Annotated in this window: 45 protein-coding genes, 1 tRNA gene and 1 pseudogene (2 of these 47 only partly in view); 23 read left to right on the forward strand and 24 right to left on the reverse strand. The window is 74.9% G+C overall.

Translation table 11 applies throughout. The annotated features are described in order from the left end of the window. From MLV88_RS04155 to chrA, 5 genes are all read right to left on the reverse strand, one after another. Positions 1-242, reverse strand: partial view of a hypothetical protein gene (locus tag MLV88_RS04155; RefSeq protein ID WP_242338072.1) — the 5' portion only. It extends 55 nt beyond the left edge of the window; 242 of the gene's 297 nt are visible here — the first part of the coding sequence; the start codon lies at positions 240-242; the stop codon falls past the left edge of the window. A 267-nt stretch (positions 243-509) separates the two neighbouring features. Beyond that, on the reverse strand, positions 510-983 hold the full coding sequence (locus MLV88_RS04160; protein WP_242356105.1) for a CBS domain-containing protein: 474 nt from the start codon (positions 981-983) through the stop codon (positions 510-512). A gap of 329 nt (positions 984-1,312) precedes the next feature. Continuing rightward, the gene (locus MLV88_RS04165) at positions 1,313-3,283 is read right to left on the reverse strand and encodes a PxKF domain-containing protein (RefSeq protein WP_242338077.1); all 1,971 of its coding nucleotides are present in this window, start codon (positions 3,281-3,283) and stop codon (positions 1,313-1,315) included. 471 nt (positions 3,284-3,754) lie between these two features. Beyond that, positions 3,755-3,828, reverse strand: a tRNA-Arg gene (locus MLV88_RS04170). Positions 3,829-3,890: 62 nt separating this feature from the next. After that, positions 3,891-5,174 (reverse strand): chromate efflux transporter, encoded by a 1,284-nt coding sequence (gene chrA / locus MLV88_RS04175; protein ID WP_242338079.1) that lies wholly within the window; start codon positions 5,172-5,174, stop codon positions 3,891-3,893. Between the two features lie 145 nt (positions 5,175-5,319). On the opposite strand from chrA, the gene MLV88_RS04180 reads away from it, so the two are divergent. The 6 genes from MLV88_RS04180 (at position 5,320) to gloA (ending at position 9,652) form a co-directional block, all read left to right on the forward strand. After that, on the forward strand, positions 5,320-5,967 hold the full coding sequence (locus MLV88_RS04180; RefSeq protein WP_242338081.1) for a methyltransferase domain-containing protein: 648 nt from the start codon (positions 5,320-5,322) through the stop codon (positions 5,965-5,967). Positions 5,968-5,984: 17 nt separating this feature from the next. Then, positions 5,985-7,337, forward strand: coding sequence for a radical SAM/SPASM domain-containing protein (locus tag MLV88_RS04185; protein ID WP_242338083.1), 1,353 nt, complete (start codon positions 5,985-5,987; stop codon positions 7,335-7,337). A 141-nt stretch (positions 7,338-7,478) separates the two neighbouring features. Then, positions 7,479-7,664 carry a hypothetical protein gene (locus MLV88_RS04190; RefSeq protein WP_242338085.1) on the forward strand — a complete coding sequence of 62 codons (186 nt, stop codon included), beginning with the start codon at positions 7,479-7,481 and terminating at the stop codon, positions 7,662-7,664. Between the two features lie 207 nt (positions 7,665-7,871). Further along, complete coding sequence (locus tag MLV88_RS04195; protein ID WP_242338087.1) at positions 7,872-8,207, forward strand: thioredoxin family protein; 336 nt, start codon at positions 7,872-7,874, stop codon at positions 8,205-8,207. Between the two features lie 16 nt (positions 8,208-8,223). Then, positions 8,224-9,144: a thioredoxin-disulfide reductase gene (gene trxB, locus MLV88_RS04200; RefSeq protein ID WP_242338089.1), complete on the forward strand. Its 921-nt coding sequence runs from the start codon at positions 8,224-8,226 to the stop codon at positions 9,142-9,144. Positions 9,145-9,265: 121 nt separating this feature from the next. After that, positions 9,266-9,652: a lactoylglutathione lyase gene (gene gloA, locus MLV88_RS04205; protein ID WP_242338091.1), complete on the forward strand. Its 387-nt coding sequence runs from the start codon at positions 9,266-9,268 to the stop codon at positions 9,650-9,652. Between the two features lie 51 nt (positions 9,653-9,703). Here gloA and MLV88_RS04210 read toward each other — a convergent pair whose 3' ends face one another. Genes MLV88_RS04210 through MLV88_RS04240 form a run of 7 tightly spaced genes read right to left on the reverse strand, consistent with a single transcriptional unit; the run spans position 9,704 to position 19,011 of the window. Further along, the gene (locus tag MLV88_RS04210; protein WP_242338093.1) at positions 9,704-11,896 is read right to left on the reverse strand and encodes a response regulator; all 2,193 of its coding nucleotides are present in this window, start codon (positions 11,894-11,896) and stop codon (positions 9,704-9,706) included. Beyond that, entirely contained in the window at positions 11,893-12,960 is a 1,068-nt protein-coding gene (cheB, locus tag MLV88_RS04215; RefSeq protein WP_242338095.1) for a chemotaxis-specific protein-glutamate methyltransferase CheB, read from the reverse strand. Before cheB ends, MLV88_RS04210 begins: the two co-directional genes overlap by 4 nt. After that, positions 12,957-15,014: a hybrid sensor histidine kinase/response regulator gene (locus tag MLV88_RS04220; RefSeq protein ID WP_242338126.1), complete on the reverse strand. Its 2,058-nt coding sequence runs from the start codon at positions 15,012-15,014 to the stop codon at positions 12,957-12,959. The genes cheB and MLV88_RS04220 overlap by 4 nt, the downstream gene beginning before the upstream one ends. A gap of 5 nt (positions 15,015-15,019) precedes the next feature. Then, entirely contained in the window at positions 15,020-16,489 is a 1,470-nt protein-coding gene (locus MLV88_RS04225) for a methyl-accepting chemotaxis protein (protein WP_242338098.1), read from the reverse strand. 1 nt (position 16,490) lies between these two features. Next, complete coding sequence (locus MLV88_RS04230) at positions 16,491-17,009, reverse strand: chemotaxis protein CheW (protein WP_242338100.1); 519 nt, start codon at positions 17,007-17,009, stop codon at positions 16,491-16,493. Continuing rightward, a complete protein-coding gene (locus MLV88_RS04235) occupies positions 17,006-18,553 on the reverse strand; it encodes a CheR family methyltransferase (RefSeq protein WP_242360127.1) in 1,548 nt (515 codons plus the stop codon). Before MLV88_RS04235 ends, MLV88_RS04230 begins: the two co-directional genes overlap by 4 nt. After that, complete coding sequence (locus MLV88_RS04240) at positions 18,550-19,011, reverse strand: chemotaxis protein CheW (RefSeq protein ID WP_242337392.1); 462 nt, start codon at positions 19,009-19,011, stop codon at positions 18,550-18,552. The genes MLV88_RS04235 and MLV88_RS04240 overlap by 4 nt, the downstream gene beginning before the upstream one ends. A 362-nt stretch (positions 19,012-19,373) precedes the next feature. Here MLV88_RS04240 and MLV88_RS04245 point away from each other — a divergent pair, with 362 nt between their 5' ends. Next, entirely contained in the window at positions 19,374-20,900 is a 1,527-nt protein-coding gene (locus tag MLV88_RS04245) for a hypothetical protein (RefSeq protein WP_242360128.1), read from the forward strand. 38 nt (positions 20,901-20,938) lie between these two features. On the opposite strand, the gene MLV88_RS04250 is transcribed toward MLV88_RS04245, so the two are convergent. Beyond that, complete coding sequence (locus MLV88_RS04250) at positions 20,939-22,726, reverse strand: glycoside hydrolase family 15 protein (RefSeq protein ID WP_242337388.1); 1,788 nt, start codon at positions 22,724-22,726, stop codon at positions 20,939-20,941. 121 nt (positions 22,727-22,847) lie between these two features. Between MLV88_RS04250 and MLV88_RS04255 the strand changes: the two genes are divergently transcribed. Further along, complete coding sequence (locus MLV88_RS04255) at positions 22,848-23,660, forward strand: cation transporter (protein WP_242337386.1); 813 nt, start codon at positions 22,848-22,850, stop codon at positions 23,658-23,660. A gap of 45 nt (positions 23,661-23,705) precedes the next feature. Here MLV88_RS04255 and MLV88_RS04260 read toward each other — a convergent pair whose 3' ends face one another. Continuing rightward, positions 23,706-24,335, reverse strand: a complete 630-nt coding sequence (locus MLV88_RS04260) for a hypothetical protein (RefSeq protein WP_242337385.1) — start codon at positions 24,333-24,335, stop codon at positions 23,706-23,708. A 316-nt stretch (positions 24,336-24,651) separates the two neighbouring features. Between MLV88_RS04260 and MLV88_RS04265 the strand changes: the two genes are divergently transcribed. The 6 genes from MLV88_RS04265 (at position 24,652) to MLV88_RS04290 (ending at position 30,706) form a co-directional block, all read left to right on the forward strand. Continuing rightward, entirely contained in the window at positions 24,652-25,101 is a 450-nt protein-coding gene (locus MLV88_RS04265; RefSeq protein ID WP_242337383.1) for a hypothetical protein, read from the forward strand. After that, positions 25,098-25,694: a hypothetical protein gene (locus tag MLV88_RS04270; RefSeq protein ID WP_242337381.1), complete on the forward strand. Its 597-nt coding sequence runs from the start codon at positions 25,098-25,100 to the stop codon at positions 25,692-25,694. Before MLV88_RS04265 ends, MLV88_RS04270 begins: the two co-directional genes overlap by 4 nt. 1 nt (position 25,695) lies before the next feature. Next, the gene (locus MLV88_RS04275) at positions 25,696-27,090 is read left to right on the forward strand and encodes a hypothetical protein (protein WP_242337379.1); all 1,395 of its coding nucleotides are present in this window, start codon (positions 25,696-25,698) and stop codon (positions 27,088-27,090) included. Beyond that, positions 27,090-28,331 carry a sensor histidine kinase gene (locus MLV88_RS24470; protein ID WP_242337376.1) on the forward strand — a complete coding sequence of 414 codons (1,242 nt, stop codon included), beginning with the start codon at positions 27,090-27,092 and terminating at the stop codon, positions 28,329-28,331. The genes MLV88_RS04275 and MLV88_RS24470 overlap by 1 nt, the downstream gene beginning before the upstream one ends. 9 nt (positions 28,332-28,340) lie before the next feature. Next, positions 28,341-29,681 (forward strand): sigma-54-dependent transcriptional regulator, encoded by a 1,341-nt coding sequence (locus tag MLV88_RS04285; RefSeq protein ID WP_242360129.1) that lies wholly within the window; start codon positions 28,341-28,343, stop codon positions 29,679-29,681. 71 nt (positions 29,682-29,752) lie between these two features. After that, complete coding sequence (locus tag MLV88_RS04290; protein WP_242353130.1) at positions 29,753-30,706, forward strand: ketopantoate reductase family protein; 954 nt, start codon at positions 29,753-29,755, stop codon at positions 30,704-30,706. 20 nt (positions 30,707-30,726) lie between these two features. Here the strand turns inward: MLV88_RS04290 and MLV88_RS04295 are convergent, their stop codons facing one another. Then, positions 30,727-31,728, reverse strand: coding sequence for a DUF3187 family protein (locus tag MLV88_RS04295; RefSeq protein WP_242337371.1), 1,002 nt, complete (start codon positions 31,726-31,728; stop codon positions 30,727-30,729). A gap of 163 nt (positions 31,729-31,891) precedes the next feature. Between MLV88_RS04295 and MLV88_RS04300 the strand changes: the two genes are divergently transcribed. Beyond that, positions 31,892-33,361: a carboxypeptidase-like regulatory domain-containing protein gene (locus MLV88_RS04300; protein ID WP_242337369.1), complete on the forward strand. Its 1,470-nt coding sequence runs from the start codon at positions 31,892-31,894 to the stop codon at positions 33,359-33,361. 44 nt (positions 33,362-33,405) lie between these two features. On the opposite strand, the gene MLV88_RS04305 is transcribed toward MLV88_RS04300, so the two are convergent. Next, a complete protein-coding gene (locus MLV88_RS04305) occupies positions 33,406-34,809 on the reverse strand; it encodes a HAMP domain-containing sensor histidine kinase (protein ID WP_242337367.1) in 1,404 nt (467 codons plus the stop codon). 184 nt (positions 34,810-34,993) lie between these two features. Next, positions 34,994-36,325, reverse strand: a complete 1,332-nt coding sequence (gene nhaA, locus MLV88_RS04310) for a Na+/H+ antiporter NhaA (RefSeq protein WP_242360131.1) — start codon at positions 36,323-36,325, stop codon at positions 34,994-34,996. A 210-nt stretch (positions 36,326-36,535) separates the two neighbouring features. On the opposite strand from nhaA, the gene MLV88_RS04315 reads away from it, so the two are divergent. Further along, the gene (locus tag MLV88_RS04315) at positions 36,536-38,482 is read left to right on the forward strand and encodes a chloride channel protein (RefSeq protein WP_242360132.1); all 1,947 of its coding nucleotides are present in this window, start codon (positions 36,536-36,538) and stop codon (positions 38,480-38,482) included. Positions 38,483-38,489: 7 nt separating this feature from the next. On the opposite strand, the gene otsB is transcribed toward MLV88_RS04315, so the two are convergent. The 3 genes from otsB to MLV88_RS04330 form a co-directional block, all read right to left on the reverse strand. Beyond that, positions 38,490-39,290: a trehalose-phosphatase gene (gene otsB, locus MLV88_RS04320; protein ID WP_242360133.1), complete on the reverse strand. Its 801-nt coding sequence runs from the start codon at positions 39,288-39,290 to the stop codon at positions 38,490-38,492. Then, entirely contained in the window at positions 39,287-41,557 is a 2,271-nt protein-coding gene (locus tag MLV88_RS04325; protein WP_242353154.1) for a trehalose-6-phosphate synthase, read from the reverse strand. The genes otsB and MLV88_RS04325 overlap by 4 nt, the downstream gene beginning before the upstream one ends. A gap of 141 nt (positions 41,558-41,698) precedes the next feature. After that, positions 41,699-42,121, reverse strand: coding sequence for a response regulator (locus MLV88_RS04330; protein ID WP_242337358.1), 423 nt, complete (start codon positions 42,119-42,121; stop codon positions 41,699-41,701). A gap of 142 nt (positions 42,122-42,263) precedes the next feature. On the opposite strand from MLV88_RS04330, the gene MLV88_RS04335 reads away from it, so the two are divergent. From MLV88_RS04335 to MLV88_RS04345, 3 genes are all read left to right on the forward strand, one after another. Beyond that, complete coding sequence (locus MLV88_RS04335; RefSeq protein ID WP_243336938.1) at positions 42,264-46,916, forward strand: GNAT family N-acetyltransferase; 4,653 nt, start codon at positions 42,264-42,266, stop codon at positions 46,914-46,916. Positions 46,917-46,926: 10 nt separating this feature from the next. Next, positions 46,927-48,057 carry a homocitrate synthase gene (gene lysS, locus MLV88_RS04340; RefSeq protein ID WP_242337354.1) on the forward strand — a complete coding sequence of 377 codons (1,131 nt, stop codon included), beginning with the start codon at positions 46,927-46,929 and terminating at the stop codon, positions 48,055-48,057. Between the two features lie 313 nt (positions 48,058-48,370). Continuing rightward, complete coding sequence (locus tag MLV88_RS04345) at positions 48,371-49,216, forward strand: DMT family transporter (RefSeq protein ID WP_243336940.1); 846 nt, start codon at positions 48,371-48,373, stop codon at positions 49,214-49,216. Positions 49,217-49,256: 40 nt separating this feature from the next. On the opposite strand, the gene MLV88_RS04350 is transcribed toward MLV88_RS04345, so the two are convergent. The 3 genes from MLV88_RS04350 to MLV88_RS04360 form a co-directional block, all read right to left on the reverse strand. Next, the gene (locus MLV88_RS04350; RefSeq protein ID WP_242337351.1) at positions 49,257-50,426 is read right to left on the reverse strand and encodes a patatin-like phospholipase family protein; all 1,170 of its coding nucleotides are present in this window, start codon (positions 50,424-50,426) and stop codon (positions 49,257-49,259) included. A 99-nt stretch (positions 50,427-50,525) separates the two neighbouring features. After that, the gene (locus MLV88_RS04355; RefSeq protein ID WP_242337349.1) at positions 50,526-50,915 is read right to left on the reverse strand and encodes an amino acid-binding protein; all 390 of its coding nucleotides are present in this window, start codon (positions 50,913-50,915) and stop codon (positions 50,526-50,528) included. Between the two features lie 125 nt (positions 50,916-51,040). Then, the gene (locus MLV88_RS04360; protein WP_242353156.1) at positions 51,041-52,066 is read right to left on the reverse strand and encodes a D-cysteine desulfhydrase family protein; all 1,026 of its coding nucleotides are present in this window, start codon (positions 52,064-52,066) and stop codon (positions 51,041-51,043) included. 307 nt (positions 52,067-52,373) lie between these two features. Here MLV88_RS04360 and MLV88_RS04365 point away from each other — a divergent pair, with 307 nt between their 5' ends. Beyond that, complete coding sequence (locus tag MLV88_RS04365) at positions 52,374-53,960, forward strand: WD40 repeat domain-containing protein (protein ID WP_242353158.1); 1,587 nt, start codon at positions 52,374-52,376, stop codon at positions 53,958-53,960. A 115-nt stretch (positions 53,961-54,075) separates the two neighbouring features. Continuing rightward, the gene (locus MLV88_RS04370; protein ID WP_242337344.1) at positions 54,076-55,254 is read left to right on the forward strand and encodes a methyl-accepting chemotaxis protein; all 1,179 of its coding nucleotides are present in this window, start codon (positions 54,076-54,078) and stop codon (positions 55,252-55,254) included. 24 nt (positions 55,255-55,278) lie between these two features. On the opposite strand, the pseudogene MLV88_RS04375 reads toward MLV88_RS04370, so the two are convergent. Continuing rightward, positions 55,279-55,863 (reverse strand): annotated as a pseudogene (locus MLV88_RS04375) (DsbA family oxidoreductase); the annotation flags it as partial. A 150-nt stretch (positions 55,864-56,013) separates the two neighbouring features. On the opposite strand from MLV88_RS04375, the gene MLV88_RS04380 reads away from it, so the two are divergent. Together MLV88_RS04380 and tgt are read left to right on the forward strand one after the other, a co-directional pair. Continuing rightward, on the forward strand, positions 56,014-56,631 hold the full coding sequence (locus MLV88_RS04380; RefSeq protein ID WP_243336942.1) for a DTW domain-containing protein: 618 nt from the start codon (positions 56,014-56,016) through the stop codon (positions 56,629-56,631). A gap of 9 nt (positions 56,632-56,640) precedes the next feature. Further along, positions 56,641-57,671, forward strand: partial view of a tRNA guanosine(34) transglycosylase Tgt gene (gene tgt, locus MLV88_RS04385; protein ID WP_243336946.1) — the 5' portion only. Its footprint extends 1,000 nt past the window's final position; 1,031 of the gene's 2,031 nt are visible here — the first part of the coding sequence; its start codon is at positions 56,641-56,643; its stop codon lies off the right edge, out of view.

Genomic DNA, 57,671 nt, shown 5'->3' on the forward strand with positions numbered 1-57,671 from the left:
CGGATGAGGGCGAGCCGCGCGTCGGGCGCGAGCCCCTCGACCGCGAGGCGGGCGACCTCCAGCGGATCGCGGCAGATCGAGAGGAGAACCTCGCCGACCTCGTCGGCGTCCTCGCGGGCGACCGCGCGATCCGCGACGGCGAACGCCTCCCGGATCTGGTCCGCGTCGAACAGCAGGTGGTGGCCGCGGAGGCCTTCCTGGATGCGGAGGGACAGGTGTCCCGGCGCGAGCTTGTCGTCCATCGGCGTCCCCCTCCCCGCTGCGCCGCCACCATGCCGCCCCGCGTGGGCGCGTGCAAGCGGAGAAGCGCGGGCGCGCCCGGTGGTATCGGGCGGTTCCGCGCGGGTACGCAGGGGCTCGGCTCGCTCGCCGGGAGATTCCGCCGACGCCGGAGCGGCACACTCGCCGAACCGAGCGCCGCGTCGGGGAGCTGAGACGGCCGACCTCCCCCTCGGAGCGCGAGCCGGGCCGGCGCAGGGCGCCCCCGCCCCCGCGCCGCCGTCCGCGCGCTACGACGCGTGCGGCTGGGAGATCTCGCGCGACGCGACCTCGCGCAGCGTGCGCCCCGCGACCTCCTCGTCCTCCTCCTCGGCGATGTCCGACAGGCTGATGACGCCCTGCAACCTGCCCTCCTCGTCGCAGACCATGATGCGGGACTTGCGGTGCTCGCGCATGAGGCGCTCGGCGTCACGCAGGTCGTCGCCGATCTTGCAGCTCACGACCTCGGGGGTCATGACGTCCTCGAGCTTCGCATCCAGCAGGCGCCCCTCGGCGAGGATCCGGAGCGCGAGATCGCGATCCGTGATGGTGCCGACGGGCTCGTCCGCCTCGTTGCAGACCGGCACGAAGCCGATGTTCTCCTCCTTCATGAGGCGCGCGCAGTCACGCGCCGTGTCGTCAGGCCGGCAGCACATCGCCGACTTCATCACCGTCTCCACCCTGGCCATCGGATCCTCCTCGCCCTCGCTCCTCGGGCGCTTCACGACTGTCTCCCGCACGGGACGTTGCGGCGTGCGCGCCGGCCCTGCAACGTGCCGGCGCGAGTGAGCGCGCGGTGGGGCGCGCGTCCTCCGCACGTCCGGCAGCGCGCCGGCCGGCGGCCGTCTGCCGGGCTCATCCGCCGCCGTCCGGGACACCGCGCCGGGCGAGCTGGCGGCGGCACGGAGCCAGGGCGCTCCCGGGAGCGCGGGAGGGTCCTGCGGCTCGCCCTCGAGCAACCTGCCCAGCGCGTCGAGATCGGGCGGCTTCGCCAGGTGCGCACGTCCAGAAGCGCCCGCGCCGGCAGCGCGGGCGCCGGACGGAGGGCCGCGGCTCACCTCAGCTTGAAGTTCGCGCTCCGCGTCGAGCCGTCCGCGAGGACGAGGTCGAGACGCCAGCAGGTGCCGGGCAGCTTCGGCGTCTGCCAGTTCAGCACGTACTGCGCCGCGGTGAAGTCGTAGCGGAGCGCCGTGCCGCCGGTGGTCGTGAGCTCGATCTGCGACTCGAGCGAGGTGAGCGCGGCGCAGGCGATGCTCTGGACCTTCGTGCTCTTCAGGTCGACGGCCGAGAGGTCGGTGATCTCGACCCCGCCCTGCCCCTGCAGCTTCCACTTCACCGGCACCGTGGCGCCGTTCTTCACGGCGTTCACGAGCGGGAGGTCGTCCACCGGCTGGAAGAAGCCGAGGAACGCGAACTGGACGGTCACGGTGAACGTCTTCGGCGTCGCCGCGTTCCCGCGGGAATCGCTCGCGGTGCAGGACACGGTCGTCGTGCCGGGGGCGAAGGTGCTCCCGGACTGCGGCGTGCAGCTCGCCGTCACGGCGCCGTCGACGAGGTCGGTCGCGGAGGCGGCGAACGACACCGGCGCACCCTGCGCGCTCGTCGCGAGCGTCGTGAGATCGCCGGGGACTGTGACGGCGGGCGGGGTCGTGTCCCGGACCGTCACCGTGAACGTCTTCGGGCCGCTCCCGTTGCCGTGCGCGTCGGTCGCCGTGCAGGAGACCGTGGTCGTCCCGAGCGCGAACGTGCTGCCGGAGGCGGGCGTGCACACGGGCGTCACGGCGCCGTCGACGAGATCCGACGCGGAGGCGCCGAACGTCACCGCGGCGCCCGCGGCGCTCGTCGCCTCCTCCGTGAGGCTCGCCGGGACGGTCACGTCCGGCGGCGTCGTGTCGACGATCGACGCGGTGAAGCTCGCTCCCGTCCTGTTCCCTGCCTTGTCCGACGCCGCGCACTGCACGACGCTATCCCCGAGCGGGAACGTCGTGCCGGATTGCGGGACGCACACGGCCGGCACCTCACCGTCGAAGGCGTCGTCGCCTTTGATCGAGAAGACGACGGTCGCCCCGGAGGCCGAGGTGGCCTCACGCGTGATGTTCGGCGGGTTCAGCACCGGCGCGGTCACGTCCTTCACGACGACCTCGCAGCTGTCGGTGCTGAACAGGCTGCCGTTGTCGGTGACCTTCAGCTCGAACGTCATCGTGTCGCCATGGCCCACCGTGAGCCGGGGCGCATCGAAGGCGAGCGCGGGGTACGACAGCGCCTCCGCCGCGAGGTTCGCGTCCGGGCCGCCCGAGGTCTGGCGCCAGGCGTACGAGGCGATGCCGTCGTCGGGATCCGTGGAGGGCTTCGAGGGAGATGCGCCGTCCAGCAGGATCGAGGCGCCCTCGTTCACGGGGGACGTGCACACGGCGTTCGCGACCGGCGGGTCGTTCACCCACTTGACCGTGACGACCACCTCCGCCGAGCTCGAGAGCGAGCCGTCGGAGACCGTGAGCCGGTACGTGAAGCTGGCGCCGCCGGGGTAAGGCACCGGGGGCGCCGCGAGCTCGACCGCCGCCGTCGTCCCGACCTGCTCGACGCTCCCCGCGACGACCCGCTCCCAGCGGTAGGTCAGCGGATCACCGTCGGGATCGCTCGAGCCGCGGCCGTCGAGGAGGAACAGGTCACCTTCGTTCACGGACGACGGGGCGCTCGCCGCGGCGAGCGGCGGGCTGTTGACGTCCGTGATGGTGACCGTCGTCGTCGCGGTCTGGGTCTGGAGCGGGTCGCAGCCCCTCACGGTCACGGTGAAGTGGAGGGTGGTGCCCGCCGCCCGGACGTTGGGAGCGGTGAAGGTCGGCTTCGCGGCGCCGGGATCGCTCAGGACGACGGCGTATGCGTCGTTCGCGTCCTGAGCCCACGAGTACGCGACCGCCTTCGGCTGTGACGGCTCCGCGTTGAGCGTGACCGTCGTCGGAACGAACGTTCCACCCGAGATCGCCCCCTCCGTCACGGACTGATCGCCGGACGTCCTGGCAGTCACCTCGCATCGGGGCGCGCCGGCTCCTAGCGCAGGAGCCGCCGCGAGCGCGCCGATCAGTGCCGAAGCGAGCCAGAGAACCCTTCGAGAACAGAGCTGCATTGGGACCCCCACCGAGACGAGCCAATCGATTCGTGCGTGCGGGCAGGCGCCCACCTCTTCGAGTCCAGGGCGACCGTATGGACGCACGCCAGTGGGGGAGAGGCTTGCACCGAGAGCACATGGAACCAAGTCACCTACACGCGGGGTGCCTGGCGGGGGCGTAAACGCCGCGCCGGCTACCTGGCGCGCCGGCTACCGGGCGACCTCCGGAAGGGGCGCTCTTAACGGACAGTGCGGGCGGGGGTCATGCCCCCGCGACCATCGCCCAGGGGTGAACCGTGAGAGCAACTACTGCGCTGTCACTTTGGCTCGTCGTCGCTGGATCGTCCGCAGTCGCGAGCTCGCGTTGCGAGAAAACCCGTACGAGAGAAGTGGCCCCGGCGGGACTCGAACCCACGGCCTACGGTTTAGGAAACCGCCGCTCTATCCAGCTGAGCTACGGGGCCATCGACTACGGGTCGGCGGATATAGCACAGGGGAGGCCGGAACGCCCACGCGCACGTGCCCCTCACACCCCCGCCAGCGTCAGGGCCCAGCGGACGGCCCCGGCGGTGACGAGCACGAGGACGGGGCTCATCCGGAAGCGCGACAGCGTGAGCGTGGTGGCGACGGCGATCCCGACGTCGGCGGGGCCGCGCATCGACGCGCCGAGGGTGACCGCGGCGGCGGCCATGAGCCCCACGACCGCCGGGGTGAGGCCGCGCAGCGCGGCGCGGATCGCCCGCCGCGAGCGCATGCGCAGGAGCCAGCCCCCGAGCACGACCACGAGCGCGAAGGGCGCGGCGAAGATCCCGACCGTCGCCACGATCGCGCCGGGGAACCCGCGCGCGACGTAGCCGATGAAGGTCGCCATGAGGAGCACCGGCCCCGGGGTGAGCTTCCCGACGGCGATGGCGCTCCTGAACTGCTGCTCGGTGATCCAGCCCGCGTCCACCACCGTGGCGTGCAGGTGGGGCACGATCGCGAACCCGCCGCCGTACGCGCCGAGCCCGATGCGGAAGAAGAGCGCGCCGATCGCGACGAGGCCGCCGACGCCGGCCTGGGTGAGGAGGCCGAGGGGAGCCACCACCGCGAGCGGAGCGCCCCCGTCCGCGCCGCGCGTCTCATGCAGCGGCTCGAGCGGCTGACCCTCGTCCGGCAGCGCCACCGGCGGAGACGGCTTGCGGGGCGCCCGGCGGATGCGGGCGAGCCGCGCGCGCTTCAGCATGAGGTCGATGACGAGCCCGGAGGCGATCCCGAGCGCCGCGATCTCGCCGGAGGCCGCCCCGCCGGCGATGCTGAGCAGGAGCGCCACCGCCGCGACGCCCATCTGCCAGGGCCGTCCGATCGACGTCCGGACCATGCGCAGCGCGAGCGCCGCCACGATGCCCACCACGGCCGCGTTGAGGCCCGAGAGGACCACCTCCGCGCGCGGCTGCACGCCGAACCGGACGTAGGCCCACGCGAGGGCGAGCGTGAGGAGCGCCCCCGGCAGCACGAAGCCGACGTACGCCGCGAGCGCCCCGCTCATCCCGCGCAGCCGGAGGCCGACGTGCGCGAGCGCGTTCGCGGCGGCGCCGCCCGGGAGCATCTGCGACACGGTGGTGGTGTTGGCGAACTCCCGCTCCGTCAGCCAGCGGCGGCGATCGACCGCGAGGTGCCCGATCATCCCGAGCACGCTCACCCCGCCGCCGAACCCGATCGTGCCGAGCCACAGCGAGGCGCGGGCGAGCTCCCAGTGGGTGGGGATCGCGCGGGTGGCGGTCGCGGTCCGCTCGCCGCCTCGATGGCCCTCGGTCCTCGCCCTCAGCATCGTCAGGTGTCCGAACGCTGAAACCGGGCGGCGCCGTCCCCTCGTGGTGGCCGCCCTCGACCCGCGTGTGCATACCAGGGTCCTCGTCCCGTCGCCACGAACCTCCGCGCTTCCCGCTGGCTCTCCCGGGAGCGAGACTCCCGACATGCCCCTCCCCGGCGACGCCCCCTCGCACCTCGACCGCGCGCTCGAGGCCCGGTACTCCCCCCTCGCCAGCACGGCGGGCTCGCTCTCCTGCGGGAGCGTGCTCGAGCACGCCGCGCCCGGCGCGGGCGAGACGCTCGTGGATCTCGGCTGCGGCCGCGGGCGCGAGCTCCTGCGCGCGGCCGCGGCCGTGGGCCCCGGCGGGCGCGCGATCGGCGTCGACGCGAACGCGGCGATGATCGCGGCGGCGCGCGAGCTCGCGGGAGGCCTCGCGCAGGTGCGGCTCGTGCGCGCGGACCTCGCCGCCGTGACGCTGCCGGACGGCGAGGCCGACGTCGTCGTCTCGAACTGCGCCATCAACCACGCGCCGGACAAGGCCGCCGTGTACCGGGAGGTGCACCGCCTGCTCCGCTCCGGCGGGCGCTTCGTCGTCTCCGACGTCGTCTCGGAGACCGCCCTCCCCGACTCCGTGCGCAACGACCCGGCCGCCTGGGCCGCATGCTACGGGGGCGCCATCCCGGAGGCGGACTACCTCGCCGCCATCGCCGCGGCCGGCCTCGCCGAGGTGAGCGTGCTGCGCCGCACGGCGCCCTACGAGAAGGGCGGCGTGCGCGTCCTCTCGATCACCGTGAAGGGCCGGCGCCCTTAGCGCCGGAGAAGGCCTCGATGCGCCTCTCGCGCTCCACCCTCGTCGCGCCCATCCCCGGCTCCGTCCAGGTGCTCCTGGTGCAGCCGCTCACCGGCCAGGCCGCGCTCGTCGCCGCCGAGGACGCCGCCGCCCTCCGCGCGCTGGATCGGGGCGGGCCGCTCCCCGCGTCGCTGCCCGAGGAGACGCTCCGCGCCGCGGCCTTCGTGGTCGAGTCCGACGACGACGACCGCGCGCTCCTCGCGCGCGCGCGCGCCGACTTCGAGAAGGAGGCCGCGCGGGCGCCGACGCAGCTCATCGTGGTCCCGAGCTTCGGCTGCAACCTCGCGTGCACCTACTGCTACCAGGAGGTCTTCGACCCCTCCGCGGCGACGCTCATGCGGCCGGAGGCGGTCGAGGCGTTCTTCGCCTACGTGGACGCGAACCACGCCGCCGAGACGCCGCGGCCCTACGTGACGCTCTTCGGCGGCGAGCCGCTGCGTGACACGCCCGCGCACCACGAGCGGATCGGACACTTCCTCCGCAGCGCGGGGGAGCGGGGCCTCTCGCTCGCGTTCGTCACGAACGGCCACGATCTCGAGGCCTTCCTCCCCGCGCTCGCCGCGGGCCCGGTCAAGGAGGTGCAGGTCACGCTCGACGGCCCGCGAAAGGTCCATGACGCGCGGCGGCCACACGCGAGCGGGCGAGGCACCTTCGACCGGATCGTGGCGGGCATCGACGCGCTCGTCCGCGCCCGGATCCCCGTGAACCTGCGCGTGGTCGCAGATCGCCAGAACCTGCCCGCGCTCCCGGAGCTCGCCGAGCTCGCGGACGCGAAGGGCTGGCTCGAGCTGCCGGCCTCGCGCTTCAAGACGCAGGTGGGCCGGAACTACGAGCTGTTCGGCTGCGCCTCGCGCCAGCGCCGCGAGGACCTCTTCGATCGCGTCGAGCTCTGGGCCCACTACCTCGAGCTCGCCGAGGCGCACCCGGTGCTCCGCCGCTTCCACCGACCGCGGTTCCACGGCATCGGCCACCTCTCCGACACGGGCGAGCTGCCGGCGCCGAACTTCGACGCCTGCCCGGCGGCGAAGAAGGAGTGGGCCTTCGGCCCCGACGGGAGCCTGTACGGCTGCACGGCGACCGTCGGCCACCCGGCCCACATGCTCGGCCGCTACTACCCGGTCGTCTCGCGGGACGAGGCCGCGATCGCGCGCTGGCGGTCGCGCAGCACGCTCACGATCCCGGGCTGCGCGGGGTGCGCCTCCGCGCCGGTCTGCGGCGGTGGCTGCGGCGCCATCGCGTGGGATCGGGAGGGGACGCCGCTCGCGCCCGACTGCCGCCCCGTCGTCGAGCTCTACGGGCTGGGCGCGCGGTACTACGGCCTCGATACCTGACCGGGCGGGATGCGGACCGTCCCGGGTCACATCCCGGGGGGCGCCACCCCGCCTGCGACCGCATGTCGCGAACCCCGCGTGCCCTCAGCGGCTCGTACTCAACGGCGTGAGGATCCGACGCACCCGTTCCTGGAGGCGCACATGGTCCCCGCGGCAACGCAGACGGTCCTGCAGCTCTCCCCTAAGGAGCTGCGGATCATGGTCCAGTCGCTCGTGAACTGCCTCGCGACTTGCCAGACACACAAGGTGAAGCCGGACGCACCGTGTGAGGACTGCGACGCCGCTCGCGCCCTGAAGGAGAAGATCGAGTCCCACCTCGCACCCTGAAGGAGAGCGCGATGAAGCTGCTCACCACGCTCAAGAAGCCCACCTGCTGCGCGCCGGAGAAGGTCGCGCAGTGCTGCGCCAAGGCATCCCCGCTCGTCTCGGGCTGCCACGACTGAAGCACCGCGGGGTCCGCCCCGCTCCTTTTCCCACCCTCACCTCCCCCGGCCTCCGGATCCTCCGGACGGGAGAGGTCTGCCTGGAGGTCCGATGGCCGCATCCGTCGAGGAGATCAACGCCGCGCAGTACGAGGAGCGCGTGCTCGGGGCAGAGACCCCGGTCGTGCTCGACTTCTTCTCCACCGAGTGCCCGCCCTGCGAGGCGCTCGCGCCCAAGTTCGAGGCGGTCGCCGAGCAGTTCGCGGGCAGGGCGCGGTTCCTCAAGGTCTTCCGGCAGGGCAACCGCGAGCTCGCGACGCAGCTCGGGGTCACCGGCAGCCCGACCCTCGTCTTCTTCAAGGGCGGGCGCGAGGTGGGGGCGCGCATGACCGGCGAGGACATCAAGCGGTCCGCGCTGAAGTCCGCCGTCGAGGCGCTGCTCACCTGAGCGGGAGCTCCTGGCCATGAACGAGCGCTACGACGTCGTCGTCATCGGGGCTGGACCCGCCGGACTCACCGCCGCCATCTACGCGGCGCGCGCGAGGCTCAGGACGCTCGTGATCGACGAGAGCATCCCGGGCGGGCAGGTGAAGACGACCCACAAGGTGTCGAACTACCCCGGCTTCCCGGAGGACATCCACGGCTCCGAGCTCTCGCTGGCGTTCGCGAGGCAAGCCGAGCGCTTCGGCGCGAAGATCCGCCGCTCGGTCGAGATCACGGCGCACGACCTCGCGCCCTTCGTGAAGACGCTCGAGCTGGACGAGTCGGAGACGGTCGAGGCGCGCGCGGTGATCGTGACGACCGGCGCGAAGCCGCGCCCGCTCGGGGTCCCGGGAGAGGACACGTTCAAGGGCCGCGGCATCTCCTACTGCGCGACCTGCGACGGCGCCTACTTCGAGGGCAAGGACATCCACGTCATCGGCGGCGGGAACTCCGCCGTGGAGGAGGCGCTCTTCCTCACGCAGTTCGCGCGGAGCGTCACCATCGTCCACCAGTTCGAGCAGTTCCAGGCGGAGCCGGCCTCGGTGAGCGAGGCGCTCACGAACCCGAAGATCCAGGTCCTGTTCGGACACGAGCCGCGGGCGTTCCACGGCGAGACGGCGCTCGAGGCGCTCGAGGTCGAGGCGCTGCGGACCCAGGAGCGAAAGCGGCTCCCGACCGACGGCGTGTTCGTGTTCATCGGGATGGTACCGCGCACCGACCTCCTCGCGCGCTACGTCAAGCTCGCCCCGAGCGGCTACGTGAAGACGACCGACGACATGGAGACCGAGATCCCCGGCGTGTACGCCGCGGGCGACATCCGCGTGAAGCGGTTCCGGCAGATCACCACCGCGGTGGCCGACGGCACCATCGCCGCCCTGGCGGCGCAGAAGTATCTCCGCTGAGCGCCGCGGCGGGCGAGCGTGCGGCCCCTGCGAGGGCCGTACGCCGCCGTGGTCGCGTCTCCCCGGGTCCCGTGCTAATCCACGACCGCCGCGACCTCGAACCGGCGGCGAGGAGACGATCGTGCGCATCCTCCACACCATGCTCCGCGTCGGCGATCTCGAGCGCTCCATCGCGTTCTACACCGAGATCCTGGGGATGAAGCTCCTGCGCCGGCAGGACTACCCGGACGGCCGCTTCACGCTCGCGTTCGTGGGCTACGGTCCCGAGTCCGAGCACGCGGCGCTCGAGCTCACGCACAACTGGGACACGAGCTCCTACGATCTCGGCAGCGGCTACGGCCACGTCGCCCTCGAGGTGCCGGACGCCTACGCCGCGTGCGCGGAGATCAAGCGGCGCGGGGGCGTGGTCACCCGCGAGGCCGGGCCGATGAAGCACGGCACGACCGTCATCGCCTTCGTGCAGGACCCCGACGGCTACAAGGTCGAGCTCATCCAGCGCGGGACCTGAACGCCCCAGGAGACGGGTGACGAGCGTCGAGGTGGGGACGGCGCCGGTGCCTCAGCCCGCGCGCGCCGGCAGGTTCACGTAGAACGTCGTGCCCCGCCCCGCCTCGGAGGTGACCGCCACGCTCCCCCCGTGGGCGCGCACGATCTCCCTCACGATGAAGAGGCCGAGTCCCGCCCCGCCGCTCGCGGCCGTGCGGCCGCGCTCGAACGGCTCGAACATGTTGGCGAGGAGCGCGGGGTCGATGGGGGACCCCTCGTTGTGCACCGCGATGACCCTGCGGTCTCCCTCCGCGCTCCACGCGAGCGACACCGCCGCGCCCTCCTGGCTGTAGCGCACCGCGTTCGTGAGCAGGTTCGTGAGCACCTGTCCGATGCGATCCGGATCCCACTCGCCCGACCCGTCGGCGCCGGGGTGGTACGCGATCTTCCGGCCGCCGTTCGCGCTGCTCACCTCCTCGACGATGTCCCGGCAGATGGCGTCGAGATCGGTCGGCTGCGGCGCGATCGGGATCCCCCGTCCGAGCCGGGCCCTCGAGTAGTCCAGCAGGTCATTCACGAGTCGTGACATCCGCGCCGCCGCCCCGGCGGCGCGCCCGAGCACGCGCCGGTGCCGCTCGGAGAGCTGCGGGTCGCGGAGCGCGACGTCGAGGGAGACGCGCACCACCGAGATAGGCGTCCTGAGATCGTGGCCCGTGATGCCGAGGAGGTGCGCCTGCACCTCCTGCGTGCGCCGCCGCTCGGTGACGTCGCGCAGGTAGGCGGTGAGGCCGTCGCGGTGCGGGAACGCGCGGACCTCGATCCACCGCTCTCCCGGCTCGCGCGCCTCGAACGTCACCGGCACCTGGCCCTCGACCGCCCGGTCCAGCTCCGCGCGCGGCTGGCCCCGGGCGAGGAACGGGCAGCGCTCCCAGAGGACCTCGCCGGCGAGCGCGTCGCGCGGGGCCCCCACCATCTCCTCGAGCGCGTGGTTCACGTACACGAAGCGCCAGTCCCGCCCGACCGCGAAGAACGCGTCCGAGATCGTCTCCAGGATCGCCGCGCTGCGCGCGTACCCCTCGCGCGTCCGGTTCTCGTCCTCGAACTGGCTGCGGCGCAGCTGGGCGTGGACGCGCGCGCGCGCCACGAGCGGCCCGCTCGACAGCGGCACGTAGTCGTCGGCGCCGCCCGCGAGCGCGTCCACCGTGGCCTCCGGCTCCGAGCGCTCGCCGACCACGAGGAGCGGCACGTGGCGCCACCTGGCGTCGCCCCGGATGCGCAGGCACGCGGCGGCCGAGGCGTCTCCCTGCCGCGTCGCCTCCACCAGGATCGCGTCGACCCGATCCACCGCGAGGAGCGCGAGGGCCTCCTCGGACGTGGCGGCCGTCACCACGTCGTGCCCCTCGAGGCGCAGCGTCTCGGCGACGTCGCCGAGCGGGGCGGTGCTCGCCCCGAGGACGAGGATGCGCCTCGCCGTGGGCGCGCCGGCCGCGGTCTCCTCGGGGGCCGAGGTCGCGCTCCGGAGCAGCGCCTGGAGCCGCGCGAGCACGAGCTCGTTCCCGTCCTCGTCCTTGCGGACGTAGGCGTCGGCCCCGGCGTCGAGCGCGCTGAGCTCGCCCACGGAACCCGACGCGGTGAGCAGGATGCAGGGGGTCGTGCGGAGCGCCGCGTCGGCGCGGATCTCCCGGATGAACGTGGCGCCGTCCATCCCGGGCATCACGCCGTCGACGACGATGGCGCGCGGCCGCCGCTCGGCGGCGACGCGGAGCCCCTCCTCGCCGCTGCCGACGGTCACCACCTGCAGCCCCGCGCGCTCGAGCGCGTCGCGCAGCTCCTCCCGGGCCGTCACGCTGTCGTCCACGAGCAGCACCGGCCGCGCGGCGGCGCCCAGGTCGGCGCCGGCGCGGCGGCGCACGAGCTCGCGGGCGCGGGCCACGACCTGCGCCGCGTCGTACGGCTTGCCCACGTACTCGTCCGCGCCCGTCTGGAGGCCGCGCACGCGGTGCTGGACCTCCGCCTCCGTGGAGAGGAGCACGACCGGCGTCCCCGCGTGCTGCGGGGAGCCCTTGATCTCGGCGAGCAGCTCCAGGCCGTCGCCGTCGGGGAGGAGCACGTCGAGCACGGCGAGCGCGAACGGCCGGGACGCGAGGGCGCGGCGCGCGCTCGCGACGTCGGCGGCGAGGACGGGCTCGAACCCCGCGGCGGAGAAGGCCTCCTCGAGGTGCATCCTCACGGTCAGGCTGTCGTCGACGACCAGGACGGCGCTCATGGCGACCTCCTGGGCGTGCCGGCGCGCGCCGCGATCGCCGCGCCGATCTCATGGATCGGCAGGACGCGCTGCGCCGCACCGAGGAGGATGGCCTCGCGGGGCATGCCGAACACCACCGAGGTCGCCTCGTCCTGGGCGATCGTGGCCCCGCCCGCCCGCCGGATCGCGAGGAGGCCCTGCGCGCCGTCGCGCCCCATGCCGGTGAGCAGGCAGGCGAGCGCGCCCGCGCCGCCGTCGCGCGCGATCGACTCGAACAGCACGTCCACCGAGGGCTTGCAGCTGTGACGCTCGGGACCGTCGTCGAGCCTGAGGACCCCCCGCTCGACGGCGAGGTGCCGGCCCGGGGGCGCCATGAGGACCGTCGAGGGTCCGCGCTCGGCGAGGCGCTCGCCGTCGCGCGCATACCGGACGCGCAGCGGGGAGAGCCCGTCCAGCCATTCGGCGAACGCGATGCCGAAGGGCTCGTTGATGTGCACGACGAGCAGGATCGGGTGCGGGAACTCCGGCGGGAGCCGGCGGAGGATCTCCACCACCGCCGCCGGCGAGCCGGTCGAGCCGCCGATCGCGACGAGCCGCGTCGGGCCCGCCGGCTCACCCGCGAGCGGCGCCGCCGCGGCCGGCTGCGACATGGCCCCGAGCCGCGCGCGCGGGTGCGTGATCACCTTGATGCGCGAGATGAGCTTCACCGTGCCGCGGAGCCGCTCCTCCCAGACCCCGTCGGGCTCCGTCCCGAGCGGCTTGTCCAGCACGTCGATGGCGCCCGCCGCGAGGGCGTCGTAGGTGCGGAAGAGCTCTCCGCGGTTCGTCGACGCGGAGACGACGAGGATGGGCGTCGGGCAGTACGCCATGATGTACTCGGCCGCGGCGACGCCGGTCATCACGGGCATCATCATGTCGAGGGTGACGACGTCCGGCCGGAGCCGCTGGCACAGCTCGATCCCGCGCCGCCCGTCCTCGGCCTCGCCCACGACCTGGAGCTCCGGGTCCGACGACAGCACCTCGACGAGGCGCTTGCGGACGGTGAGCGAGTCCTCCACGACGAGCACGCGTATCGGCACGGTCACCCCAGGAGCTCCTCGATGGTCGCGAGCAGGCGCGCCTGATCGAACTCGCTCTTCACCACGTACGCGCTCGCCCCCGCGGCGAGGCCGCGCGCCCGGTCCTCCGGCGCCCCCCGGGACGTCACGAGGATCGCCGGGGTGGACGAGAGCCGGGGGTCCGCGCGCGTCACGCGCACGAACTCGAACCCGTCCATGCCGGGCATCTCGACGTCGACGAGGAAGAGCCCGAACCTCCGGGTGCGCGCCTTCTCGAGCGCCTCCTCGGCGGAGACGGCGAGGTCCACCTCGTGCCCCGCGGACTCGAGGATGCTCTGCTCGAGCATGCGCGTCGTGAGCGAGTCGTCGACGACCAGGATCGGCGCCCGCGGCGCGCGCGCCTCCTCCACCTGGGTGGAGCGGCCCCGCGCCGCCGCGACGAGCCCTGCCGGATCGAGGACGAGGCGCGGGTTCCCCTCGCCGTCGAGCGCCGCGCCCGCCACGGCCGGATCGAGCCGCAGGTACGCCGGCAGCGGGCGCACCACGACCTCCGCGGTGCCCACCAGGCGATCGGTCCCCAGGACGATGCGTCCCCCCGCCGCCTCGACGACCACCGCGGACCAGGCGCGGCGGGAGCCGGACGGCCGAGGGCGGCCGAGCACGCTCGCGAGCGGAACGAACGGCAGGAGCGCGCCGCCGAGGGCGACGGCCGCCCCCTCGGCCGTGTGCGCCACGCGGTCGCTCTCGAGGAACGTCGCGCTCCGGACGGCGTCGAGCGGCACCGCCGCCACCGCCCCCGAGGCCTCCACCTGCAGCGCGGTGAGGGCCGTGAGCGACTCGGGCACGACCACCTCCACCTGCGTCCCGCGCCCGCGCTCGGTGCGGATCGCGACCTCCGCGTGAAGGCGCGCGGCGACGTCGCGCACGACGTCCAGCCCCACCCCGCGCCCGGCGACGTCCGTGACGGTGGCGCTCGTCGAGAGGCCGCCTCGCAGGAGGAGCGCGGTGAGCGCCGCGTCGTCGAGCGCGGCAGAGTCGGCGGCGGAGACGAGCCCCTTGCGCGCGGCGGCGGCCCGGACCGCCTCGAGATCGACCCCGCGCCCGTCGTCCACGCAGCGGAACGCGACCCGCGTCCCGCGCCGCTCTACCTCGATCCGGACCCGGCCCGGCGCGGCCTTCCCGCGCGCGGCGCGCTCGGCCGCCGGCTCGATCCCGTGCGCCACGGCGTTGCGCACCGCGTGCAGGAGCGCCTCGCGCATCGCCGTGAGGACGTTCGCCTCCACGCGCACGCCGCCGCCCGCGAGCTCGAAGGTCACCGTGCGCTCGAGCGCGCGCGCGGCGTCCCGGGTCGCGCGCTCGAGCGGCCCCGCGATGGCCCTGGCCGGCAGGAGCCGGAGCCTGTCGGCGGCGTGCCGGACCTCTCCGAGCTCGCGCTCGGCCTGATCCGCCCGGACGTCGAGCGCGCGGTGCGCCCCATCGAGCGTCCGCGCGAGCTCGTCGACGAGCGGCCGCAGGCGCGCGGGCGGCGGGCCGCCTTCGCCGCGCCGCACCGAGAGCTGATCGGCCAGGGCCCGCGCGATCTCCTTCGCGTGATCGAGCGTCCCGAGCTGCCGCCGGAGGGTCGCGAGGTGGACGCCCGCCTCGAGCGTGGTCTCGACGACGGCGTCCACCTCGTGGAGATCGACGCGCACGGTGCGGATCGGCCCGTCCGGGCGCGCGGAGGGCGCCGCGTCCCCCGGCGCGGGCGCGGTGGGCGGCGGCGACGGCTGATCGAGCGCGGTGACCGCGGCGGACATCTCGTCCACGAGGCGCAGGAGCTCGTCCGTCCGCTCGCGAGGCACGGGCGGGTCGCCCGCGTCGCGGTGCGCGGCGAGCGCGTCCTCGGCCGCGTGCGCGCGGTCGCCGATCCCCTGGATCTGCACCACCCGCGCCGCGCCCTTGAGCGTGTGCGCGAGCCTGAGCAGCCGCGCGACCACCGCGCGGTCCTCCGGCGACCGCTCGAGCTCGAGGAGCCCGCGCGAGAGCCCGTCGAGCAGCTCGCGCGCCTCGATCCGGAAGTACTTGTAGCGATCGCGGGCCATCGCGCTCACGCGGCGTCGCGCTTCTGCACGAGCCGGGCGAGGTCGCGGGACATCGCCGCGAGCTCGGAGGCGGTCTGCAGGGACTGCCCGGAGCTCGCCTCCGCCTCGCGCGTCGCCTGCGCGACGTTCGCGATCGCCTCGTTCACCTGCTCGACCGCGGTCGCCTGCTGCTTCGTGGAGAGCTCGATCTCGCGGGCGGAGTCGGTGGTCGAGCCGACGAGGCGCGCGATCTGGGAGAACGCGGCGGCCAGCTCCGCGAACTGGCGCGCGCCCGCCTCGGCTGCCTTGGAGCCGCTCTCCGTGGCCATCACCGTCGTGTTCACCGCGGCCCGGACCTCGTCCACGAGCACGCGGATGTCCTTCGTCGAGCCGGCGACGCGGTCGGCGAGCTTGCGGATCTCCTCGGCGACCACCTGGAACCGCTTCCCCGCCTCGCCCGCGCCCGCCGCCTCGATGGTGGCGTTGATGGCGAGGATGTTGGTCTGCTCGGCGAGCTCGTTGATGATCTCGACGACGCCGCCGATGTGCTGCGACTTGCGGCCGAGGTCGAGCATGTGATCGACGATGAGCTCCACCTGGCGGCGGATGCCCCCCACCGCCTCCTGGCTGCGCTGGACCGCGTGATCCCCGGTCCGGGCGGCGGAGGCGGTGTCGGACGCGATGGACGCGACGCGCTGGGAGCTCTCCGAGATCTGCCGCGAGGTCGCGAGCAGCTCGTTGATGGTGGTCGTGATCTCGGCCATCGCGCTCGCCTGCTGCTTCGCGCCGGTCGCCTGCTGGCCCGCGGCCGCCTTGAGCTCGGCGGAGGACGTCTCCACGTGGCGGACCGCCCCGGCGATCTGGCGCGAGAGCGTGCGCCCGAGCAGGATCGCGAGCGCGGCCGCGAGGGCGACGCCGGCGACCGAGAGGACCACCACCACCCGGCTCGCGTCGGCCGCCGCCTCGGTGGACTGGCGCCGCCGCGCCTCGAGCAGCTCGCGCTGCCGGGCGATGTAGGTCTCGACCGCGGCGTTGAGCCGCTCGCGCAGGGGCCTCACGTCCCGCTCGAGCCGCGCCGCCGAGACCTCGAGCTTCTCCCGGGGAGCGTCCGCGAGGATCGCGTCCACCGCGGCCCCGTGCTCCCCCTCGACGCGGGCGACCTCGTCGAGCAGCCGGCGGAGCGCGTCGTCGTGCTCCTGCGCGAGCAGCTCGTCGAGGACGCGGCGCATCTCCCCCCGCGCCGTCCGCATCGCCTCGAGGTAGCGCGCGTCGTTCGTCATGACGTACGCCCGCGCCTCCGCCGCCTTCCTGAAGCTCATCGCGTTCAGGCGCTCGGCGCTCACGAGCCGCCGCGCCGCGAGCTCGATGACCGCGTCCTTGCTCGCCACCGTCTCGCGGAGGGAGAGGACGGCGACGCCCGCGATCGCGAGCGCGACCACGACGACGAGGGCGAACCCCAGCGCGAGCTTCTGCGAGAACGTGAGCCTTCGCTCCATGTCACTCTCCAGGTCGGTGTTCCGTGATGGCGCGCAGGACCGATGGGAGGCTCACCACCGGACGCCCCGCGCCGCCCAGCTCCGCGATCTCCGGGAGGTGGCCCAGCCCCTCCCCCGCCGCCCGCTGCAGCGCCGACGGCGGCACGAGCACGTGCCCCTCGATCGCCTCGAACGCCAGCGCGACCCGCTCCTCGCGGCCAGCGAGCAGCATCCACCGCGGCGCCTCGCCGGCGTCGGGGAGCCCGAGCAACCGGGCGAGGCTGAACACGGGCAGGACCGCCCCGCGGTGGCCGCAGACGCCGAGCACCTCGGGCCGCCGGCTCGGGACCGGCACGACGACCCTCGCCGGGAGGAGCCCGGCGCTCTCGAGCACGCGGACCGCGAGCTCGGCGCCGCCCGCGCGGAGCGCGAGCAGCGGGACCAGATCGCGCCGTGCCCCCTGGGAGGGCGCCGCGAACGCGGCGTCGAAGGCCGCCCGCAGCGCGGCGACCGTTCCCTCGAGGGTCGTCTCGTCGCTCACGCCGTCCCCCCGGATGCGCCGAGCTCGGCGCGGCACACCTCCAGCAGCCCTTCGCGCGTGAACCCGCCGCCGAGCAGGAGGATGCGCGACCCGTCCTCGCCGGCGAGCAGCACGCGGGCGCGCGCGAGCTCCCGACGCGCGAGCTCGAGATCGCCGGCGCGCTTCGCGAGGAGGCCGAGGTGGAGGCGCGGCATCGCGAACGTCGGGTCCAGGTAGAGCGCGTAGCGATCGTGGTCCGCGGCGGCGAGCGGGTCGCCCGCGTGCTCGCGGCAGAGCGCGCGGAGGTAGTGGGCCTCGGCGTTGAGCTCGTCGCGCTCGAGGATGCGCGCGCAGACGTGCTCCGCGCCCGCCAGGTCGCCGCTGCTCGTCAGGAGGACCGCGCGGAGGAGCAGCGCGTCGACGTCCTCCTCGCCGGCGGCCGGCCGCGGGCCCAGCGCGGCGAGGGCGTCGGCGAACCGCTCTCGCCGCAGGAGCTCGAGCGCGAGCGCGACGCGCGCGCCGTCGGCGGACGGGGCCGCGTCGGCCTGGGCCGGCGGGGCGTCCTGCCCGGCAGGTGCGTCCCGCGGCGCGGGCGCGCGCGCCGCCGCGGCGAACCGGGCGACGCGCTCCGAGGCGTCCTGGATGGCCTGCACCCACGCCGTCCGCGCGTCGGGCGGGGGCGTCGGCGCCGGGAGCTCCTCCTGCGTCAGGGCGGGCGCGAGCCCGCGCTCGTCGGCGCCCCGGGACTGGTAGTAGAAGGTCCCGTGCGACTGCCGCAGGTGGTAGTCGGTCGAGACGCCGCGCAGCGTCTCGGCGTGGCCGAGGAAGAGATAGCCGCCGGGCACGAGCGCGCCGGCGATCCGCGCGACCACGCGCCGGAACACCTCGGGCGAGAAGTACATGACGACGTTCCGGCAGAAGACGACGTCCCAGCTCCCGGGCGCCCACAGCTCGGGATCCTCGTCGACGAGGTTCCGCTCCTCGAACGTGACGAGGGCCCGCACGTCGTCGACCACTCGGAAGTCGCGGCCCTCCGGGCGGAAGAAGCGGGCGCGCAGCGCGGGCGACGTCTGCCGCAGCGACCAGGCCGAGTAGCGCGCCTCGCGCGCCCGGGCGATCGCGGCCGGGTTGACGTCGATCCCGTGCACGCGCACGTCCCAGGACGCGAGCTGCGGCGTAGCGCGGACGAGCATCGCGAGCGTGTACGGCTCCTCGCCCGAGGCGCACCCGGCGGACAGGAGCCGGAGCCGGCGGTCGACGCCGCGCCGGCTCACCCGGTCCGGCAGCACCGCGCCCGTGAACGCCTCCATGTCGTTGGTGTTCCGGAAGAAGTAGGTCTCGCCGACCGTGAGCCGCTCGGCCAGGGCCCGGACCTCGTCGCCGCTCGCGTCCGTCGAGAGCCTCGCGACGTACGCGTCGATGGACCGGACCCCGGTCGCCTCGGCCCGCTCGCCCGCGACCTGCGCGAGGAGGTCCAGCTTGTCGTCGTCGAACCGCAGCCCGAGCCGGGCGCCCAGCGCGCGGCGGAAGCGCTCCACCTGATCCGGGCGGGCCGGGCCGATCACGCGACGTCCTCCTGCCCGGTGATGGCGCGCCACGCGCCGTCCGGCACGATCCGCGCCGCGCGCAGGAGGACGAGCAGCTCGCCGTCGAGCGCGCCGAGCGCCTCGATGGCGCCGCCGTCCGCGGCGCCGAGGAGCGGCGTCGCCGTCCGGTCCCCGCCGGCGATCGACGCGACGCCCGTGACGGAGTCCACCGCGAGCGCGGCGGGACGAGCGCCGCAGCGGACGAGGACGAAGCGGGTCGCCGGCGCGGGGGCGACGCCGAGGAACGCGCCGAGCTCCACCACGGGGACGGCCGCGCCGCGCACCACGGCGCCCCCGAGCACGAACGGCGGGAGCCCCGCGCACGGCGTCGTGGGGAGCGGACGCAGGGTCTCGATCACCTGGGAGAGCGGGATCGCGCACGCACGCCCGCCGGCGCGGACGAGCAGGACGGATTCGCGCTTTCCTTCCGGGTCCACGACGCCTCCAGACGGGGCATTCACCGTAGGCGACCGGAGGGCCGGGCCGCAAGCATCCGAGCGCCGCTCGGTCGATCCGCCGGTCAGCCGGCGGGAGCCTGGTCGGTCGCGTCGGGACCTCGTCGAGGACTCGCGGGGGCGGAGTTCCGCCCACCGTTCTGCGCCTCGCCGGCAGCAAGCCCCCGGGACGGGAATCCCCCTGCGTGCCTCGGCCGTGGGGCCGTCCCGTGGCGGCAGTTGCTCGCGCGCGGCGCGACGCTCAGCGTCCCGACGTGAAGCCGCTCGTGTGACGGCAGGGCGAGCGGCGCGTCGTCGAAAGGGGAAGCGGAGTGAGCGGACGTCTCGGCAGGAAGTGGGTCTTCGTGGCAGCCACCCTCCTCGCGGCGTGTGGCGGCGGTGGCGGCGACGGCGCGAAGCAGCCGCAGGAGCAGCCTCCGCCGGTGGTGCCTCCGCCGGTGCAGCCGCCGGTGGATCCTCCCGTCGTCGTGCCGCCGCCCGACGCTCAGCCGGCGGTGACGCTCGCGGCGCCGGCCACCGTCGGCAGCTGGTCGTTCTACGCCGCCGAGGGAGACAAGGTCGGGGTCTACGACGCGTCGCCCGACGAGGCCGGCAACGTGTACGTGGCGGCGGGCGCGGCGGTGTTCGCGAAGGCGCGCTCCGACGCCGAGTTCAAGGCCTTCGACGCGAAGTCCGCGGGGCTCACCACGAACTGCGACGAGGCGCAGACGCTGCTGTGCCCCGTCATCTCGGTCGCCGGCGCCGCGCCGGGCCGCGCGGTGCTCGGCTTCATGGGGATGGGCACCGACGGCGACCTCGACCCGGAGTGGTGGATGTCGTCGGGCGGAGCGGACGTGGTCGACTTCGACGCGGCGGCGGGCACGCTCGCGCGCGCGCGGCACGTGTTCATCGCGGCGCCCCCGGAGCGCGTGAACGAGACGGGCGCCTACGACTTCTGGAACCTCGGCCGCAAGAAGGTCCGCCAGGTGCACCGCATCGCGGTCGAGCACGACACCGCGCGCGGCTCACACTACGGGGACGTCTGGTTCGCCGGCTCGCACGGCTCGTTCTCGGTCCTCATCGCGAACGCCGCGGAGCGCGGCTGGCACGTGGACGCCACGAAGTACCCCGGCTTCGAGGCCGCGCAGGACGTGTGGGAGCACGATCACCCGGATCTCCGCGGCGTCATCTACGAGAACGGCGTCCCCCGGAAGCCGGGCGGGGAGATGATCACCGGCACCGCCACCGCCCTCGCCATCGACCCGACGACGGGGGATCCGTGGGCCGCGAACGGCATCCGGCTCGCGGTGAAGAAGGGCGCGGGGGCGCGCGCCGACGGCTGGAACGCGCCGATGTTCCCGCCGAAGGACGGCGACTGGTCGGCCTGGACCGGGTTCTACGACGTCTGGCCGGACCCGATCTTCACGTCCGCCACCGAGTTCTGGGCGAACAACCCCGCCTACCAGGACGCGGTGAGCTCGATCTCCTTCTGCCCGGACGGGACGCTCTGGATCGCCTCCGAGATCCACGGGCTCGCGCGCCGCGCGCCGGGCGAGCCGCTCCTGGACGACGTGTTCGAGCACGTCGCCATCCCGCCGGAGTACTGCTGGGACGAGGCCGGCACGTCCGTGTGCGCGGTGTACTCGGTCGCCTGCGACCCGAAGGACGGCTCTGTCTGGGCCGGCCTCGGCTACGGCGTCATCGGCCGCTACAAGGACGGCGCCTGGACGTTCCCGGTCCCGAAGACCGCCCCGCTCTTCGCGCAGCAGAACCCGGTCGGCTCGATCCAGATCGACGCCTACGCGGGCGTGGACGGCCGGATCGTCTACTTCAGCCACATGGCGACCTGGAAGGGCGCGAACGGCGGCCTCACCGTCTACCGGGGACCGTAGCGCGCCTCACGCGGGACCGCGAGCCCGGCGCGCACCGCTCAGCGCGACCGCCGGCTCGCGGGCCCGCACCCGCGGGCCAGCACCTCGGCGCTGCCGACGAGCGCCATGTGGCTGAACGCCTGCGGGTAGTTCCCGACGAGCCGCCGCGCGCCCGGGTCGTACTGCTCGCTGAGCAGCCCCACGTCGTTCGCGAGGCTGCTCACGCGCTCGAACAGGCGCACCGCCTCGTCCCGCCGCCCGGCGAGCGCGAGCGCGTCCACCATCCAGAACGAGCAGGCGAGGAAGATCCCCTCCCCCGGCGGCAGCCCGTCGGGCGTGGTCGCGGTGTCGTAGCGGCGCACGAGGCCGTCGTCCACGAGCTCGCGCCCGATCGCGTCGATGGTCCCGAGCACGCGCGGGTCCCGCGGGGGCAGGAACCCGACCACCGGGATGACGAGCAGGCTCGCGTCGAGGTCCTTCGCGCCGTAGCGCTGCACGAACGCGCCACGCTCGACGTCGTAGCCGCGCCGGCAGACCTCCTCGTGGATCTGCTTGCGCAGCGCCCGCCAGCGCTCGACCGGGGCCTCGAGCCCGAACCGGCGCACCGCCCGGATGGCGCGGTCGAACGCGACCCACGCCATCACCTTCGAGTGCGTGAACATCTGGCGCCCGGCGCGCACCTCCCAGATCCCCTCGTCCGGCTCGTCCCAGCGCCCCTCGAGCGCCTCGAGCAGCGCCCGCTGCATGCGCCACCCCTCGGGCCGCGGCGAGAGGCCGGCCTCCTCCGCCTGGAACAGGCTGTCCATCACCTCGCCGTAGACGTCGAGCTGGAGCTGGCGGTGCGCGGCGTTGCCGACCCGCACCGGTCGCGAGCCCTCGTACCCCGCGAGCCACGGCACCTCCCGCTCGTCGAGCCGCCGCTCCCCGGCGAGGCCGTACATGATCTGCAGCTTCTCCGGATCGCCCGCGACGGCGCGGAGGAGCCAGTCCCGCCACGCCGCCGCCTCCTCGCGATAGCCCGCGTCGACGAGCGCGGTGAGCGCGAGGGTGGCGTCGCGGATCCAGCAGTAGCGGTAGTCCCAGTTGCGCACGCCGCCGAGCCGCTCGGGCAGCGAGGTCGTGGCCGCCGCCACGAGGCCTCCCGTGGGCGCGTACGTGAGCGCCTTGAGCGTGACCAGGGACCGGATGACCTCGTCGCGCCACGGGCCCTCGTGCGTGCAGCGCGCGACCCAGCCCGCCCAGAACCGCTCGGTGTTCTCCAGCTGGACGAGCGGGTCGATCGGGCGCGGCGGCGCGCGGTGCGAGGGGAACCAGGTGAGCGCGAAGGGCACCCGCTGCCCCGCCTCGACCTCGAAGGTGCGCCGCGCGCAAGCGTCCTCGAGCTCGCACGCGAGCGGCGAGCGGAGCAGCACCGCGTCCGGTCCCGCCAGCGCCTCGACCCCGCCGTCGAGCCGGCGCAGCCAGGGGCGGCGCGCGCCGTACTCCATCCTGAGCCGCAGCTCGAAGTCGATCGCGACGCGCCCCTCGACGCCCTCGACGACGCGCACGAGGTCGGGCACGTCCGCGCGCGGCGGCATGCAGTCGACGAGGCGGACACGCCCGCCGTCCACCTCGAAGTCCGTCTCGAGCACGAGCGTGCCGGGGTGGTAGCGCCGCGTCACGCGGCGCGGCGCGAGGCTCGGCGCGATGCGCCAGCGCCCGTCGTCCGGACCACCGAGCAGCGCGGCGAAGCACGCATCCGAGTCGAACCGCGGCCAGCACAGCCAGTCCACCGAACCGTCGCGGCCGACGAGGGCGGCGCTCTGCATGTCCCCGACGAGCGCGTAGTCCTCGATCCGAAGCGCCATGCCCGGGTGCTAATCCAGGCGCCTGGCGGTCGCCTCTCCCGTCGCGGCGGCGAGCGGGTTCCCCCGCGGGCTGGCGGTGCGAAGGTGGCCATCACGGCGCGGACGCGGTAACGAACGGCCGATGGGCTCCCCTCACCCCGTGACGCTGCGCCGCACCCTGTTCTCGGTCCCGAAGATGGACTGTCCGTCCGAGGAGCGGCTCATCCGGATGGCGCTCGACGGTGCCGAGATCGGAGGGCTCCGCTTCGACCTCGCCGCGCGGGAGGTCGCCGTCGTGCACGGGGGCGACGCCTCCGCGCTCCTCGCCCGCCTCGTGCCGCTCGGGCTCGGCGCAGTGGTCCTTCGGAGCGAGGCGGCGGCAGCGAGCGCCGGCGCGGTGGACACGGACGCTCGGGAGGCGGGGACGCTCCGCGCGGTCCTCGCGATCAACGCCGCGATGTTCGCGGTGGAGCTCGTGTCCGGCTGGCTCGCGCAGTCGATGGGGCTCGTCGCAGACTCGCTCGACATGCTCGCCGACGCGGCGGTGTACGCGCTGGCGCTCTACGCCGTCGGGAAGCCCGCGGCGCTCAAGGTCCGGGCCGCGCACGTCTCCGGCTGGCTGCAGGCCGCGCTCGCGCTGGGGGCGCTCGGGGACGTCGTGCGGCGGCTCGCGGCGGGCAGCGCGCCCGAGGCCCCCGCCATGATGGGGATCTCGCTCCTCGCGCTCGCCGCCAACGTCTCCTCGCTCCTCCTCGTGTCGCGCCACCGCGACGGGGGCGCGCACATGAAGGCGAGCGTCATCTTCTCGACGAACGACGTGCTCGCGAACCTGGGCGTCATCCTCGCGGGCGCCCTCGTCGCGATCACCGGCTCCCGGCTGCCCGACCTCGCGGTCGGCGCTGCGGTCGCCGCCATGGTGCTCGTGGGCGGGATCCGGATCCTGCGGCTACGTTGAGAGGACGCCGGCCGCGCGGGGCGGCCGGCGTCCTCCGCCCGTCGCTCAGGGTGCCGCGGCGGGCTGCACGCCGGCGGTGCCGTCGCACGCGTACGGACATGCGGTGCCGTCGGCGCAGGCGCCCATCGCGTACGTCCCGTCGGGGTTCGCCAGGCAGGCGCCCGGCCCCGTGCCCTCGCCCAGCATCGCCTGGCAGCGCACGCGCTGCTGCTCGAGCCAGCCGCTCATCTGACAGAGGTGCTGCTGCATCTCCGCGTGGTTCGCGAGGGCGTCCCCGGCGCACGCTACCGCCTGGTGGCGGGCGAGCTCCGTCGTCATCGCCGCGACGCCGCAGGAGAGATCGGCGCCGCCGCTCTGCATGCCCATCCCGCCGGTCATGCCCATTCCGCTCGTCCCACCCATGTGCTGGCCGTCGCCCGCGAGCGCGCCGCTCATCTGGCGCATGCGCTCCAGCGCCGGGCCGGCGGCCGCGCCGTACCGCGCCTGCGCCGCCTGGCAGGCGTCGGTGGTGCTCGCCGTGGACGCCTCGGACTGGTAGGTCTGGACCGCCGTCGCGAGGTCCCCCCGCGCCGCCTGGTACGCCTGGACCTGCGTGTCCACTCCGCCGCTCTCCGCGCCGCCGCACGCGCTCGCCAGCGCGGCGACGATCCCGAACATCCAGCTCTTCGTCCTCACGTCTCTACCTCTTGCGAGCGAGGTACTCCGCGGAGAGGCGCTCGCCTCCGGCTCCGGGCCGCGGCGTGCTCCGGCGCGCCGCGACCCCTCTCCATCGCAGTCGGCGTGCCACCGCTGCCGCAGCCCCGAAACGGCTGCATTTCAGGCGGATGTGAGCGCGGCCGGGGCACGCGGCACCGTACCATCCGGTACGCTCGACCGTACTGCACGGGACACCGGCGGGGCGAATCCCCGGCGTCCGCGCCGGGTTGCGAGCGGCACGAAGCGTGCTTTTCGCATCGTTGCCGCCGCGGGCGGCTCCCAGGAGAATGAGTCCATGCGCCAAGCCCCCCTCGCCGCCCTCGCCCTCGCCGCCGCGCTCGGCCCTCTCGCCGCCTCCGCCGACGACGAGACGATGCGCGCCGCCCACGAGGCGGTCCGGGAGGCCCTGCTCGAGCGCGCGTCGCTTCCGGAGCGCCCGCCCTCGCTCCCCGACGGCGACCTGATGGCACCGGGTGCCCGCGCCGAGCGGGAGCGCCGCGAGGAGGCCTCGCGGGCCGCCCACGACCGCGCCGCCCGTCACGGCGAGCAGCAGCGCGCGCGCCACGTCGGTCGCGACCGCGACCACGGGGCCGACGCGGGCCACCGGAGCGGGATGCACCCGGGGGACTCGGCGGGTGACTGCCGCGACGCGGCCGGGGCGGTGCGCACGCGCGAGATGCACGGCGGGATGGAAGGCGGTCACATGGGCGGTGGCATGGACGGCGGCCACATGGGCGGGAGATGAGCGGAGTCGTCGTGCTGCAGGCCGCCGCCCTCGCAGTCCTGGTCGCCGCGAACGCGCCGGCGGGCGGCGCCGAGTCGCATCTCCTCGCCGGAGCGGCGCACTTCCGGGCCGAGCGCTACGACGCGGCGCTCGTCGAGTTCCGCGTCGCCGAGAAGCTCGGGGAGCCGGAGGCAGCCGGGTACGCGGGCGCGGCGCTCGTGAAGCTCGACCGCTTCGAGGAGGCGGTCGAGACGTTCGAGACCGCCGGCGACGGCGGCCTTCCGCTCCACGATTACTACCGCGCCCTGGCCTGCTACGGCGCCCGGCTCTACACCTGCGCCGACCGGCTCCTCGCGGGCCTCGGCGACCGCTCCGGCCCGCGCATCGCCGAGCAGGCGCGCGCCATCCGCGCCGAGCTCGCCCCCGCCCTCGCGGCGGCCCCCTCGGAGACGACCCTCGCCTGGTACCGCGCCCGCTGCCAGGCCCGCCGCGCGGAAGGCCGCGCTGCGCTCGCCGCGGCCTACTGCCGGGAGGCGGACGCGCTCGCGACGCGAGCCGGCACGACGCGAGCCGCGGACCCGGACGGCGACGTCACGCCGCGGAACGGAGGCTGAGGTGCTCGCTCCCCTCCTCTCGCTCGCGCTCGCCGCCATGGATCCCTGCGCGCCGGTCGAGCCGCTCCCGCCCGATCCGGCCGCCGCGCAGGCTTACCGCGCCGTCGGCGACTCCGAGCTCGCCGCGGGGGCGCGGGACAGCGCCGCGGCGGCGTACCGCGAGGCGCTCGCGCGCGATCCCGTCGACGCGGCCTCGCGCGCCGCGCTCGCGCGGCTCTGCGCCGCCCGCGGCGAGGACCCGTTCCAGGAGGGCCTCCGCAAGCTCGACGCGGAGGATCTCGCGGGCGCGGCGCGCGCGTTCGAGGCGGCGTTCGCCGCGGATGGCAGCGCCCCGGCCGCGCTCCTCGGCGGCATCGCCCGCTACGAGCTGGGCGACGACGCATCCGCCGAGCGGCTCCTGCGCGCGGCCGAGCGGGAGCCCGCGCACCGCGAGGAGGCGCGCTTCTACCTGGGGCTCGTCGCGCTGCGCGCCGGCGACGGGACGCGGGCCGCGTCGCTCCTCGAGGGCGCGGCGGCGAACCCGGCGCTCGCGAGCCCCGCCCTGGATCTCGCCCGCCTCGCCCGGAGAGATGGCCGGCTCGTCCTGTCGTTCCTCGCCGAGTCCGGCTGGGACTCGAACGTCAACCTGGGCCCGGGCGGCCCCGAAGGCGTCGCGCCCAGGTCCGACGGCACGGCGTCGCTCTCCGCCTCGGCCCTGTGGCGCCCGCGAGGCGCCCGCGGTCCGTACCTGCGCGCCGGCGGGCTCTGGCACGAGCTCGCCCGGCTCGACGCGTACGATCTGGGCGGGGTCGAGGCGGCCGCCGGCTGGCAGCTCCGCGCCGGAAACCGTGGCGCGGCCGCGGAGTACGAGTACGCGCACCGGGCCCTCGGCGGAGAGGACTACCTGGGCGCCCATCGGCTCCTCGCCTCGGGCTGGCTGCGCCGCGGCCGGGCGGCCGTGACCGGAAGCTACGCCGTGCGCTTCGAGTCTTACGCCGGCAACTGGTCGCCGTTCTCCGGAGTCCTGCAGCGGGCCGAGGCGCGCGCCTCGCTCGACGCGACCTCGCGGCTCCGGCTCGGCGTCGCGTACGCCGGCGCGCGGGACGCCGCGGACGAGCCCGTCCTCTCCTTCTGGGAGCACGGCCCGCGCGCCGAGGCGCGCGTCCTCCTCGGGCGCGCCCGGCTGGGGGTCGATCTCGGGCTCACCTTCCGGTCCTACGACGCGTTCGACGCCGCGCTCGGCGCCCGGCGCCGCGACACCTACCTCGACGGCGCGACGTTCCTTGAGGTGGATCTCGCCGACCGCTGGATCGCGCGGGCGGGCGTCGTCGGCCGGCACGCGCTGTCCAACGTCGACGCCCTCTCCTACGACCAGGTCGCGCCCTCGGTGGCGATCGGTTACACGCTGGGACGGTAGTGTCCCTCGCGCGCATTCCCCTCGCCGCGGCCGCCGTCGGCCTCGCCGTCGCGCTCACCGCGACGCTGTCCCTGCATCGCTCCGCGACTGGCGCGCTCGATCGGGTCCTCGAGGAGCGGCTCCGCGGCGCGGGCACCGCCGCGGCCGAGCTCCTCGCCGACGTCCCCCCGACCTCCCAGCGCCTGCGCGCCATCATGACGGCGAACGCGCTCGAGGGAGCGTACGTGCTCTCGCCGGAGCTCGTCGTGCTCGCCGACGCGACCGGGCCCGCGGGTGCGCGGGCGGACCTCTTGCGCGTGGACGCGGGTCGCGTCGCGCGCGCGCTCCGCGGCGAGGCCTCGATCGCGTTCGGGTACGCCGTCGGCGACCTGCCCGTCGCGACCGGCTACTTCCCGATCCGGGGACCGGACGCCCCCCGCGCGGTGCTGGCCCTCGAGGCGGGCGAGTCGTTCGCGCAGGCGCGGGCGGGGGTCCGGCGTGCGCTCCTCGTGGCGGTCGTCGTCTCGGTGCTCGGGGCGCTGAGCCTGGCCGCGCTCGGGATCCACTGGGCGCGCGGCGAGGCGCAGCGCCGCGTCGGCGCAGAGCGGGCCGCGCGCGGCGACGCCCTCGCGCGGATGGGGGCCATGGTCGCCCACGAGATCCGCAACCCGCTCGGCGTGATCCGCGGTGCGGTCGAGCTCGTCCGCGAGCGGACCGCGGGCGCGCTCGGCCCGCGCGACCGGGAGGCGCTGGAGGACGTGCTCGGCGAGGTCGAGCGGCTCCGGCGGCTCACCGACGACTTCCTCGACCTCGCGCGCGAGCCGTCGATCTCGCCCGCGGAGCTGGACGCGGCCGCGGTGGCGGACGAGGCCGCCCGCGGGCTCGCGCGCTCCCACCCGCGGGTGGAGGTCCGGCTCGCGGTCCCGCCGCTCCCCGTGCGCGCCGATCCCGCGCGCCTGCGGCAGGTGCTCTCGAACCTCCTCCAGAACGCCGCCGAGGCCGGCGCCAGGCGAATCGAGATCCGGGGGTCGGCCGTGGACGGCGCGGTGGTCCTCGAGGTGCGGGACGACGGGCGCGGGATCGATCCCGCGCTGCGCGCGCGGCTGTTCGAGCCGTTCGCGACGGGGCGCAAGGACGGCGCGGGGCTGGGGCTCGCCATCGCGCGCAGGATCGTGGAGCGGCACGGCGGCGAGCTGCGGCTCGTCGCGGGGCCCGGGCCGGGCGCTGCGTTCGAGGTGCGCCTGCCCCGGAGCACTGGATAGGAGCCTCTCATGGCGCGGATCCTGGTCGTGGACGACGAGCCGAAGCTCGGGAAGCTCGTCGCCGAGATGCTGGAGCTCGACGGACACGAGCTCGAGCGCGCCACCTCCGGGCGCGACGCGCTCGTCCGGCTCGCGGCCTCGCGCTTCGACCTCGTGGTCACGGACCTGCGCATGCCAGACGTGGACGGGCTCGCCGTGCTGCGCGCCGCGCGGGCCCTCCCGCAGCCGCCCGACGTGATCGTCATGACCGCCTACGCCTCCGCCGAGTCGGCGGTCGAGGCGATGAAGGCGGGCGCCGTCGACTACGTGACGAAGCCGTTCTCCATGGACGAGCTCCGGCTCCGCGTCCGCCGCCTCGTCTCGCAGCGCGGCGCCGAGGCGCGGGAGGCCCGGCTCGTCGCCCGGCTCACGCCCGAGCTCGTCGCGGAGAGCCCCGCCATGCGCGCGGCGCTGCAGGCGGCCCGCCAGGTCGCGGCGACGGACGCGACCGTGCTGCTCCTCGGCGAGAGCGGCACGGGCAAGTCGCAGCTCGCGCGGTTCATCCACTACCAGGGGCGCCGGGCCGCCGGCCCGCTCGTCGAGGTGCACTGCGCGGCGCTGCCGGAGACGCTCCTCGAGGGCGAGCTCTTCGGCCACGAGAAGGGGGCCTTCACCGGCGCGACCCAGCGCAAGGCCGGCCACCTCGCCGCCGCGGACCGCGGCACCCTGTTCCTGGACGAGATCGGCGAGATCACCCAGCCCACGCAGGTGAAGCTCCTGCGCTTCCTGCAGGATCGCCGCTTCGTGCCGCTCGGCGCGACCGAGGAGCGGACGGTGGACGTGCGGGTCGTGTCCGCGACGAACCGCGACCTCGCGGGCGCCGTCGCGGAGGGCGCCTTCCGCGAGGACCTGTTCTACCGCCTGAACGTGTTCGCCATCGCGGTGCCGCCGCTGCGGGACCGGCGCGAGGACGTGCTCCCCCTCGCGGAGCGCTTCCTGGCCGCCCGCGGCCTGCCGCCCGAGAAGCTCGGCCCGAGCGCGCGCGAGCGGCTCGTCCAGCACCGCTGGCCGGGGAACGTGCGCGAGCTCGAGAACGTCCTCGAGCGGGCGCTCATCCTCGCCGGCGAGGACGAGCTCCGGGCGGAGCACGTCGCCCCGGGGACCGCGCAGCGCGCGCGCCGCGTGGGCGACCTGCTCGTCGAGGGCTTCAGCCTCGACGCGCTCGAGCGCGAGCTCCTCCACGCCGCGCTCGAGCGCGCGGGCGGGAACAAGACGCACGCCGCCCGGATGCTGGGCGTCACCCGGCGCCGCCTCTACTCGCTCCTCGCGAGCCACGAGGGCGAGGGCGGCCCGGAGTCCGACGTGCCGTGAGCGGCTGCCGGTGTCGGCGCCCGCTGCACGGCGAACGTGCGGGCGTGCGGCGGCTTTGCTAAACAGCCCGGATGCGCATCGTGGTCGTCGGAGCAGGGGGCGTGGGCGGGCTGCTCGGGGGGCTGCTCGCCCGCTCGGGCGTCGAGGTCGCCGTCGTCGCGCGCGGCGCGCACCTCGAGGCGATCCGGCGGGACGGGCTCGCGGTCGATTCGTCGCTCGGCGCGTTCACCGTGCGCGTCGCCGCGGACGCAGCGCCCGGTGCGCTCGGACCGGCCGACGCGGTGCTGGTGGCGGTGAAGGCGTGGCAGATCGCGGAGGTCGCCCCCTCCCTCGCGCCGCTCGTCGCGCAGGGCGGCGTCGCCGTCCCGCTGCAGAACGGCGTGGAGGCGGCCGACCGGCTTGCGGAGGCGCTCGGCCCCGAGCACGTCGCGGGCGGGACCATCAACGTCCTCTCCTGGATCGCCGGCGCGGGGCGCGTGCAGCACGTCGGGCCACCCCCGCGCCTCGCCATGGGCGAGCGAGGCGCCCTCGCCGCGGCGCCCTCCCCGCGCCTCGAGGCCGTCGCCGCGGTCCTGAGGGCCGCGGGCGCGGAGGCGGCGGTCACCCCGGAGATCGAGACCGCCATCTGGGAGAAGTTCCTCTTCGTCGAGCCGCTCGGGGCGATCGGCGCCGTGACGCGCGCCCCCGTGGGCGTCCTCCGCGCCGTCCCCGAGACCCGCGCCCTCCTCGCCGCGGCGCAGGAGGAGATCGCCGCGCTCGCCCGCGCGCGGGGCGTGGCCCTCCCGCCGGACGCCGCCGCCCGGGCGCTCAAGCGCGTGGACGGGGTCCAGCCCGACGGGACGATCTCCATGCAGCGCGACGTCGGCGCGGCCCGTCCGTCGGAGCTCGAAGATCAGCCCGGGGCGGTGGTGCGCCTCGCCCGCGCCGCGGGCGTACCGGCGCCGGTCCACGAGGCGCTGCTCGCGGCGCTGCTCCCGCAGGAGCTCGCGGCGCGCGGGCGGATCGAGCCGTTCACGCGGACCTGACGGCGACGCCGCGGCGGGCTTCACGGCCGCGACCGGAGCCCGACGAGGAGCGTGAGGTCGGCCCCACGGTACGGGCTGAAGACGTTCTCCGCGATCCCCGCCTGCAGCTCGACGCGGCGGGCGAGCGCGAACGTCGCTCCCCCGAGCACGTAAGCCGTCGCGCGGTCGACCTGGCCGAGGCCGGAGCCGGCGAGCGGCGAGAGATGGCCGCTCGCCTGGACCTGGAGCGCCACGCGTTCCCCGAGGCCCAGCGTCCAGCCCAGGTTCGCCGCGCCGTAGGGTCGCGTCGTCACGTTCACCTCCGGAAGGCGAGCGGTGGGAACCCCGAGGTCGAGCTGGAGTCGCACCGCGCTCGCGGTCCAGCGGAAGCCCGCGAGCACGCTGGCGCCGAGATCGAGCTCCTCGCTCCCGTAGGGCAGCCTTCCCGTGGGGAGCTTGAGCGCGCCGCGCACGGAGAGCGCTCCGCGTCCCAGGTTCGCGACGCTCACCTTGAGCCCGGCCCAGACGTCTCCCACGCCGGCGCCCGGGCCGTCCCGCGAGACCTCGCCGCCCCCACGGCGCGCGAGCTCGAAGCGGGCGACGTTCCGGGGACGGCCTCTTCGCTGCGGGTTCGACGCGTGGAACAGGCGCTCCGCGAGCTCGATGGCCCGGTCGAGAAAGCCGCCGGAGTCCACCACGAAGGGCACCGCGAGCTGCGCCTCGACCCCGCGCGCGATCCCTCGGCGCAGGAACAGCGTGGGCTGCGCCGCCTCGACGTGGACGTCGAGGGTGAACCGCTCGTTCTCCGCGACGAGGAGGCTGTTGGCGTATAGCAGGCGCAGCTCGAGCGCGAGCCGCCGGGCCGCGAGCGTCTCCGGCGCCTCGAAGGGGAGCTGGAGGAACAGCCGCGCCAGCGGCGCCGGCTCCTGCCACGCGAGGGGCGGCGGAGCCACGGCGGCTGCGCCCGCGGGGGCGTCCACCGCGCCGGCGCGGACGGCCCCGCAGATCGGCGCGAGCGCCATGATCGCGGCGAGCGCTCTCACACCGGTACGTCTTCCCTCCCGATCAGCGGAGCGCCAGCGCCGGCGAGCGTCGCGCCCGCGGGGATCGCTCGCGCACATGGCGGCACATCGCCGCTCATCGCCGCATGGCCGGCAGCCGGCCGTGCGCGCGACGGGCCGCCCGTGTCGTTGTAAGAAGGGACGCATGAAGCCCGAATCCTGGAGGAACTCCGTGCTCCGCAGACCTCAGCGCCTCACCCCGCTCGCCCTCGCCGCGGCGCTCGCCGCGACGCTCGCCTGCGGCGGCTCCGACAAGAAGTCCTCGTGTGACGTGGCCAAGCAGACCGGCTGCGCCTCCGGCCAGGTGTGCGAGGTGCTCGAGGGCGGGACGAGCCTCTGCACGCAGCCGCTCGTCATCCGCGGCAACGTGTTCGACCTCGGCACCGCCGCGGGCATCGAGAGCGCCCGCGTGGTCGCGCTCGACGCGAACCGCTCGCCCATCAGCACCGTCGCGATCACCGACGCCGCGGGCGACTTCAGCATCCAGGTCGCGAACGCCCGGTCGAAGGACGGCAAGCCGGTCGCGCGCGACGTCTTCCTCCGCGCCGACGCGGCGGGATACGCGACGTTCCCGTCGGGCATCCGCGAGGCGCTGCCCGTCAACACCGCCGCGGCCGCTCTCGTGGACGGGCGCTACGAGCTCGCCGACCCGCAGACCACCGACGTGGGCCTGCTCGAGCTCCCCTCCGCCGGCACCGGGACGATCTCCGGCACGGCCGCGGTCCCGGCGAACCAGCCGGGCGTGCTCGTGGTCGCGGAGCCCGCCGCGGGCGGACCCGGGTCGAGCGCGCTCGCCGACCGCAACGGCGACTACGCGATCTTCAACCTCGCCCCCGGCGACTACACGGTCCAGGCGTACGCGCGCGGCGCGGTCCACGCTCCCCGGACCGCGACGGTGGCCGCGGATGCGGTGACCGACGTGGATCTCTCCCTCGTCTCCGGGGCGGCGGGTGCGAAGGTCACCGGGCAGGTCAGCCTCGTGAACCGCGGCGCCGGCACGGGCACGTCCGTGGTCCTCGTCGTCGAGTCCACCTTCGACCCTGCCCTCCTCCGCGGCGAGACGCCCCCTGGCCTGCGCGCTCCCGGGCCGAGCACGGCGCCGAACCTCGACGGCGCCTTCGAGATCGCGGGCGTCCCGCCCGGCCGCTACGTCGCGCTCGCGGCGTTCGAGAACGACTTCCTCGTGCGCGACCCGGACGTCTGCCAGGGTGGGACCGAGCTCGTGCACTTCGACGTGACCGGCGCGCAGCCGGTGTCGCTCGAGACCTTCAAGATCACGGGCTCGCTCGACGTCATCTCTCCCGGCGCGGACGGCCCGGAGCTCCTCACCACGGCCAGCCCGATCATCTTCTCCTGGGTGGACGACAGCTCGGAGACGGCCTACGAGATCACCGTGGTGGACGCCTTCGGCAACGAGGTGCTCCCCCCCACGCGGATCCCCGGCGTGAGCGGAGGGACGCCGACGTTCACGTATCCCGGCACGCTCGCTCCCGGCTACTACCAGTTCAAGGTGAAGTCGGTGAAGGGCCTCTGCACCCCGCCCGGCGCCTCGAGCCCGGTCACCCAGTACATCTCGCAGACCGAGGACCTGAAGGGCGTCTTCATCGTGCCCTGACGGTCCTCCTCGGCGATCGATCCCCGGCCGCGTCCGCCGTCGCCTCAGGGCGCCGCGGGCGCGGCCGACTCGTTCTCGGAGGCGAGCCGCGGCGCGTCGTGCGCGAGGGGCAGCCGGACGGTGAAGATCGTGCCCGTCCCCTCCAGGCTCGCGACGGCGACGGAGCCGGCGTGCGCCTCGACGAGCCGCCGGACCACGTAGAGCCCGAGCCCCGTGCCCGCCACCGCCGACCGCAGGCTGCCGGTCCGCCGGAACGGCTCGAAGATCGTCGCCCGGTCGCGCTCCGAGATCCCGATCCCCTGGTCCGCCACCTGGATCACGGCCTCGCCGGACGCCACGCGCAGGGTGGCCCGCACCTCGCCCCCGGCGGGCGAGTACTTGATCGCGTTCGAGAGCAGGTTCGCGAGCACCTGCTCGATCCGGAGCGGATCGCAGTAGACGGGCACGGGGTGATCGGGGACCTCGGACACGAGCCGGTGGCCCGGCGAGGTGCCCTCGAAGAGCTCGAGCGCGGCGCGCACGAGCTCACGCAGGTCCACCCGCTCCACGCGCATCTCGACCTCGCCCGCCTCGATGCGCGCCGTGTCGAGGAGGTCGTTCAGCATCCGCTCGAGCTTCGTCGCCTGCCGGCGCACCACCTCGAACGCGCGCCGCATGCGCACCTCAGGCGGCAACGGACCGCCGGGCGGCACCGCCGCCGCGGTGAGCTTCAGGGCGGAGATGGGGTTGCGCAGGTCGTGCGCGACGCTCGCGAGGAACGCCGCCTGTCCCTGACGCTGCCGCGCGAGCGCGTCCGCCATCCGGTTGAAGTCGCGCGCCATCCGAGCGACCTCCTCCGGTCCCACCTCGCGCGCCCGCACCAGCGGGTCTCCCCCGCCGAAGCGCGCGAGCGCGTCGGAGAGCTCCAGCACCGGCCGGAGCGCCCGCGTCTTCAGCCACCACCCCAGCACCCCCGACGCGAGCACCAGGGTGAGCGCGAGGGAGATCCCGGCGACGTTCGCGATCCGCTGCCAGCGGGCGGCGCTCGCGCGCGCCGCCCGGGCGTGCGCGATGTTCACGTCGACGAGCGCCCCCACCGCGGCGTAGGCCCGCTCCAGCCGCTCCTCGATGCCAGGCGCGCCCATCCGGCTCGCGAGGAGGTACTCCCCGACCGCGTCGACCGCCTCGTGCGCCGCGGCGTGCTCCTCCTGGGTCGCGAGCAGCCGGTCGGCGTCGACGAGGTGCGAGGCGAGCCGCCGCTCGTGATCCATGCGCACGAGCGCATCGCGCGAGCGCGCGTGCACGAGCAGATCGATCGCCGCCTCCTCGGCCTCGCGCACGCTCTCGGCAGACGCGAGGATCGCGCCGTTCGCGCCCTGCAGCGCCGCCGTGATGACGCCGAAGGCGCCGGCCGCAAGGACCCCGAGGCTGGCGAAACCGGCCAGTACGGCGATGAGGCTCGCCTGCAAGCTCGTCTTCGTACGAAGGCTCCTCGTGCAGGGATAGGGATCGACCTTCCACAGCGTGAAGCGCGCTCGTCCGTTCTGGTGGGGGGTCGGACTCTCGGCCGCATCCGCGCGCGGGGCTCGGTGCAGGGCGGGGTCCCTCCTCCCGCTGCGGCGGTGGCGCGCGGCCCCACAGGACCGCCGCCCGTCACGCGGGCCTCACCTCCGCGGTGGCGCGGAGCACCAGCGCGCCGGCCACGCCGGAGGCGAGCGAGCCTGCGAGGACCCCGAGCTTCGCCTGGGCGAGCAGGGCCGGATCGGACGCGTAGGCGAGGTCCGCGATGAAGATCGAGACGGTGAAGCCGATGCCTGCGACGATCGCGACGCCGAGGAGCTTGGCGTAGGAGGCGCCGCCGGGCATCGGCGCGAGGCCGAGCCGCACCGCGCCCGCCGCGAAGGCGAAGATCCCGACCTGCTTGCCGACGAACAGCGCGGCGGCCGTCCCGACGGCGACGTCGCCGAGCGGCTCGATGCCTCCCCCGCCGCCGAGCGCCACGCCCGAGTTCGCGAGCGCGAAGAGCGGCATCACGCCGAACGCCACCCATGGGTGGAGCGCGTGCTCGAACCGCGCGAGGGGCGCCTCCAGGTCCTCGATCGAGTCCTCGATCCGCAGCAGCGCCTCGGAGTCGAGCTCCTCGTCGCCCGAGGTCCCGAGGAGCCCGCGGACGTGCTCCCCGAGCCCGGCGAGCACCTCGCGCGGACCGCGGCGAGGCCTCGCGGGGATGGCGAGACCCAGCACGACCCCCGCGATGGTCGCGTGGATCCCGGCGTGGTGGAGCGCCCACCAGAGGAGCACGCCTCCTGCCGCCCAGGGCGCCCAGCTCCGCACGAACGCGCGCGACATCGCCCACAGGCCGGCGGCCACCGCCGCAGCCAGGAGGAGCCAGCGCGCGTCGAGCCCGTGCCCGTAGAACAGCGCGATGACGAGGATGCCCCCGATGTCGTCGAAGATCGCGAGCGCCGTCAGGAAGACGACGAGCCCGTGCGGCACCCGGCGGCCGAGGAGCGCCAGCACGCCGATGCTGAAGGCGATGTCCGTCGCCATCGGGATGCCCCAGCCGCGCGCGCCGGGCCCGCCCGCGTTGAACGCGAGGAACACGGCGGCGGGGACGAGCATCCCGCCCACGGCCGCGACGGCCGGGAGCGCCGCCTGGGCCGGCCGGCGCAGCTCGCCGACCGCGAGCTCGCGCTTGATCTCCATGCCCACCACGAAGAAGAAGACCGTCATGAGCCCGTCGTTCACGAGCTCCAGCAGCGTGAACCGCGCGACGGCGCCGCCCACGCCCAGCGCGAGCTCGGTCTCGAGCACGCCCTGGTAGAGCTCGGCGCCTCCGAAATTCACCCACGCGAGCGCGCCGAGGGCCGCGGCGAGGAGCACGATCCCGCTCGCGGCCTCCAGGCGGAAGAAGGCCAGGAACGGCCGCACGACCGCGCCGAAGAGCGGCGCGAGCGGGGTGCGCGCAGGGACTCGATCGTTCATCCAGGCTCCGGCTCCGCGCGGGCGGGGCGAGAGACGAGCATGCACGCCCGCCCGCTCCCCGTCGACGTGAATCGGCCTCGCGTCCGTTGCGGCACCAACGGTCGCGCCGCGGGGCGTCGGCGAGCCCGAACAAGATGATCATCGAGGCCGGCCGCGGCCCGGCCGGGACGCGGCTTTACGTGCGGGCATCGCGGAGTATCCTCTCGCGCCATGTCCGACCCCCCGTCGCGTCCCCCACCCTGGCGTGCGCTGGCGCGCGCGCTGTCCCGCTGGGTGGACGCCGCGGGCTCGACCGGGCGGGCGCTCCAGGGCGGCCTGTCGCTGCTCGTCCCGGAGGCGCCGCTCGAGCTGCGCATCGCGGGGCGCGTGCTCCTCCACGCCGCCGTGGTCGGCCTGCTCGCGGGGGTGGTCGGCGCCGCCTTCTTCGCCGCGCTCGAGCTCGGCCAGCGCGTCCTCCTGCACGGCCTCGCCGGCTTCGAGCCGGCGCGCGCTCGAGGGGAGGTGGTCGTCGCAGCCGCGAAGACCGCGGCGTTCCGGCCCTGGCTCCTCGCGCTCCTGCCCGCCGCGGGCGGCCTCGTGAGCGGGCTCCTCACGAGCGCGTTCGCCCCGGAGGCGGCCGGCGGCGGCGGCGACGCGACGATCGAGGGGTACCACCGCGGCGGCCTGTTCCGCTGGCGGGTCGTGCCGGTGAAGTTCGCCGCGGCCTTCGCCGCGCTGTCGTCCGGCGGGTCCGGCGGGCGCGAGGGCCCGACGATGCAGATCGGCGCGGCCATCGGCTCGGTCGCGGCGCGGCTCCTCCCCACCAGCCGCCGGGAGCGGCGCGTCCTCTTCGTGGCCGGCATCGCCGCGGGCATCGCGGCCGTGTTCCGCACCCCGCTCGGCGCCGCCCTGCTCGCGACGGAGATGCTGTACCGGGACGACTTCGAGGCCGACGCGCTGGTGCCGTCGATCCTCGCGAGCGTCATCTCCTACTCGGTCGTGATCGCCGCGTTCGGCGAGACGACCCTCCTCGGCCTGTCGCTGCGGTTTCCGTTCTCGCCACGCCAGCTTCCGCTCTTCGCGGTCCTCGCGGTCTTCGTCTCGCTCGCCGCGGTGGGCTTCGTGCGCATGCTCCGGGCGGTGCAGGCCCTCTCGCGCAGGACGCCCGGCCCCCGCTGGCTGCGCCCCGCCCTGGGCGGTCTCGGGGCCGGCGTGCTCGGCGCCGCGATCGCCGTCGCGCTGGGAGCCTGGCTCGGCCCGGAGGCCCGGGGCTTCGGCGTGATGGGCGGCGGGTACGGGACCGCGCAGGTCGCGATGGACGGCGCGCCGTGGTTCCCCGCCGGGTGGCAGCTCGTGGCGCTCCTGCTCGCCATGGCGGCGGCCAAGGCGATCGCGTCCGCCCTCACCATCGGGTTCGGCGCGGCGGTCGGTGACTTCGCCCCCTCCCTCGTCGTGGGCGCGCTGGTCGGCGCCGCGTTCGGGTACGCCGCCCGGGCGGCGTTCGGCGATCCCGGGATCGAGCCGGCGGCGTTCGCGCTCGTCGGGATGGGCGCGTTCTACGGGGGCGTGGCGCACGTGCCGCTCTCCGCGCTCGTGCTCGTCGCGGAGCTCGCCGGGAGCTACGACCTGCTCGTCCCGATGATGCTGACGGTCGGGATCTCGTACGTGGCGCTCAGGCGCTGGTCGCTCTACCCCGCCCAGCCGCGGAGCCGCGCCACGGCGACCGGCGGCGCGAGCGACGTGCTGCGACAGGCGCTGGCGCGGCCCGCGGCCGAGCTGCTCGTGCTGCCCGACCTGCCGGACTTCCCCGAGGAGGCCCCGCTCTCCGCCGTGGCGGCGGCGAGCGCCGGCACGAGCCAGCGGGTCGCGCTCGTCCGCGGGGCCGACGGTCGCCCGCGGGGCCTCGTCGATCTCGCCCTCCTCGGCGCGCTCGATCCCGCGGAGCTCGGCTGGACGCGCGCGGCCGACGCGATGGTGCCCTTCGCCGCGCTCTCGCCCTCGGCGTCGTGGCGCGACGCCATCGCGGCGCTGCACCGGCACGGCCTGCCGCAGCTCCCCGTCGTCCAGGCGGGCGCCGTGCTCGGCTGGGTGGGGGAGCGCGAGCTCGCGCGCGCAGCCCTCGAGCTCGAGCTCGGAGCGACGCCCCCGCTCGCGCCCGCCTCGGGCGAGCCCGGCTAGGGCGGAGCTACCGCTCTGGCTGGACCGCGCGCGCGAGCGACTCAGCCCGCGACTCCCGCCCGTCGAGGCGGCTGCGCTCCTCCACGAGGAGGCGGAGGAGATCGTCGATCGCATCCTGGCTGGCGAGCCGGTACGCGGCGGCGCTCGCCTCGCTCGCGCCGATCACCACGCCGACGACTCCGGGCGCCCGGAACGCGTCCTCGTCGGTGGCGTCGTCGCCGACGTACAGGGCGGTCCGGCAGCCGCTCCGCTCGAGGAGCTCCGCGATGGCGTCCCCCTTCGTCGGCGCGTCCGCCGGGACCGCGTTCACGACCGCGTGGCCGCCGAAGACGCGCGCCCCCGGGAGCGTGGCGGCCGCCTCGCGGATGGCGAGCTCGGCGGCGGCCGGCTCCGCCGCGCGCCGGTAGTGGATCGCGATCGAGAGCCCCTTGTCCTCGATCTCGACGCCCGGGAGGTCGCCGAGGCGCGCCGTGAGCGCCGCGCGCCAGCCGAGCACCGTCCCGCGCGGGGACCGGTCCACCGGCCCGAACCCCGCCTCCGCGCCGTGGTTCCCGACCCACGCCACGAGGGGCACGCCCTCGAGCCGGGGGGCGAGATCCGCGCGGGAGCGCCCCGAGACCACGACGCACGGGTAGAGCAGCGCCGCGACGCGCAGGAGCGCGCGCGTGTCGGGCCGCATCAGGGCGCGGCCGGGCTCGTCCACGATGGGGGCGAGCGTGCCGTCGAAGTCGAACGCGAGGAGCGCCCGGTCGTGCGCGATCGCGGCGATGGCCTGCCGCGAGGGCGCGGCGAGCAGGTCGGGGATCATGGCTTCACCTCGTGGACGCTGCGCAGGCCCAGGTTGAGCCGGGTGGAGAGGCGGTCCCGCTGGCGGAGGCGCGCCGCGTCCACGAGCATGCGCCCCGCCCATCGGTACACGTTGAAGTCGGCCACGAACGCGCGCATCGCGCGCATGCGGGCCGCCTGCTCGTCGGGAGGCATGGCGATGGCCGTCGCGAGCGCCGCGCTCGCCTCCTCGATGTCGTACGGGTTCACGAGGAGCGCCTCGGTGAGCTCGCGCGCCGCGCCGGTGAAGCGCGAGAGCACGAGCACGCCGCGCTCGTCGTCCCGGGCCGCCACGAACTCCTTGGCGACGAGGTTCATGCCGTCGTGCAGCGAGGAGACGTAGCAGACGTCGGCGGCGCGGAGGTACCGGAAGATGGTGGGCGGCTCGTGGTGCGCGCGCAGGAGCGCGATCGGCCGCCACGCACCCTCCGCGAAGCGGGCGTTCACGCGGCTGGCGATCGCGTCGACCCGCTCGGAGAGCTCGCGGTACTTGTCGATGAGCGTGCGGCTCGGCGCGGAGAGCTGGACGAACGTGAAGCGGCCGCGCAGGTGCGGGAAGCGCTCGAGGAGCCGCTCCACCGCGAGCAGCCGCTCCTCGATGCCCTTCGTGTAGTCGAGCCGATCCACCCCGACGCCGAGCTTCGCGTCGGGCGGGAGCCCCAGCTCCGCGAGCACCTGCCGCCGGCACTCCGAGGGCGGCGGCGCCTCCGCGGCCCAGCGGTTCGGCCAGTCGATCGAGATCGGGTAGGCGCGCACGAGCGACTCGCGGCCGCCGAGCACGACCGACTGCCGCTCGCGGTCGAGGCGCGCCTCGAGGAAGCGGTCCACCCCGTCGAAGAAGTTGTTGCAGTGGAGCTGGGTGTGGAAGCCGACGACGCTCGAGCCGAGCATGCCGTCGAGCAGCTCGTTCGCCCACGGGCAGATCCCGAAGCGCTCGGCGTTCGGCCAGGGGACGTGCCAGAAGCTGATGATGGTTGCGCGCGGCAGCCGCTCGCGGATCATCCGGGGCGCGAGGGCGAAGTGGTAGTCCTGCACGAGGACGATCGGGTCGGGCCCGTCCACCTCCTCGCAGACGGCCTCGGCGAAGCGGCGGTTCACGCGCTGGTACTCGCGCCAGTCCTGCGCGCGGAACACCGGTCGCGTATGCGCCACGTGGCAGAGCGGCCAGAGGCCCTCGTTCGAGAAGCCGTAATAGTAGCCGCGCTCCTCCTCCGGCGTGAGCCACACCCGGCGGATCGCGTAGGACTCCTCGCCCGGCGGGACGCGCACCCGGTCGTGGCCGTCCACCGCGGCGCGGTCGGCGGTGCCGCTCCCGTGCGCGACCCACACGCCCGAGCAGGCGCGCATCACCGGCTCGAGCGCGGTCACGAGGCCGCTCGCCGGGTGCAGCACGCGCATGCTCCCGTCCGGCGCGCGGTCGTGGATATAGGGCTCGCGGTTCGCCAGCGTGACGATCCCCTCGCCGTGGAGCGTCTCCGTCAGCGTCCGGTGGAGCCGCTCGGCCGACCAGCGGCCGCCGGTGCCGTGGCCCTGCTCCGCGGCGAGGTCCGACACGAGCTGGCGGACGTCGGAGAGCAGCGGCTGGAACTCCTTGCGCGGGGAGCGGACGGCGGCCCCCGGGACGGAGCGCCCGAGGGTGAGGACCCGGCGCAGCTCCTCGTTCCACGTCCGCCACGACAGGCGCCGCACGAACACGGTGAGGATCGAGGCGAGGATCGCGACGATCGCGAACGCGCCGGCGGTGTAGCGGCGCAGCGCGGCCTCGCGGCGCGCGACGAAGCTGAGGTCGTGGACGAGCGCGACGTGGGCGAGGACCGCCCCGTCGTCGTCGAGGAGAGGCTGGACGGTGAAGTGGACGAGCCCGCCCTCCGCGTCCTCGACCCGGTCGAGCTCGAGCCGCTCCCCCTCGGCCGGGACCCCGAACCGCTCGCCGAGCGCGTCGCACTCGTACGCGCTCGGGCCGACCCCCGTGCGCGCCACGGTCCGCATCCCGCGCCCGCACACCGACGCCGCCATGATGCGGTCGTCGCGGGCGATCTCGGCGAGCACCGCCCCCACCCGCCGCCGATCGCCCGACGCGAGGTGCGTGGCGAGCGCCTCGCGGGCGCCAGCCACCACGAGGTGCGCGCGCAGGCCGACGTCCTTCTCGTACCAGGCCCGGGCCGTCCCGTTCAGGAGCGCAGCGGCCGCCCAGGCGAGCCCCGCCAGGACGACCACCAGCGGGAGGAGGACCCGAACGAAGGCTCGCACCCGGGCATAGTGCGATCGACTCGTTTGTGTTGCAACCGGCCCCGCGGGCCCACGAGCGGACGGCTCCGCGCGGCGCACCCCGCCGGTGGCGCGCCCGCCACGCAGACGGGTCGCGCCCGCGGCTCTGCAGGGTGGCAGGGATCAGTTCCGGGCGGCCTGCCCGGCGGCCATGCGCTGGGCGCGGCCCGGCTCGACGGCCTGCGGCGGGCAGAACGCCCGCACGACCGACACCAGCCGCTCGAGGTCGAACGGCTTCTCGAGGTGACCGTCCGCGCCGGGCGGGCGCTCCTTCACCGCCGCGCTCATCGTCACGACCGCGAGCGAGCGGAGCCGCGCGTCGGCGCGGATGCGCCCGAGCAGCGCCACCCCGTCGAGCCGCGGGAGGAAGAGGTCGAGCAGCACCAGCGTGGGCCGGAGCCCAGCGTCGTGCAGGATCTCCCAGCCGTCCTCGCCGTCGACGGCCACCTCGACCCGCGCTCCGAGGAGCTCGAGCAGGTCCGCGAGCGCCTCGCGGATTCCGGGATCGTCCTCGACGAGGAGGACCGATGTGCGGCTCAGCGGCATCTCGCCCGAAATCTCCGCTCTCACCCCGGTTTCGGCTACCCCACCCGTCACCCCACGGTCGCACGACGCCGAACGGTCGCACCGGCGCCGCCCCCCTGCCTCCTGCATCGACAGGGGCCGGGGAGCATGGTTTTCTCCCGCCATGTTCCAGGTGAGGCAAGACTCGCCGTATCCGGCCCTCCTCGCAGCCTGGAGCGCGCCCGGCGCGCCCGAGCCCCAGCTGCTCGACTCGACCCGCGAGGCGCTCGCGTCGGTCCGCCCGGACGACCTCCCGGCCGTCCGCCCGCTCGCCGAGCGCCTGGTGGCCCGGCTCGGGGACCCCGCCACGGCGCGGGCCGCGCGCCGCTCGCTCCACGCGCTCCTCGACGGCGTGCGCCGCCGCTTCTTCACGGGCTCGCTCGCGCCCGAGGCGATCGAGCCGTGGCTCGAGGTCGTCCTGCCGGTGCTCACGGCGACGGACTACACGCTCGGCGAGCTCCTCCGCGCTCGCGAGGAGTCGGATCCGAAGACGGTCGCGTTCCGCGTGATCGGCGACGATCCGGCCGAGCTGACCGTCGCCGAGGTGGCGCGCCGGACGCGCGCGATCGCGCGCGGGATCCTCGCGCTCGTGGACGACGAGCCGGGCGCGAAGGTCGCCATCCTCTCCGAGAACTCGCTCGAGGCGGCGCTCTGCGACCTCGCCTGCCTCACGAACGGCATCGTCGACCTGCCGCTGCCCGCGAACGCCGTCGCCGAGCAGATCGTCTACATGCTGAAGCACTCGGGCGCGCGCGTGCTGCTCGCGTCCGACGAGGAGCAGGTCGCGAAGGTCCTGCCGTCCCTGCCGGCCCTGCCCGAGCTCCGGGAGATCGTGGTCTTCTCCCGGACCGCGGCCGAGCGGAACGGGCTGCTCACGCTCGAGCAGATGGTCGGTCAGGGGGCGGAGTTCGACGACGGAGAGCGCGCCGCGCGCGCCGCCCGCGTGCGCGCCCGCGACGTGGCGACGGTGATGTACACCTCCGGCACCACCGGGAAGCCGAAGGGCATCCTCTTCACGCACGAGAACATCGTCTCGAAGCGCTTCTGCCGGGCCTTCGCGCTGCGCGAGGTGAACGAGGGCGACGTCTTCCTCTGCTACCTGCCGCTCTACCACACGTTCGGGCGGTGGCTGGAGATGACGGGCACGCTGTTCTGGGGCGCGACGTACGTGTTCGCGCGCTCCACGGCGCAGGCGACGCTGCTCGAGGACTTCCGGCGGGTGAAGCCCACGGTCTTCATCTCGGTGCCCAAGAAGTGGATGGAGCTCCAGGACGCGGCGGTCTGGGAGGCGGCGTCGGACGATCCCGACGACATCGCCGCCCACCTGCGCGGCATCACCGGGGGCCGCCTGCGCTACGGGCTCTCCGCGGCGGGCTACCTCGATCCCGGCGTGTTCCGCGCCTTCCACCGGGCCGGCACGGAGCTCTGCTCCGGCTACGGCATGACGGAGGCGACGGGCGGGATCACCATGACGCCGCCCGGCGAGTACGCCGACGACTCCATCGGCCTGCCGCTCCCCGGGATCGAGTGCCGCCGCGCCGACGACGGCGAGCTCCTCGTCCGCGGCCCGTACGTGTCGCCCGGCTACTACGATCCCGGCCCCGAGGATCACGGCGCCGACGCGGAGGGCTGGTTCCACACCGGCGACCTCGTCTCCATCGACCCGGCCGGCCACTACCGGATCACCGGCCGCAAGAAGGAGATCTACAAGAACCGCCAGGGCCAGACGATCGCGCCGCAGCGGGTGGAGAACCTGTTCCGGGACTTCGAGGCGGTCGCCCAGGCGTTCCTGGTCGGCGATCACCGCGAGTACAACACGCTCCTCGTGTGGCCGAACCACGCCTCGTCGGCGGTCCAGGACCGCTCGCCCGAGGAGCTGCGCGAGCTCCTGTCGTCGCTCGTCGCGAGCGCGAACCGCTTCCTCGCGCCGTTCGAGCGCGTCGTGACGTTCCAGGTCCTCCCGCGGGCGCTCGACCTCGAGCACGGCGAGCTCACGCACAAGCACACCTTCAAGCGCGAGGTCGTCGAGAAGTCCTGGAAGGACCTCATCGACAAGATGTACGAGCAGAAGCACCTCGCGCTCGCGCTCGACGGCAGCTTCCTGCGCATCCCGAACTGGGTCCTGCGCGAGATCGGCGTGCTGCAGCACGAGGTCTCCCTCGACGGCGACCTGCTGCGCGCGCGGGACCGCACGCTGCGCGTCGGCCCCCCGCCCGAGGCGCCCGGCGCCACGCTCATCGGCGATCTCGCCTACACCTCCGAGGGCACCGTCATCGACCTCGGCGCGCTCCTCGCCCGCCCCGCCCTGTGGCTCGGCAACGAGGCGCTGCGGCGCTTCCTGGGAGACGAGGCCTTCGTGTCGCTCGTGTCCCGGCGCCGCAAGGGGACCTCCGATCTCCGCCTCGACGCGCGCGTGTGGCCGGCCCCCGAGCCGGAGCGGCTGAAGCCCATGCTCGACGTGGTGGACCGGGCAGAGGTGAGCTTCTGGTCGATCCACGTGGCCGGCGAGCTGCTCCGCGCGGAGCGCCCCGAGGCCCGCCGCGCCATCAGCCACCTGCACATCGGCCTCGCCGTCTCGGAGAGCGAGCACGCCGGGCTCTGCCGCGCGCTCCTCCGGCGCGCCGCGGACGCGCCGGACGAGGACGTCCGCCGGCGCGCGTTCCGCGTGCTCCTCCCGAACGAGGAGCCCGCGGAGACGCTCGGCACGCTCCGCCTCTTCCTCGACCGGATGGGCGCGCTGGCGCTCCGCGACGAGGACCTCGCCGACCTCGGCGAGCGCGGCCTCACCGACGCCCAGGTCCAGGCGCTCCTCGCGCACCTCTCCTCGGACAAGGTGCGCTTCGAGCTCGCGGATCCCTCCGACCGGCGCCAGCTCGTCGGGACGATGCGGCTCCTCACCGCGACGGCGATCGCCCACCCGCAGTACTTCGCCAAGGTCCGCATCCCCCTCGCGCGCCTCACCCTCCACGAGGACGCGGAGATCTCGGCGCGCGCGGGCGAGGAGCTCGATCGCCTGCGGCGCGGCTTCTCGAACTGGGTCGGCCCGAACCTCCGGCTCGCCATCGATCCGCAGACGGGCTCCGAGTACGGCTGGAAGGACGTGCTCGTCTTCGACGAGGGCGTCCCGGCGGAGGGGCGGACCCACCTCCTGCAGGCGCTCGCGGACGCGACCATCGTCCGCGCGTCCGTGTTCGTCCTCGGCAAGGGGGTGCTCATCTCCCTCGCGGACATCCCGCCCGGCGGCGCGGCCGTGTCGCTCCTCGGCCGCCAGCACGGGAAGAGCGTCTACCGGCTCTCGATCCACACCCGCGCGAAGGAGATCTTCGACGTCGCCATCAACGTCGCGGAGGACATGAACTTCTACGAGCTGAAGCAGGAGGTCTCGTGGCTCCTCGCCGCGGGCGCCCCGCCGCCGCTCGTCGAGCAGTTCGCCGGCTACTTCGCGGAGTGGGGCATCTTCACCGAGGAGTTCATCCCCGGCGCCGACGTGGAGCGCCAGGCCGCGCGGCTCCTGCGCCAGGGCGAGGCGGCGCGCCTCAAGCTGCTCTGGCCGTTCCTCGTGTGGACCGCGCTCGAGCTGCACGTGCGGTTCTGGGGCCGGACCGGCCGGCGGCTCGCCCTGCGCGAGCCCTCCCCCGCCGCGTTCATCGTGCCCTCGCACGACTACCAGACCGGCGCGCGGCTCGTGTCCATCTCGGATCGCTCGGCGTGCAGGACCTTCGACGAGCTCATCGAGCGGTTCGAGCGCTCGTTCATCCAGCGCATCGAGGCGCAGCGGCCGGACCTCCAGGGCCAGATCGACGACCGGGTCCTGCTCTCCGCGGTGGTCGAGGCGCTCGGCTACGAGCGCGGGGTCGCGCTCCTCGAGGACGCGGCGCAGAAGTCACGGCGCGCCGTCGCCATCGAGACCTTCCTCGAGCGGCTCCGCGAGAACGGCTTCACCCCGCAGCGCGTCTTCTTCGCGGCGCGCCGCTACCGGCGCTGGCTCGCCGCGACGCCGGGGGCGACGGTGGAGGCGAAGGGCAAGATGCTCGGCGAGCTGTGGGGCACCTACCGCCTCTCCGAGGTCGAGGCCTCCTGGCCGGACACCCGCCTGCGCTTCTTCCGCAAGACGGTGTTCGAGGACGCCCGGCCGGAGCTCTGCGCGGCGCTCGATCGCCTGATGCACCGCGCCCGCGGGCTGCCCGCCGACGGGCTCGACCTCGAGGAGCAGGTGGCCGCGGTGCGCTCCGCCGTGCGCCCGACGGCCGAGGAGGATTACTTCCTCGCCCGGATGACCTACCGCTACCTCGCACCCACCGACGAAGTGGCGCTCATCTCGATGCCGTCCGGCGGCCACTACGTCACCGAGGTGGTCGTCGCGCTCACCGACGAGGAGGGCAACCGCTTCGCGGTCCGCGGGCCGATCTCGCCGCGCGAGGTGGCCCGCCTCCTCCACATGTTCCACGAGGCGAACCTGCAGGTGACGTTCACCACCGAGCACGAGTTCCTCGTGGCCCTCGACGCGAAGGACACGCCCATCGCCGGCCTCTTCTACCGGCAGGTGAGCGCGGACCGGATCCACATGGAGAAGATCGTCGTCGCGCGGCGGCACCGCGGCAAGGGCGTGTCGGACGGCCTCATGCGCGAGTTCGTCCGGCGGCTCCGCGCGCGGGGCGTGAAGCGGCTCGAGACGGGCTACTTCCAGCCCGAATACCTCCGCCGCTACGGCTTCCGCACCGACCCGACCTCCGGCGGGCTCGTGTGCGACCTCGACCACGAGGGGATCCGCTTCTAGGGCGACCACCATGGCCAAGACCACCTGGAAGCTCATCGACACGACCCTCCGCGAGGGCGAGCAGTTCGCGAAGGCCGCGTTCCGCACCGAGGACAAGCTCGAGATCGCGCGCGCCCTCGACACCTTCGGCGTGGAGTACATCGAGGTCACGACCCCGGCCGCCTCGCCCCAGTCGCAGCGCGATCTCGCACAGATCGTGAAGCTCGGCCTCGCCGCCAAGATCATCACCCACACGCGCTGCATCCTCGACGACGTGATGGCGGCGATGGACACCGGCGTCCGGGGCGTGGGCCTGTTCTTCGCGACGAGCCGCATCCTGCGCGAGGCCTCGCACGCGAAGTCGCTCCAGCAGATCATCGACGCGATGGGCCCGCCCATCGAGGCGGCGCTCTCCGCCGGGCTGGAGGTCCGCTTCTCCGCGGAGGACGCCTTCCGCTCGGACGTCCAGGACCTCCTGGCGGTGTACCGCGCCGCCGAGAAGCTCGGCGTCCACCGGGTCGGCATCGCGGACACGGTGGGCATCGCCACGCCGCGCCAGGTCTACGCGCTCGTGCGCGAGGTCCGGAGCACGGTGAGGTGCGACATCGGCTACCACGGCCACAACGACACCGGCTGCGCGATCGCCAACTCCTACGAGGCGATCTCGGCCGGGGCGACGCACGTGGACGTGTCCGTGCTCGGCATCGGCGAGCGGAACGGCATCACGCCGCTCGGCGGCCTCGTCGCGCGCATGTTCTCGCTCGAGCCGCAGGTCGTCGCCGAGCGCTACCGGGTCGGTCAGCTCCGGGAGCTGGAGCGGCTCGTGGCCCGGGTCACGGGGATCGAGATCCCCTTCAACAACTTCGTCACCGGCGAGACCGCCTACTCGCACAAGGCGGGCATGCACCTCAAGGCCCAGATGACGAACCCGGGCGCCTACGAGATCATCCCGCCGGAGGCGTTCGGCCTCACCCGCCGCCTCATCGTGGGGAGCCGCCTCACCGGCCGCCACGCCATCGCCTACCGGGCCCGCGAGATGGGCATCACCTTCGGCGAGTCCGAGCTGAAGGCGATCACGCGTCGGATCAAGGAGCTCGCCGACGCGGGCGAGCTCTCGGAGGCGCAGATCGACGAGGTGCTCCGCGACTGGGTGACCGCTTGAACGACAGGTGATTCGCGGTCACCTTCGGTGACGCGAATCACGCTGTCGTTCAGCGGATGTTCGAACGGGGGCTGCGCCCCCGCCCCGCCGACGGCCGAGCCGTCGTCGGGGCCCCACCCCTGCTCGCCGGGTCCCTTGCGCCACCGCGCGCGGCTACGCCGCTATCGCGGGTGGCGCCCCGGCGGGCTCGCTACGCTCGCCTGGTCGCGACTCGCGATCGGCCCGTGCCCGGCGCGCCCCGCGCGCGCCCGGCACGCAGACGACGGCGTAACCTGCGCGCGCCGGCCGGCGCGTGCGCTACACTGCGCGCCCCGTGCTCACGAGCCGCCTCCTCATCCTCGCAGCCGCGGTGCTCTGGTCCACGGCCGGCGCCGCCATCAAGACGAGCGGCCTCGACGGCTGGCAGCTCTCCGGCGGCCGCTCGCTCGTCGCCGGCCTCTTCCTCCTCGCCGCCGTGCGCGAGGCGCGGCGGCGCCCCACCCTGCGCGTCCTCCTCGTCTCCGTCGCCTACGCCTTCACGGTGGTGCTGTTCGTCGTCGCGACGAAGCTCACCACCGCCGCGAACGCGATCTTCATCCAGGACGCGGCGCCGCTCTTCGTGCTCTTCCTGTCACCGCTGCTCCTGCGCGAGCTCCCCACCCGAGGCGAGCTCCTCGCGGTGCCGATCTACGCGCTCGGCCTCGGGATGTTCTTCCTCGACGAGCTCTCGGGCGGGCAGCTCGCGGGGAACCTCATCGCCGTCGGCTCGGGGATCGCGTTCGCCTTCTCGATCGTCGGGCTGCGGCTCCTCAGGGACGAGGGGCCCGCGGCCCTCGTCTACGGGAACTTCCTCGCCGCGCTCGTGGCGCTGCCGGTGGGGCTCGGCGGCCCCGCGCCGACGCCGCTCGACCTCGGCCTCGTCCTCTACCTCGGCATCTTCCAGCTCGGCCTCGCGTACCTCTGCTTCTCGCGCGGCCTCCTGCACACGCCCGCGGTCGAGGCGTCGCTGCTCATGCTGCTCGAGCCGGTGCTGAACCCGATCTGGACCTTCCTCGCCGCCGGCGAGCGCCCCGGCCCGTGGGCGATCGCGGGCGGCGCGGGGGTGCTCGCGGCGACCGCCTGGCGGACCGTCGCCCCCGTCGTGGCGGCGCGCGCCCCGGCCCGGGGATCGAGAGGCTGAGCGGAGCGGCGTGCCGGACGCGCCGCCCGCGAGCGATCCTCTACCCCCGCGCCCGCTCCCGCTGCGGGGCCCCGAGGAAGAACTCCTGCAGCTCGTCCCGGCGCGTCATCGTGTCGACGTACCCGAGGTCCATCACGCGCTTCAGGTAGATCGGCTCGAACGCGAGATACGAGAGCAGGTCCTCGCCCGCGTGACCGGTCGCGCCGATCCCCTTCAGCAGATACCGCAGCATCGCCGGGAACCGATCGTACTCGTCGGCCGCGAGCTTGCCGAGGTCCTGCGACGGGCGGAGGACGAGGGCCGGCACCGGCCTGAGGTCGACGTCCTGGTGGTTCAGCTTCTCGCGCGGGATGAGCGCGAGGGTCTTGTTGATCCGCTGCAGGCGCTCGAGGTCGGAGTCGAGCGAGTCGAGGAACACCGCGTTCAGCAGCACGCCGGCGATCTCGGAGAGCGGGAGCTGCTCGTCCCTGTCCTTCGCCTGGCGCTTCAAGGTCTCCCCGGGCGGCCGCAGGTACCGCACGCTGATGGCGAGGATCCGCTCGGCCCCGAGGTGGATGGCCGGGCTCATCGGGTGGCTCATCCGCACGCAGCCGTCCCCGTAGTACGTGCCCTCGACGCGGATGGGCGGGAAGAACACCGGGATCGCCGCCGAGGCCATCACGTGGTCCAGGGTGAGGCGGGCGCGGATCCCGAGCCGCGTCGAGCGGAGCCACGGCTTGATGTCCGCCGCGCCCTCGAAGAACGTGACGCCGGCGCCGGTGTGGTAGTTCGTCGCGGAGACCGCGAAGGCGCGCAGCCGCCCGGTGCGGAGGTGCCGGCGCATCCGGCCCATCGGCACCTGGCTCTCGAGCAGCCGGCGGAGCGGGGCGGGATCGAGCAGGTAGTTGATGCCGGACTTGCCGATGAGGCCGCCCGCGGACAGATCGCGGAGCCAGCGGCTCCCGATGCTCGCGAGCCGCAGGGTGCCCGTCCGGTAGACACGGTCGGGCGTGAGGGACTCCCAGGTCGCGCGCAGGCGGTGGGTCGCACGGGCGAAGTCCTCGGCGCCCGTGGAGATGACGAAGGAGTTGATGGCCCCCGCGCTGATCCCCGCGATGATGTCGAACGGGAGCGGGCCCGGGCCGAGCACGTCGGAGAGGGCGCGAAGCGCCCCGACCTGATACGCGGCGCGGGCGCCTCCGCCCGTCAGCACGAGGCCCGTGTGGCCCACGGACCAAAGGTAGCGCCGCCTACGCAGCGCGGCATCCTGTCTGCGTGGGATGCCGCGTCACGTCGGCCCGGTGCGGCGTCCCGATCCGGGCCTGGGATGTCAGCGGAGGGCCTTCAGCGCCGCTTTCACGTCGGGGACGGCGAGGTAGAGGTTCATGCTCCGGGCGCTGCCGGCGGCCCCGACGTAGGCGTACTGCACGTTGATTCCCGCCGCGCCCAGGCGGTCCGCCACCTTCCCGACCGAGTCGGGCCGGTCGGGGACCGTGACCTCGACAACCTCGTCCTCCGTGCTCTCCCAGCCGTGCGCCGTGAGGATCCGCCTCGCGGCCGCCGGCCTGTCGACCACGAGGCGGACGAAGCCGCGTCCGTCCATCGAGGCCGCCATGAACGCCCGGATCGTGACGCCCTTCTCGCCGAGCGCGTCGGCGAGCTTGCCGAGGGTTCCGGGCCGGTCCTCCACCCACGCCGAGATCTGCTTCGCCCTGGGCATGCGCGCCTCCTGGCCGCCGCGAGCTTGCGCGGTGAACGGAGCACACATAATCCGGCGCGCCCGGACGTCCAGCGTCCGAGCGTGCAGCCCCCGTCGGCCCGCCGCTCGCTCGCGGCGTGCGCCGCTCACCCGGCGGTACCGAGCCGCTCCGCGAACGGGAACAGGCCGAAGGCCCCGCCGGTGTGCAGGAACACGACGCGTGACGCCGGGAGCCCACCGGGCTCGGAGGCGCGGCGCGCGACGCCGAGCATGGCCTTGCCGGTGTAGACCGGGTCGAGGAGGACGCCGTCCACACGCGCAGCGCGGCGGATGACCTGAAGCCCCTCGTCGGTCGCCTGCGCGTATCCCGGCCCGATGAAGCCGTCGTCCACGGCGATCTCGTCCTCGGGGACGCCCGGCAGCTCCGGCCAGCGCCGCCGGGCGTCGGCGCAGAGCCCGGCGATGGCGGCGCGGAAGTAGGCGGCGTCGTTGCAGACCGCGAACCCGAGCGGCCGCGCCTCGCGCCAGCCCGCGACGCGGACGCCGAGCTCCAGCCCCGCGCCCGTTCCGCCCGAGCCCGCCGCGTAGGCGATCGTCACGGGCCCCGTGCGCCAGGCCTCGGGGAGCTGCGCGCGGAGCTCCGCCACCGCGGCCACGTAGCCGAGGCTGCCGAGCGCGCTCGAGCCGCCCTCGGGGATGACGTAGGGTCGCCGGCCGGCGGCGCGGAGCTCGGCGGCCACCGCCTCCATGACCTCCGCGCGCCGCCGGTACTCGTCGTGCGAGACCCAGCGGAGCTCGGCTCCGGCCAGCCGGTCCAGGAGCGCGTTCGCCTCGAGCGCCGGCGGCCGCGACGGATCGGGGACGCGGAGCAGGACCACCGCGGCGAGCCCGCGCCTCGCAGCGGCGAACGCCGTCGCCCGGCAGTGGTTCGACTGGACGCCGCCGCAGGTCACGAGCGTGTCGGCCCGGCCCGCCTCGGCCTCCGCGATCAGGAACTCGAGCTTCCGCGCCTTGTTGCCGGAGAGCTCGAGCCCCGTGAGGTCGTCGCGCTTGTAGAGGAGGTCGAGGCCGAGCTCCGCGCCGAGGCGCGGCGAGCGCTCGAGCGGCGTCGGCAGGCGAGCCAGGGCCACGCGCGGCGCGAGGTGCACGGTGGGTGGGGTCGGCGGGGTCATGGCGGGCGAGCCTAGCACCGCGCCCCGATCCGCTGACACGCATGGCAAGGGGACGCGCCCGCCCGGCCGCCTGCACCGCGAGCGCCATGCAGGGGGGCGCGCGAGCGAGCGATCCGGCGTCCGCCCGCGGACGCGCCGACCCGTCCACGACCTTGCCGCCTCGGCGCAAAGCCGTTCCACGCGCGCGCAACGGCGTTGCCGCGCGCGCACGCCAGTCTGGCCGGTTCGGCGTGGCCCGCGGCTCGCAACTCGCTCGAGCGGCACTCGTGCGCCCTCCGGTCAGCCGGCGCGGGCGCGGGGAGAACGGATGACGAGACGGGGGTGGGTGGGGCTCGGCGCGGTCCTCTGCGTCCTGGCCGTGGCGTGCGGCGGCTCGGGCTCGAGCGACAAGACGCCGTCAGGCGGGACCGGCGGCGACGGCGGCGGGGGCGGCGGGACCACGCCGACGCCCCCGCCCGTGACCCCACCTCCGCCGGAGCAGCCGCCCGGCTTCCAGTTCGGGACGCAGGGTCCGTGGCCCGTCGCGAACGCGATCTACGGCGCGAAGGACGGGATCGAGGAGACGCCCGTGGTCGCGATGACCACCGACGAGGCGCAGAACCGCTGGGTGGCCACGCCGCGCGCGCTCTACCTGCTGCGCCCGGGCGAGACGACCTTCCGCCGCTTCGACGAGGTGGACGGCCTGCACCTCGGCGCGATCACCGGACGGACGCCCGGCCCGGTGGGCTGGGCGAAGTACTGCGACAAGGCGCCGATCCCCGACGACCGGCCGTGCAACGGCGACCTCGTGTGGGGCGGCGCGGCGTCGGAGGGGATCAAGGCCATCGTGGGCGGCGGCAAGAACGAGGTGTTCATCGGCTACGACGGCGACCAGACGCGCGGCGCGGACGGCGAGCCGATCCCGTGCCTCGACGCGGACGATCCCGTCGGCTGGAAGGGCTTCGACTACTGCGACCCGCTCCGCCACAGCGGGAAGGTGGACTGGGTGCGCCTCGCGGAGGACGGCACGCTGCAGGTGGTGCGGTTCGACCTCCTGTCGAACCGCTACGGCGCGAAGTACTGGCACGACCGGACGATCAGCCGGCTCGCGTACGACCACTTCGTCCACCCGGGCACGCTCTACACCGGCGCGAACCACGGCGTGTCGATCCTCTTCCCGGCGAAGTACCGGGAGCCGGCGCCCGGCGAGTGGTTCGACATCGCGTACTCCGAGTACATGGGCGACCACCAGCACGCGCGCGTCTGCTACCACGAGGTCTGCGGCCCCGACGGCGAGAGCGCCAGCATGCGCGTCGGCGAGTGGCTCGGGCTCGCCATCGACGCGGAGGGGCGCCTCTGGCACGCCGGCAAGTGGACGGCGGGCCGGATCACCTGGGTCGACGACGCGTACGAGTGGCACCATCGCTACGGCGCCGCCTTCGACGCCGCGTTCGGCGACCCGTGGATGGACGGGGCGCGGACGAGCCCGCCGGTGTTCGACGTGACGGAGTCGGGCGACCCGGTGTACCTGACGGCCGTGTCGGCGTGCCCCGACGGGCGGGTCTGGTTCTCGAGCCGTGGGCCGACCACGGGCAACGCGGCGGCCCGCAAGGACGCGGTCGCGGTGTGGGACGGGAAACGCTTCGCCTATCTCACCGCGTCCCAGGTCGGCCTCGGCGAGGCCGGGGTCCGGGATCTGGCGTGCCTCCCGGACGGACGGCTCGCGATCGCGGGCTACACGACCGGCCTCTCCGTCTACGACCCGGCCACCGGGACCTCCAGGCCCATCCGCGCCGCCTCGGGGCTCATCCCCAGCGACCGCGTGAGCGCGCTCGAGGTGGACCGCATGGTCGTACCGCCCGCGCTCCACGTGGCGACGGCGTCGGGCGCCGCGGTGCTCCGGACGCTCCCGTAGCCGCGCCGGCCGGTGCGTGCGGGCGGCACCTACCCGCCCGCACCGGTCGCCGAGTGGCCCACCCGCGGGAATCCGCGGTAGAACGGCGCAAACGCTCTCGAGCGGAGGCTCGTCCGTGCGCCTTTCCATGCGGCTCAAGATCGCGGGGCTGGTCGGCGTCGCGACGGGGGTCACCGCGATCCTCGACACCGTCGTCTTCCACGTCCTGCACGAGGAAGCCTCCGCGGCCGTCCTCGCGCGCGGGCTCGGCCTGGCCATCGCCATCTCCCTCACCGCCGCGGCGATCTCCTACCAGGTCGCGCGGCGCCTGACCCGGCCGCTCGAGCGGCTGCGCGACACGGCGGCGGCCATCGCGGCCGGCGACCTGGCCAGGCAGATCGACGTCGACGCGACCGCCGAGACCGCGGACCTCGCCGCGAGCTTCGGCGCGATGATCGAGGGGCTCCAGGCCACCATCGCCGAGCTGCGCGAGGCGGCGCTGACCCTGGACGGCCGCTCGAGCGACATCCTCGGCTCCGTCACCCGCCAGGCGGCCATGGCCGCGCAGCAGGCGGCCGCCATCAACGAGACCTCGACCACCGCGTCCGAGATCGCCCAGACCTCCAAGCAGGCGACGCAGCACGCCGACTCGGTCATCGAGATGACGCGTCGCTCCGACGATCTCTCGCAGGAGGGGCTCCAGACCGTCGAGGAGGCGGTGAAGGCGAGCGCGAGCCTCGGCGAGCAGGTCAACCGGATCGCCTCCAGCATGAGCGGGCTGAGCGAGCGCACGCTGCAGGTCGGCGAGATCATCTCCTCGGTGAAGGACCTCGCGGAGCAGTCGAACCTGCTGGCGCTGAACGCGTCCATCGAGGCGTCGAAGGCGGGCGAGCACGGGCGCGGGTTCGCGGTCGTCGCCATGGAGATGCGCAACCTCGCCGAGCAGTCGCGCCAGGCCGCCGTGCAGATCCGCGCGATCCTCCAGGAGATCCAGCGGAGCGCCCGCGACGCGGCCTCGGCGACCGACGAGGGCGCGAAGCGCGCGTCCGCGGCCATGGGGCTCGCGCGGAGCGCCGGCGAGGCCATCGAGGGGCTCGCGATGGTGATCCGCGAGTCGGCCGTCGCCGCCCGGCAGATCGCCAACAACACCCGGCAGCAGACCATCGGGGTGGACCAGATGGTCGCCGCGATCTCCGAGCTCTCGCAGGCGATCAACGAGAGCGCCGAGGGCACGCGGACGATCGAGCAGGGCACCGCCGCGCTGTCCGAGATCTCGAAGCAGCTCGCCTCGGCGGTGCAGCGCTACAGGGTCTAGGCTCCCCGAACCGCGGGCGCCCGCTCACCGCTCCGCGCGGCGCCGCGCGCCCGCGCGCCGCGCGGCCTCCGCCAGCACCTCGTACGGCTGGCAGCCCACGATCCGCGCCACCGGTCGCGCACCGGGCCCGGCGGAGAAGTCGAACGTCGGGACGCCGCCGACCCCGGCCTCCCGGGCGGCGCGCCGCGCCGCGTCCACGCACGCGAGCGCCCCCGGCTCGTCCGCCGCCGCGAGCGCGGCGGCCGGATCGAGCCCCACCGCGCGCGCGACGTCCGCGAGCTCCTCGTCGCGGTCGAGGTCCCGCCCCTCGCGCCAGTACGCGTCGAAGGCGGCCGCGCGGAAGGCCTCGAGCTTCCCGGCCTCGCGCGCGTACTGCGCCGCGGCGAGCGCGCGGCGGGTGCTCACGAGCCGGTCGGGCGCGCGCAGGTCGCGGAGGCCGAAGCCCGCGGCGAAGCTCTTCACGTACTCCAGCACGGCGGCGGGGTCCGCCAGGTGGGCCACGAGCGGGAGGCCGCCACGCGGCGTGCCCGGGTGCAGCTCGTAGCCGACCCAGTCCACCTCGATGTCGTACTCCGCCTGCAGCCTGACCAGGCTGCTCCGCTCCGCGACGAAGCAGAACGGTCAGACGAAGTCGGAGAACAGCCGCACGATGGCGCCCATGGTACAGGGCTCTAACGAGGGCGGCCGCTCCGCTCCACTCCCGGCGCGGGTACGGGCGGCGCGGCGCGCGGCCCCGCGCCGTGATAGATCCGGCAGCCCGTGCCACGCCCTCTCCAGCGCTGTCCGCGCTGCCGCTTCCCGCCCGAGTTCTGCCTCTGCCCCGCCATCCCGAGGCTCGCGGCGCCGTTCCGCCTCGTCGTGGTCCGGCATGCCAGCGAGCGCGAGCGGATGTCCAACACGGCGCGCTGGGCGGCCCTCGCGCTCGACGGCGCGGAGATCCTGGAGCACGCCCTCCCCGGCGTCGCGCTCGACGAGACGCTGCTCCGCGCCCCGGGCGCGGTCGCGCTCTTCCCCTCGCCGCGCCCGGGGGACGGGGCCGTGCCGGCCACGCCGCCGCCGATCCTGGTCGTCCCGGACGGCACCTGGACACAGGCTCGCCGGATGATGCAGCGCCTCCCCGCGCTCCAGCGGCTCCCGCGCCTGTCGCTCCCGGGGCCGCCTGCCGGGCTGCGACTCCGGCGGCCGCCGTGGCCGGACGGGATGTCGACGCTCGAGGCGATCGCCGGCGCGCTCGCCGCGTTCGGCGCGGGCGACGCGTCGGCGCGGCTCCTCGCGCTGCACGACGCGGGCGTCGAGCGCGTGCTCCGGCTCAAGGGGACGTGGGACGCCGACTCCGCCGCCGCGGTCGCGCGTCGCCGCGCGACCGAGGTCTCCTAGAGGATCCCGATGCCCTTCGCCTACCAGCCCGGCCCGAGGGACGCCGCGACCCGCGCGCGCCGCGGCGCGTTCACGACGCCCCACGGCCGCGTCGAGACGCCGGCGTTCATGTCCGTCGGCACGCGCGCGAGCGTGACCGGCATGACGCCCGAGGAGCTCCACGCGCTCGGCGCCGAGATCATCCTAGGGAACACCTACCACCTGCTGCTCCGCCCGGGACCGGAGCTCGTCCGCGACATGGGCGGGCTCCACCGCTTCATGCGCTGGCCCGGGCCCATCCTCACCGACTCCGGCGGGTTCCAGATCTTCTCGCTCTCGCACGACCGCGTGATCTCCGAGGAGGGCGCCCGCTTCCGCAGCTACGTGGACTGCAGCGCGCAGCTCCTCTCGCCGGAGCGCTCGATCGAGGTCCAGACCGCCCTGGGCTCGGACGTGATGATGGTGCTCGACGTGTGCCTCCCGTCGACCGCGGAGCCCTCCGCGATCCGCGAGGCCATGGGCCGGACCCACCGCTGGGCGCTCCGCAGCCTCGCCGCCCGGACCAACCCGGAGCAGGCGCTCTTCGCCATCGTGCAGGGCGGGCTCGTCCCGGAGCTCCGCGCCGAGTCGGCGCGCTTCCTCACGCAGCACGCCTTCGACGGGTTCGCCATCGGGGGCCTCGCGGTGGGCGACACGCGCGCCGAGCGCTTCGACGTCGTGGGCCGGACCGCCGAGCTCCTCCCCGACGAGCGCCCGCGCTACCTCATGGGCGTCGGCACCCCGCCGGACATCCTCGAGGCCATCGGTCACGGCGTCGACATGTTCGACTGCGTGCTGCCGACCACGATGGCCTGGCAGGGCACCGCGTTCACCTCCACCGGGCGCGTGCGCCTCACCCGCGGGGAGCACCGCACGAGCCAGGCGCCGCTCGACGCCGCGTGCGGGTGCTCGACCTGCAGGGGCTACACGCGCGGCTACCTGCACCACCTCGTGAAGTGCCGGGAGCCGCTCGGGCCGCGGCTCCTCTCCGTCCACAACCTGCACCACTACCTCGACCTCAT

Source organism: Anaeromyxobacter soli (assembly GCF_022808855.1).
In the GTDB taxonomy this organism is placed as follows: domain Bacteria; phylum Myxococcota; class Myxococcia; order Myxococcales; family Anaeromyxobacteraceae; genus Anaeromyxobacter; species Anaeromyxobacter soli.

Bases quoted from the DNA above. Each gene is read 5' to 3' on its own strand.
- MLV88_RS04285 (WP_242360129.1), top strand. From the start codon at position 28,341: ATGGCGCGGATCCTGGTCGTGGACGACGAGCCGAAGCTCGGGAAGCTC.
- MLV88_RS04355 (WP_242337349.1), bottom strand. From the start codon at position 50,915: ATGCCCAGGGCGAAGCAGATCTCGGCGTGGGTGGAGGACCGGCCCGGA.
- MLV88_RS04250 (WP_242337388.1), bottom strand. From the start codon at position 22,726: ATGGCGCTTCGGATCGAGGACTACGCGCTCGTCGGGGACATGCAGAGC.
- nhaA (WP_242360131.1), bottom strand. From the start codon at position 36,325: ATGAACGATCGAGTCCCTGCGCGCACCCCGCTCGCGCCGCTCTTCGGC.
- MLV88_RS04220 (WP_242338126.1), bottom strand. From the start codon at position 15,014: ATGGCCCGCGATCGCTACAAGTACTTCCGGATCGAGGCGCGCGAGCTG.
- lysS (WP_242337354.1), top strand. From the start codon at position 46,927: ATGGCCAAGACCACCTGGAAGCTCATCGACACGACCCTCCGCGAGGGC.
- MLV88_RS04290 (WP_242353130.1), top strand. From the start codon at position 29,753: ATGCGCATCGTGGTCGTCGGAGCAGGGGGCGTGGGCGGGCTGCTCGGG.
- MLV88_RS04360 (WP_242353156.1), bottom strand. From the start codon at position 52,066: ATGACCCCGCCGACCCCACCCACCGTGCACCTCGCGCCGCGCGTGGCC.
- MLV88_RS04315 (WP_242360132.1), top strand. From the start codon at position 36,536: ATGTCCGACCCCCCGTCGCGTCCCCCACCCTGGCGTGCGCTGGCGCGC.
- MLV88_RS04185 (WP_242338083.1), top strand. From the start codon at position 5,985: ATGCGCCTCTCGCGCTCCACCCTCGTCGCGCCCATCCCCGGCTCCGTC.
- MLV88_RS04265 (WP_242337383.1), top strand. From the start codon at position 24,652: ATGCGCCAAGCCCCCCTCGCCGCCCTCGCCCTCGCCGCCGCGCTCGGC.
- MLV88_RS04330 (WP_242337358.1), bottom strand. From the start codon at position 42,121: ATGCCGCTGAGCCGCACATCGGTCCTCCTCGTCGAGGACGATCCCGGA.
- MLV88_RS04365 (WP_242353158.1), top strand. From the start codon at position 52,374: ATGACGAGACGGGGGTGGGTGGGGCTCGGCGCGGTCCTCTGCGTCCTG.
- chrA (WP_242338079.1), bottom strand. From the start codon at position 5,174: ATGCTGAGGGCGAGGACCGAGGGCCATCGAGGCGGCGAGCGGACCGCG.
- MLV88_RS04210 (WP_242338093.1), bottom strand. From the start codon at position 11,896: ATGAGCGCCGTCCTGGTCGTCGACGACAGCCTGACCGTGAGGATGCAC.
- MLV88_RS04225 (WP_242338098.1), bottom strand. From the start codon at position 16,489: ATGGAGCGAAGGCTCACGTTCTCGCAGAAGCTCGCGCTGGGGTTCGCC.
- trxB (WP_242338089.1), top strand. From the start codon at position 8,224: ATGAACGAGCGCTACGACGTCGTCGTCATCGGGGCTGGACCCGCCGGA.
- MLV88_RS04255 (WP_242337386.1), top strand. From the start codon at position 22,848: ATGGGCTCCCCTCACCCCGTGACGCTGCGCCGCACCCTGTTCTCGGTC.
- MLV88_RS04300 (WP_242337369.1), top strand. From the start codon at position 31,892: ATGAAGCCCGAATCCTGGAGGAACTCCGTGCTCCGCAGACCTCAGCGC.
- MLV88_RS04335 (WP_243336938.1), top strand. From the start codon at position 42,264: ATGTTCCAGGTGAGGCAAGACTCGCCGTATCCGGCCCTCCTCGCAGCC.
- MLV88_RS04190 (WP_242338085.1), top strand. From the start codon at position 7,479: ATGGTCCCCGCGGCAACGCAGACGGTCCTGCAGCTCTCCCCTAAGGAG.
- MLV88_RS04195 (WP_242338087.1), top strand. From the start codon at position 7,872: ATGGCCGCATCCGTCGAGGAGATCAACGCCGCGCAGTACGAGGAGCGC.
- MLV88_RS04270 (WP_242337381.1), top strand. From the start codon at position 25,098: ATGAGCGGAGTCGTCGTGCTGCAGGCCGCCGCCCTCGCAGTCCTGGTC.
- MLV88_RS04180 (WP_242338081.1), top strand. From the start codon at position 5,320: ATGCCCCTCCCCGGCGACGCCCCCTCGCACCTCGACCGCGCGCTCGAG.
- otsB (WP_242360133.1), bottom strand. From the start codon at position 39,290: ATGATCCCCGACCTGCTCGCCGCGCCCTCGCGGCAGGCCATCGCCGCG.